The sequence below is a fragment of the Micromonospora sp. NPDC049230 genome (genome assembly GCF_040647875.1).
In the GTDB taxonomy this organism is placed as follows: Bacteria; Actinomycetota; Actinomycetes; order Mycobacteriales; family Micromonosporaceae; genus Micromonospora.
In genome coordinates, this window is sequence record NZ_JBEZCZ010000033.1 from 1 (window position 1) to 56,428 (window position 56,428).

At 71.6% G+C, this 56,428-nt stretch carries 50 protein-coding genes and 2 pseudogenes (1 of these 52 cut by a window edge); 22 read left to right on the forward strand and 30 right to left on the reverse strand.

Annotated elements, in window-relative coordinates; all coding sequences use genetic code 11:
• Positions 1–272: 272 nt before the first annotated feature.
• Positions 273–1,385, forward strand: coding sequence for a hypothetical protein (locus AB0A95_RS24510; RefSeq protein ID WP_357558101.1), 1,113 nt, complete (start codon positions 273–275; stop codon positions 1,383–1,385).
• A complete protein-coding gene (locus tag AB0A95_RS24515) occupies positions 1,382–2,728 on the forward strand; it encodes an AarF/ABC1/UbiB kinase family protein (RefSeq protein WP_357558102.1) in 1,347 nt (448 codons plus the stop codon). Before AB0A95_RS24510 ends, AB0A95_RS24515 begins: the two co-directional genes overlap by 4 nt.
• A gap of 306 nt (positions 2,729–3,034) precedes the next feature.
• On the opposite strand, the gene AB0A95_RS24520 is transcribed toward AB0A95_RS24515, so the two are convergent.
• From AB0A95_RS24520 to AB0A95_RS24530, 3 genes are all read right to left on the reverse strand, one after another.
• Complete coding sequence (locus AB0A95_RS24520) at positions 3,035–3,400, reverse strand: WhiB family transcriptional regulator (RefSeq protein WP_357558103.1); 366 nt, start codon at positions 3,398–3,400, stop codon at positions 3,035–3,037.
• Between the two features lie 130 nt (positions 3,401–3,530).
• Complete coding sequence (locus AB0A95_RS24525; protein ID WP_357558104.1) at positions 3,531–3,779, reverse strand: hypothetical protein; 249 nt, start codon at positions 3,777–3,779, stop codon at positions 3,531–3,533.
• A gap of 123 nt (positions 3,780–3,902) precedes the next feature.
• The gene (locus tag AB0A95_RS24530; protein WP_357558105.1) at positions 3,903–6,065 is read right to left on the reverse strand and encodes an ATP-dependent DNA helicase UvrD2; all 2,163 of its coding nucleotides are present in this window, start codon (positions 6,063–6,065) and stop codon (positions 3,903–3,905) included.
• 92 nt (positions 6,066–6,157) lie between these two features.
• On the opposite strand from AB0A95_RS24530, the gene AB0A95_RS24535 reads away from it, so the two are divergent.
• Positions 6,158–6,421, forward strand: a complete 264-nt coding sequence (locus AB0A95_RS24535) for a mycoredoxin (RefSeq protein WP_357558106.1) — start codon at positions 6,158–6,160, stop codon at positions 6,419–6,421.
• A gap of 100 nt (positions 6,422–6,521) precedes the next feature.
• On the opposite strand, the gene AB0A95_RS24540 is transcribed toward AB0A95_RS24535, so the two are convergent.
• On the reverse strand, positions 6,522–6,860 hold the full coding sequence (locus AB0A95_RS24540) for a DUF296 domain-containing protein (RefSeq protein WP_357558107.1): 339 nt from the start codon (positions 6,858–6,860) through the stop codon (positions 6,522–6,524).
• Positions 6,861–6,868: 8 nt separating this feature from the next.
• Positions 6,869–7,663, reverse strand: coding sequence for a helix-turn-helix transcriptional regulator (locus tag AB0A95_RS24545; RefSeq protein WP_357558108.1), 795 nt, complete (start codon positions 7,661–7,663; stop codon positions 6,869–6,871).
• A 247-nt stretch (positions 7,664–7,910) separates the two neighbouring features.
• On the opposite strand from AB0A95_RS24545, the gene AB0A95_RS24550 reads away from it, so the two are divergent.
• From AB0A95_RS24550 to AB0A95_RS24560, 3 genes are all read left to right on the forward strand, one after another.
• The gene (locus AB0A95_RS24550) at positions 7,911–9,356 is read left to right on the forward strand and encodes a radical SAM protein (protein WP_357558109.1); all 1,446 of its coding nucleotides are present in this window, start codon (positions 7,911–7,913) and stop codon (positions 9,354–9,356) included.
• Positions 9,353–9,517, forward strand: a complete 165-nt coding sequence (locus tag AB0A95_RS24555; protein WP_357558110.1) for a hypothetical protein — start codon at positions 9,353–9,355, stop codon at positions 9,515–9,517. Before AB0A95_RS24550 ends, AB0A95_RS24555 begins: the two co-directional genes overlap by 4 nt.
• 74 nt (positions 9,518–9,591) lie before the next feature.
• On the forward strand, positions 9,592–10,404 hold the full coding sequence (locus tag AB0A95_RS24560) for a phosphotransferase (protein WP_357558111.1): 813 nt from the start codon (positions 9,592–9,594) through the stop codon (positions 10,402–10,404).
• A 142-nt stretch (positions 10,405–10,546) separates the two neighbouring features.
• On the opposite strand, the gene AB0A95_RS24565 is transcribed toward AB0A95_RS24560, so the two are convergent.
• Positions 10,547–11,851, reverse strand: coding sequence for an MFS transporter (locus AB0A95_RS24565; RefSeq protein ID WP_357558112.1), 1,305 nt, complete (start codon positions 11,849–11,851; stop codon positions 10,547–10,549).
• Positions 11,852–12,068: 217 nt separating this feature from the next.
• Here AB0A95_RS24565 and AB0A95_RS24570 point away from each other — a divergent pair, with 217 nt between their 5' ends.
• The 3 genes from AB0A95_RS24570 (at position 12,069) to AB0A95_RS24580 (ending at position 13,850) form a co-directional block, all read left to right on the forward strand.
• A complete protein-coding gene (locus AB0A95_RS24570) occupies positions 12,069–13,049 on the forward strand; it encodes a helix-turn-helix transcriptional regulator (RefSeq protein WP_357558113.1) in 981 nt (326 codons plus the stop codon).
• Positions 13,050–13,123: 74 nt separating this feature from the next.
• Positions 13,124–13,363 (forward strand): DUF397 domain-containing protein, encoded by a 240-nt coding sequence (locus tag AB0A95_RS24575; RefSeq protein WP_357558114.1) that lies wholly within the window; start codon positions 13,124–13,126, stop codon positions 13,361–13,363.
• Positions 13,364–13,574: 211 nt separating this feature from the next.
• Positions 13,575–13,850, forward strand: a complete 276-nt coding sequence (locus AB0A95_RS24580) for a hypothetical protein (RefSeq protein ID WP_357558115.1) — start codon at positions 13,575–13,577, stop codon at positions 13,848–13,850.
• A 129-nt stretch (positions 13,851–13,979) separates the two neighbouring features.
• Here AB0A95_RS24580 and nudC read toward each other — a convergent pair whose 3' ends face one another.
• The 4 genes from nudC to AB0A95_RS24600 are packed head-to-tail and all read right to left on the reverse strand — an operon-like array spanning position 13,980 to position 18,750.
• Complete coding sequence (nudC, locus tag AB0A95_RS24585) at positions 13,980–14,939, reverse strand: NAD(+) diphosphatase (protein ID WP_357558116.1); 960 nt, start codon at positions 14,937–14,939, stop codon at positions 13,980–13,982.
• A 22-nt stretch (positions 14,940–14,961) separates the two neighbouring features.
• On the reverse strand, positions 14,962–16,305 hold the full coding sequence (locus AB0A95_RS24590; protein ID WP_357558117.1) for a pitrilysin family protein: 1,344 nt from the start codon (positions 16,303–16,305) through the stop codon (positions 14,962–14,964).
• Positions 16,302–17,612 carry a pitrilysin family protein gene (locus AB0A95_RS24595; RefSeq protein WP_357558118.1) on the reverse strand — a complete coding sequence of 437 codons (1,311 nt, stop codon included), beginning with the start codon at positions 17,610–17,612 and terminating at the stop codon, positions 16,302–16,304. The genes AB0A95_RS24590 and AB0A95_RS24595 overlap by 4 nt, the downstream gene beginning before the upstream one ends.
• A 10-nt stretch (positions 17,613–17,622) precedes the next feature.
• Entirely contained in the window at positions 17,623–18,750 is a 1,128-nt protein-coding gene (locus AB0A95_RS24600) for an LLM class flavin-dependent oxidoreductase (protein ID WP_357558119.1), read from the reverse strand.
• 141 nt (positions 18,751–18,891) lie between these two features.
• Here AB0A95_RS24600 and AB0A95_RS24605 point away from each other — a divergent pair, with 141 nt between their 5' ends.
• The 4 genes from AB0A95_RS24605 to AB0A95_RS24620 are packed head-to-tail and all read left to right on the forward strand — an operon-like array spanning position 18,892 to position 22,041.
• A complete protein-coding gene (locus AB0A95_RS24605) occupies positions 18,892–19,959 on the forward strand; it encodes an ABC transporter substrate-binding protein (protein WP_357558120.1) in 1,068 nt (355 codons plus the stop codon).
• Positions 19,956–20,735 carry an ABC transporter ATP-binding protein gene (locus AB0A95_RS24610; protein ID WP_357066585.1) on the forward strand — a complete coding sequence of 260 codons (780 nt, stop codon included), beginning with the start codon at positions 19,956–19,958 and terminating at the stop codon, positions 20,733–20,735. The genes AB0A95_RS24605 and AB0A95_RS24610 overlap by 4 nt, the downstream gene beginning before the upstream one ends.
• Positions 20,725–21,609 carry an ABC transporter permease gene (locus AB0A95_RS24615; protein ID WP_357558121.1) on the forward strand — a complete coding sequence of 295 codons (885 nt, stop codon included), beginning with the start codon at positions 20,725–20,727 and terminating at the stop codon, positions 21,607–21,609. The genes AB0A95_RS24610 and AB0A95_RS24615 overlap by 11 nt, the downstream gene beginning before the upstream one ends.
• 3 nt (positions 21,610–21,612) lie before the next feature.
• Entirely contained in the window at positions 21,613–22,041 is a 429-nt protein-coding gene (locus tag AB0A95_RS24620; protein ID WP_357558122.1) for an Rrf2 family transcriptional regulator, read from the forward strand.
• A 107-nt stretch (positions 22,042–22,148) separates the two neighbouring features.
• On the opposite strand, the gene AB0A95_RS24625 is transcribed toward AB0A95_RS24620, so the two are convergent.
• The 8 genes from AB0A95_RS24625 to dapE all read right to left on the reverse strand — a co-directional run bounded on the left by AB0A95_RS24625 (position 22,149) and on the right by dapE (position 34,763).
• Positions 22,149–22,349 carry a hypothetical protein gene (locus AB0A95_RS24625; protein ID WP_357558123.1) on the reverse strand — a complete coding sequence of 67 codons (201 nt, stop codon included), beginning with the start codon at positions 22,347–22,349 and terminating at the stop codon, positions 22,149–22,151.
• A gap of 414 nt (positions 22,350–22,763) precedes the next feature.
• Positions 22,764–24,077, reverse strand: coding sequence for a DEAD/DEAH box helicase (locus tag AB0A95_RS24630; protein WP_357558124.1), 1,314 nt, complete (start codon positions 24,075–24,077; stop codon positions 22,764–22,766).
• A 222-nt stretch (positions 24,078–24,299) separates the two neighbouring features.
• Complete coding sequence (locus AB0A95_RS24635; RefSeq protein WP_007464836.1) at positions 24,300–24,503, reverse strand: cold-shock protein; 204 nt, start codon at positions 24,501–24,503, stop codon at positions 24,300–24,302.
• Positions 24,504–24,729: 226 nt separating this feature from the next.
• Positions 24,730–28,155 carry an ATP-dependent DNA helicase gene (locus tag AB0A95_RS24640; RefSeq protein ID WP_357558125.1) on the reverse strand — a complete coding sequence of 1,142 codons (3,426 nt, stop codon included), beginning with the start codon at positions 28,153–28,155 and terminating at the stop codon, positions 24,730–24,732.
• A 9-nt stretch (positions 28,156–28,164) separates the two neighbouring features.
• Positions 28,165–31,695, reverse strand: coding sequence for an ATP-dependent DNA helicase (locus tag AB0A95_RS24645; RefSeq protein ID WP_357558126.1), 3,531 nt, complete (start codon positions 31,693–31,695; stop codon positions 28,165–28,167).
• A gap of 153 nt (positions 31,696–31,848) precedes the next feature.
• Complete coding sequence (locus AB0A95_RS24650) at positions 31,849–32,394, reverse strand: TIGR00730 family Rossman fold protein (protein WP_357558127.1); 546 nt, start codon at positions 32,392–32,394, stop codon at positions 31,849–31,851.
• Complete coding sequence (locus AB0A95_RS24655; protein WP_357558128.1) at positions 32,394–33,257, reverse strand: TIGR00730 family Rossman fold protein; 864 nt, start codon at positions 33,255–33,257, stop codon at positions 32,394–32,396. Before AB0A95_RS24655 ends, AB0A95_RS24650 begins: the two co-directional genes overlap by 1 nt.
• 432 nt (positions 33,258–33,689) lie before the next feature.
• Positions 33,690–34,763, reverse strand: coding sequence for a succinyl-diaminopimelate desuccinylase (dapE, locus tag AB0A95_RS24660; RefSeq protein WP_357067852.1), 1,074 nt, complete (start codon positions 34,761–34,763; stop codon positions 33,690–33,692).
• A gap of 78 nt (positions 34,764–34,841) precedes the next feature.
• Between dapE and dapD the strand changes: the two genes are divergently transcribed.
• Complete coding sequence (gene dapD / locus AB0A95_RS24665; protein WP_357558129.1) at positions 34,842–35,801, forward strand: 2,3,4,5-tetrahydropyridine-2,6-dicarboxylate N-succinyltransferase; 960 nt, start codon at positions 34,842–34,844, stop codon at positions 35,799–35,801.
• Between the two features lie 51 nt (positions 35,802–35,852).
• On the opposite strand, the gene AB0A95_RS24670 is transcribed toward dapD, so the two are convergent.
• On the reverse strand, positions 35,853–39,134 hold the full coding sequence (locus tag AB0A95_RS24670; protein ID WP_357558168.1) for a S8 family serine peptidase: 3,282 nt from the start codon (positions 39,132–39,134) through the stop codon (positions 35,853–35,855).
• A 216-nt stretch (positions 39,135–39,350) separates the two neighbouring features.
• On the opposite strand from AB0A95_RS24670, the gene AB0A95_RS24675 reads away from it, so the two are divergent.
• Positions 39,351–39,908 carry a sugar O-acetyltransferase gene (locus tag AB0A95_RS24675; RefSeq protein ID WP_357558130.1) on the forward strand — a complete coding sequence of 186 codons (558 nt, stop codon included), beginning with the start codon at positions 39,351–39,353 and terminating at the stop codon, positions 39,906–39,908.
• Between the two features lie 81 nt (positions 39,909–39,989).
• Here the strand turns inward: AB0A95_RS24675 and AB0A95_RS24680 are convergent, their stop codons facing one another.
• The 3 genes from AB0A95_RS24680 to AB0A95_RS24690 are packed head-to-tail and all read right to left on the reverse strand — an operon-like array spanning position 39,990 to position 42,314.
• Positions 39,990–40,637, reverse strand: coding sequence for a nucleoside/nucleotide kinase family protein (locus AB0A95_RS24680; RefSeq protein WP_357558131.1), 648 nt, complete (start codon positions 40,635–40,637; stop codon positions 39,990–39,992).
• Entirely contained in the window at positions 40,637–41,284 is a 648-nt protein-coding gene (locus AB0A95_RS24685) for an SIMPL domain-containing protein (RefSeq protein ID WP_357558132.1), read from the reverse strand. The genes AB0A95_RS24680 and AB0A95_RS24685 overlap by 1 nt, the downstream gene beginning before the upstream one ends.
• A 10-nt stretch (positions 41,285–41,294) precedes the next feature.
• On the reverse strand, positions 41,295–42,314 hold the full coding sequence (locus AB0A95_RS24690) for a prephenate dehydrogenase/arogenate dehydrogenase family protein (RefSeq protein ID WP_357558133.1): 1,020 nt from the start codon (positions 42,312–42,314) through the stop codon (positions 41,295–41,297).
• Between the two features lie 309 nt (positions 42,315–42,623).
• On the opposite strand from AB0A95_RS24690, the gene AB0A95_RS24695 reads away from it, so the two are divergent.
• The gene (locus AB0A95_RS24695) at positions 42,624–44,465 is read left to right on the forward strand and encodes a M48 family metallopeptidase (protein WP_357558134.1); all 1,842 of its coding nucleotides are present in this window, start codon (positions 42,624–42,626) and stop codon (positions 44,463–44,465) included.
• 47 nt (positions 44,466–44,512) lie between these two features.
• Here AB0A95_RS24695 and dapC read toward each other — a convergent pair whose 3' ends face one another.
• Positions 44,513–45,622, reverse strand: a complete 1,110-nt coding sequence (gene dapC / locus AB0A95_RS24700) for a succinyldiaminopimelate transaminase (RefSeq protein ID WP_357558169.1) — start codon at positions 45,620–45,622, stop codon at positions 44,513–44,515.
• Entirely contained in the window at positions 45,619–45,945 is a 327-nt protein-coding gene (fdxA, locus tag AB0A95_RS24705; RefSeq protein WP_110563518.1) for a ferredoxin, read from the reverse strand. The genes dapC and fdxA overlap by 4 nt, the downstream gene beginning before the upstream one ends.
• A gap of 79 nt (positions 45,946–46,024) precedes the next feature.
• Between fdxA and AB0A95_RS24710 the strand changes: the two genes are divergently transcribed.
• The gene (locus AB0A95_RS24710) at positions 46,025–47,050 is read left to right on the forward strand and encodes a GNAT family N-acetyltransferase (RefSeq protein ID WP_357558135.1); all 1,026 of its coding nucleotides are present in this window, start codon (positions 46,025–46,027) and stop codon (positions 47,048–47,050) included.
• A gap of 421 nt (positions 47,051–47,471) precedes the next feature.
• On the opposite strand, the gene AB0A95_RS24715 is transcribed toward AB0A95_RS24710, so the two are convergent.
• From AB0A95_RS24715 to mshB, 3 genes are all read right to left on the reverse strand, one after another.
• Complete coding sequence (locus AB0A95_RS24715; RefSeq protein WP_357558136.1) at positions 47,472–47,936, reverse strand: hypothetical protein; 465 nt, start codon at positions 47,934–47,936, stop codon at positions 47,472–47,474.
• Between the two features lie 66 nt (positions 47,937–48,002).
• Entirely contained in the window at positions 48,003–48,452 is a 450-nt protein-coding gene (locus tag AB0A95_RS24720; protein ID WP_357558137.1) for a hypothetical protein, read from the reverse strand.
• A gap of 14 nt (positions 48,453–48,466) precedes the next feature.
• Complete coding sequence (gene mshB / locus AB0A95_RS24725; RefSeq protein ID WP_357558138.1) at positions 48,467–49,495, reverse strand: N-acetyl-1-D-myo-inositol-2-amino-2-deoxy-alpha-D-glucopyranoside deacetylase; 1,029 nt, start codon at positions 49,493–49,495, stop codon at positions 48,467–48,469.
• Positions 49,496–49,581: 86 nt separating this feature from the next.
• Here mshB and AB0A95_RS24730 point away from each other — a divergent pair, with 86 nt between their 5' ends.
• The 3 genes and pseudogenes from AB0A95_RS24730 to AB0A95_RS24740 all read left to right on the forward strand — a co-directional run bounded on the left by AB0A95_RS24730 (position 49,582) and on the right by AB0A95_RS24740 (position 53,833).
• Complete coding sequence (locus AB0A95_RS24730; protein ID WP_357558139.1) at positions 49,582–51,726, forward strand: prolyl oligopeptidase family serine peptidase; 2,145 nt, start codon at positions 49,582–49,584, stop codon at positions 51,724–51,726.
• Between the two features lie 124 nt (positions 51,727–51,850).
• Positions 51,851–52,765, forward strand: coding sequence for an alpha/beta hydrolase (locus tag AB0A95_RS24735; protein ID WP_357558140.1), 915 nt, complete (start codon positions 51,851–51,853; stop codon positions 52,763–52,765).
• Between the two features lie 82 nt (positions 52,766–52,847).
• Positions 52,848–53,833, forward strand: a pseudogene (locus AB0A95_RS24740) (MerR family transcriptional regulator).
• Positions 53,834–54,043: 210 nt separating this feature from the next.
• Here AB0A95_RS24740 and AB0A95_RS24745 read toward each other — a convergent pair.
• The gene (locus AB0A95_RS24745; protein ID WP_357558172.1) at positions 54,044–54,178 is read right to left on the reverse strand and encodes a hypothetical protein; all 135 of its coding nucleotides are present in this window, start codon (positions 54,176–54,178) and stop codon (positions 54,044–54,046) included.
• Between the two features lie 23 nt (positions 54,179–54,201).
• On the opposite strand from AB0A95_RS24745, the pseudogene AB0A95_RS24750 reads away from it, so the two are divergent.
• Positions 54,202–54,675: pseudogene (locus tag AB0A95_RS24750) on the forward strand (XRE family transcriptional regulator); the annotation flags it as partial.
• Positions 54,676–54,903: 228 nt separating this feature from the next.
• Positions 54,904–55,371 (forward strand): nuclear transport factor 2 family protein, encoded by a 468-nt coding sequence (locus tag AB0A95_RS24755; protein ID WP_357558141.1) that lies wholly within the window; start codon positions 54,904–54,906, stop codon positions 55,369–55,371.
• Positions 55,372–55,723: 352 nt separating this feature from the next.
• On the opposite strand, the gene AB0A95_RS24760 is transcribed toward AB0A95_RS24755, so the two are convergent.
• Positions 55,724–56,338: an HAD family phosphatase gene (locus AB0A95_RS24760; protein ID WP_357558142.1), complete on the reverse strand. Its 615-nt coding sequence runs from the start codon at positions 56,336–56,338 to the stop codon at positions 55,724–55,726.
• 4 nt (positions 56,339–56,342) lie between these two features.
• Positions 56,343–56,428, reverse strand: partial view of a DeoR/GlpR family DNA-binding transcription regulator gene (locus AB0A95_RS24765; protein WP_357558143.1) — the end only. The gene runs 673 nt beyond the window's last position; only the last 86 of its 759 coding nucleotides appear in the window; the start codon falls outside the window, past its right edge — the gene reads right to left on this strand; the stop codon is at positions 56,343–56,345.

The following is a 56,428-nucleotide window of genomic DNA, read 5'->3' on the forward strand; positions in this document are numbered from 1 at the left end:
TTTTTGTTGTTTCCTCAAATCCCGCCCCCCCATCCGTGTCCTCTGCCGCGCTCGCCCGGGGGGGGGGGGGGGGGGGGGGGGGCCGCCCCCCCCCCCCGCCCCCGTGGCGTCTCGCAGGTCGGCGGGTTGCGAGCGACCCTGTCGGGTGACCGACAGCCTCGTCGGCAGGCTGTGGATAACTCGGCGAACCCTGTGGACAACGCTGGACAGGGGCTCGCGCGCCTGTGGACAACCGTCGACCCAACGCGAACGTGTGATCACAATTCGTGACCATGAGTCGCACCGTACTGCCGCGTCCCACGCTGCTGCCCGGCCTCCACCGCCTCTGGCGGGACCGGCACACCCTCCAACTCGGCGTCGGCCCCGGGCTGGCGGTGCTGCTGGAGCTGGCCAATCCCCGCGCCGCCCACCTGCTCGACCTGCTCGACGGCACCCACAGCGAGCGGGCCGTGCTGGCTCAGGCGGCCACCGCCCAGGTCACCGTCGACGACGCGCGCACCCTGCTCGACGCCCTGCGTACGGCCGGCCTGCTGGTGCCCGCGCACAGCCTGCTCCCCCGTGACCTGGCCGGCCCGGTCCGCGCCCGGCTCACCGCGGAGGCCGGCGCGCTTGCCCTGGCCGCCGCTCGCCTGCCCGGCACCCCCGCCCAGGTGCTGCGCCGACGACGGGCCGCCCGAGTCGTGCTCAACGGCGCCGGGGCGCTCGGCGGGCCGCTGACTGTGGCGTTGGCCCAATCCGGCGTCGGGCAGGTGGTGCCGCTTCTCACCGGCCCGGTGCGCGCCGTCGACCTGGTCGGGACCGGCATCCCCGCCGCCGAGCTGGGCCAGCCGCTGGCACCGGCGGTGCGGGCCGCGGTCGACCGCGTCGCGCCGGGTACGGGCACCCAGCCGATCCGGGGCGGACGGGCGGACCTGGTGATCCAACTCGGCACGGACCGGCCACCCGCGCTGCTCGCCGCCGGTCTCGCCCACCGTCGGCAGCCGCACCTGCTGGTCACCCTGCGCGAGGGCGTACCGGTCATCGGGCCGTTGGTCTGCCCACCCGCCGGCCCCTGCCTGCACTGCGTCGAACTGCACCGGGCGGACCGCGACCCGGACTGGCCGCGGCTCGCCGCCCAGATCGCCGCCGCCGACCCGGTGACCGCCGGCGCGACCGGGACGCTGTTCGCGGCCATCGGGTACGCGCTCGCCGAGGCACTGGCACAGCTCGACGGCGGGCAGCCGGAGACGTTGGGAGGGGCGATGGAGATCACTGGTGCGGGCCGTTTCCGTCGTCGGGGCTGGCCGCCACACCCGGCCTGTGCGTGCTCGCGGGGGCGAGTGTCCGCACCAGCCCGGCCGCAGAGCAGCAGCGGGGCCCTCCGGTCGGTAACAATGACCGAGTGACCGACATCCCGCGCCGCGCCGTGTCCCGCACCGCCAAGCTCGCCGCCCTGCCGCTCGGCTTCGCCGGCCGGACCGTTCTCGGCATGGGAAAGCGCGTCACCGGGCTCGCCTCCGACGTGATCTCCGCGGAGATCCAGCAGCGCACCGCCGAGCAACTGTTCAGCGTGTTGGGGCAGCTCAAGGGCGGGGCCATGAAGTTCGGCCAGGCGCTGTCGGTCTTCGAGGCCGCGTTGCCGGAGGAGATCGCCGCGCCCTACCGCCAGGCGCTCACCAAGCTCCAGGAGGCGGCGCCACCGCTGCCGGTGGCCAGCGTGCACAAGGTGCTGGCCGAGCAGCTCGGCCCCGACTGGCGGGACCTGTTCGTCGAGTTCAACGACACCCCGGCCGCCGCCGCCAGCATCGGCCAGGTGCACCGGGCACGGTGGCGGGAGCCGGGGGTCGACGAGTCGGGCGCACCGAACGGCCGGGACGTGGCCGTCAAGATCCAGTATCCGGGTGCCGGCGAGGCGCTGCTCTCCGACCTCAAGCAGCTCTCCCGCCTGGGCGGGATGTTCCGGGCCATCCAGCCCGGCCTGGACGTCAAGCCGCTCCTGGTCGAGCTGCGCGAACGCATCACCGAGGAGTTGGACTACGAGCTGGAGGCCGAGTCGCAGCGTGCCTTCGCCGAGGCGTACGCCGACGACCCGGAGATCTACATCCCGAAGGTGGTCAACGCGGCGCCCCGGGTGCTTGTCACCGAGTGGGTGACGGGCACCCCGCTGGCCGACATCATCCGCGAGGGCACCGAGGAGGAGCGCGACGAGGCGGGCCGGTTGATGGCCACCCTGCACCTCTCCGCGCCGCAGCGGGCGGGGCTGCTGCACGCCGACCCGCACCCGGGAAACTTCCGGCTGCTGCCCGACGGCCGGCTCGGGGTGATCGATTTCGGTGCGGTGGCCCGGATGCCGGAGGGCACACCGGAGCCGATCGGTCGCATCGCCGCGCTGGCCCTGCGGGGCGACGCCGACGAGGTGGTCGCCGGGCTGCGGTCGGAGGGGTTCATCGGCTCGGCGGAGGAGATCGACGCCGAGGGGGTGCTCGACTTCATCCGCCCGATGCTGGAGCCCATCGCGGCGGACGGGTTCCGGTTCACCCGGGCCTGGCTGCGGGGCGAGGCGGGTCGACTCGCCAGCCCCCGCTCCCCCACGTACCAGCTGAGCAGGCAGCTCAACCTGCCGCCGTCGTACCTGCTGATCCACCGGGTGACGCTCGGGTCGATCGGGGTGCTCTGCCAGTTGGAGGCGAAGGCCCCGTACCGCGGCATCCTGGAACGCTGGCTGCCCGGTTTCGCCCCGGTGGCGTGAGCACACCAGGCTGAGGACGTGACGAAGGGCGGGTGCCGGTGGCACCCGCCCTTCTGCGCGTGGTGAATCTAGAGAACGCCCAGGTCGCGAGCCGTCTGGTTGCGGCTGCTCATGGCGACGGTACGGGCGGAACGGGTTGCCTCAGTGCTCGTGGTGGTACGACCGGCCTGAGGCCGGCGCATTCGAGCCCGGGACAACGCTTCGTGGAGTAGTTGCATCTCGAAGGCTCCACTCGGAAGGTTGAACATCGTCTTCTCGCTCACTGCCGGTGTGACACCGGCGTAGTTGGTACGGGTCGGGAACATGTCAGGCTGCCAGCCGGACCGCGCCACGCACCTCGGACAGCCCACTGGCCGCCAGGCGTGCCTCGGCCTCGACCCGAAGCTCGGCGTCACGGGCGACGTCCTCCTTACGCGGACGGCCACGGGGCCGCTTACGCGGGACAACCGCGCCACGCTCGAAGATCTCGCCGCCCCAGACGCCCCACGGCTCCGCCCGCTCCACCGCCCCGGCCAGGCACTCGACGCGCAGCGGGCAGTCCCCGCAGAGCGACTTGGCCAGCTCGAGCTCGGCAGGCGAGTCGGAGAACCACAGGTCGGGGTCGAACTTCCGGCAGGGCAGGTTCGCCTCCGTCTCGACACTCACGTCGAGGGGGGCCAACGCCAGACTCATCTCCCGGTCACCTCTCTCTCACATCGATCTCGTGGATCGCATTCCGACGTACTTCGGCGGGGCAAAAAACTGAGGCCGCGGATCCCGGTAAGCGGGTTCCGCGGCCTCGAGGTGAGCCGGTGTCTGATGGTCAGACAGGTCTACCTCGAGGTGGAACGCCGCGGACATTGGTGCGCTTCTTGACGCCCTGGATGTCCATGCCCGTGAAGCCACTGGTCCCATCGACTCCGGTTGGTGCGACGGCCAGGATCAGCTCGGCCTGAACCTGGTGCACCTGCGGAACCGACGGTCGTGCGGCCGCAAGGGCCACCCGGACAGCCGACAGCGGAGCGCAGACAGACGGCATCGCCGTCAGACGCTCATAGGTGAAGATCTTCACGGGTGCCACCTCCCTCACGTTCCTCAGAATCGACTGGACCAACCCCCGTGAGCAGCCGGAATGGCGCCGCTCGCGTGGTGTGTCCTGAGGCTATTCCTCGCGCCGGGGCGAGGGCAAACGAATTTACGACTCGATTTCGAAAGTTTTCTCTGGGCAGACGTCGTCGACACCCGCGCCATCGACCAACGCCAGCACCGACTCCCCGTAGAGACCCAGCTTGCGGGGGCCGATACCGGCGATGGCGATCAACTCCTCGGGCCGGCCGGGCCGCCGCTCGGCCAACGCGACAAGTGTCGCGTCGGTGAAGACCACGTACGCCGGGACCTTCTGCGCCCCGGCCACCCGCTGCCGCCACTCGCGCAGTCGTTCGTGCAGCTCATCGTCGATGTCGGAGGGGCAGGTGGGGCAGCGGCCGAGCTTGCGGTCCGGGCCGGCGAGCAGGGTGGCGCCGCAGATCCGGCAGGAGACGATCTGGGTGCGCCGCCGTTCGGGGCGGCGGGCCGGGCCGGCGCCGGTCGCCCGCTCGGTGCCGCCGGAGCGGTCCAGTTGAGGCAGGAACCGCGACGGCCGCCGGGCTCGTCCGCCCGGCGAACGCGCGGCGGCGTACGACAGCCACAGCCACTGCCGGGCGCGGGTGATGCCGACGTACAGCAGCCGGCGCTCCTCCTCGACCTGCTCCACGGTCTTGGCGTACGTGGTCGGCAGGGTGCCCTCGGCCAGACCGACCAGGAAGACGGCGTCCCACTCCAACCCCTTGGCCGAGTGCAGTGAGGCGAGGGTCACCCCGTCCACTGTCGGTACGTGCTGCTGGGCGGCCCGGCGGGCCAGCTCCTCGGTGAAGTCGGTGAGGGTGACCGGGCGCTCCACCGAGGCGGCCTCGCCGATCGGCACCACCTCGGGGGTGGCCGCGTACTCCTCGGAGAGCTGGACCAGCGCGGACAGCGCCTCCCAGCGCTCGCGGGCGGCGCCACCGGCCGGGGGCGCGTCCGGGGCCCAGCCGACGGCGGTGAGCGCCTCCACGACGGCGGCCGGTAGCGGCGTCTCCCCGGGGACCGAGCGGGTCGCGGCACGTAGCGCGACCATCGCCTGGCGCACCTCGGTCCGTTCGAAGAAGCGCTCCGCGCCCTGCACGACGTACGGGACGCCGACCTCGGTGAGCGCCTTCTCGTACGCCTCGGACTGGGCGTTGACCCGGAACAGCACGGCGATCTCCTTCGCCGGCGTGCCCGCGTCGATGAGCGACCGGCAGCGCGCCGCCACCGCGTTCGCCTCGGCCGGCTCGTCGGTGAAGATCCGCAGGTCCGGCTCGGGGCCGGGTGGGCGCTGCCCGCTCAGCTCCAGCCGCAGTCGCGCCTCGGTGCCCCGGGCCTGGGCGATCACCGCGTTGGCCAGCCCGACCACCTGCGGGGTGGAGCGGTAGTCGCGGACCAGCCGGACCACCGTGGCGCCCCGGTGCCGGCGCGGGAAGTCGACAAGGTACGCCGAGGTCGCCCCGGTGAACGAGTAGATCGTCTGGCTGGCGTCACCGACCACTGTCAGGTCGTTGCGGCCGGCCAGCCAGGCTTCGAGCAACCGCTGCTGGAGGGGGTTGACGTCCTGGTACTCGTCGACCACGAAGTGCCGGTACTGGCCGCGGATCTGCTCGCCGACGTCCGGGTGCTCCTCGATGCCCCACACCGCGGCGCGCAGCATGTCCTCGAAGTCGATCACGCCGTTCGAGCGTTTGAGCTGCTCGTACGCGGTGAACACGTCGGCCACCTTCGCCGGCTCGTGCGGTGTGTCGCGCAGGGCGCGGGCAGCGGCCACCACGTAGTCCGTCGGCTCGACGAGCGACGACTTGGCCCACTCGATCTCGCCGGCCAGGTCGCGCGCGGCGGCCCGGTCGGTGCGCAGGCCGACCCGGGCCGCAGCGAGGGTGACCAGCCGCACCTTGCTGTCCAGCAGCTCGGGCATGGCGCGGCCGGCCAGCAGCCGGGGCGCGAAGTACCGCACCTGGCGCAGCGCGGCCGCGTGGAACGTCCGCGCCTGGACACCTTGCGCCCCGAGCAGAGTGAGACGGTGTCGCATCTCGGCGGCGGCGCGGGCGGTGAAGGTGACAGCGAGCACGTGCCGGGGGGAGATCTCGCCGGAGAGCGCCCGATGGGCGATCCGGGAGGTGATCGCCCTGGTCTTGCCGGTGCCGGCGCCGGCAAGGATGCAGACCGGTCCGGCGGGTGCGGTCACCGCGGAGCGCTGCTCCGGGTCGAGCCCGGCGAGCACCTGTTCCGACGCTGAGTGAACCACCACAACCAGGAATCATCCCAGCTCCTCCCAGCGTTGCAGCGAACAGCCTCGGCTTGATCCGCAAGCCGCGGCCGGAGGAGTTGGAGGATCCGAGGATGCTGACGATGTATTCCACCCCCTGGTGCGGCTACTGCCACCGGCTGAAGTCGCAGCTCGACCGGGAGGGCATCGGGTACGAGGTGGTCGACATCGAGCAGGACCCGAAGGCCGCGGAGTTCGTGATGAGCGTCAACGGCGGCAACCAGACGGTGCCCACGATTCGCATAGTTCCCCCCAGTGGGGGCGACGAGATCGTGATGACCAACCCCTCGATCGTGCAGGTCAAGAGCGCTCTAGCGGAGGCCGGCGTCGGTAGCTGATCGAACGCTCGACTGCTGTGTACGCGGCCTAGTAGTAGCAGGAGCCCCGGTGGCGAGCCGGGGCTTCTGCGTAGGTGAACAGGGCAGACAGGAGAGTTCGCTACGCGCTAACCGGAGTCAGATAAGCCCGAACGAAGAAGCCCCCGACTACGGCGCGGTGAAGGTGACCGGCTGCCGTGATGTCCTCGCCCGCCAGGGTGACGTGCAGGTGGACCTTGCCGTCCGTGACTTCTCCGGTTCCCGACAACTCCATCGGCTGAGAGTAGCGACGGAGGTAGTCGATGCTCTCGTTGTCCTTGGCCATGACCGAAACCTCGGCCTCGTTGACCGCCCCGATCAGAGTGATGACGGCGTTGCCGAGGTTGAGCTGATCGACTTCCTCTTGGAGCACCTGGAGGACTTCTTGATCCTTATCGACCTGCACGACATGCGTAGACAACAGGACTCCTAAATCTTGAGAGGGTTGACGCCCGCCAGCGCCGCACCGATGGCCCGCAGATTCTCGCGGCTGGCCTCCGACCTGAGCGCTGACAGCAGGGCTGCGGTGACCTCCGGCTCTGAACGCTGGTTGCGGGTCAGCAGAAGGACCGAGCAGTAGCGCGCCCCGCTGTCGTGGGGGTTGGACAGCTCGGCTTGCAGAAGCATTAGCTGGTCCGTGCTGAACGGCTCCGGGGCTGCGGCGAGGTCGGCTGAGACGTTCCAGTCGAGTCCGAGGACGCGGTGGAGGACCGCCGTCAGGTACAGCTCACGAACTTCGGCATCAGCCCGAAGAACCGAGATCGCCTCGTTGTCGATCACCGGAGAGCCAACCTTGGCCAAGATGCCGGCTGAGTTCACCCGCAGTACCGCCTTGCCCGACCTGCACCACTTGGCCAACGAAGCGATCGACGGGGCGTTCCTGGCCACCAGGGAGGCCACCGCCCGGTCCGTGGCGTGAGTGGTCTGGACACCCGTCAGCATCCCCGTACGGCCACCGTTGATGTCGTTGGCGATGGAGGAAGCCGTATCGGGTGCCGCACCTGCTGCCAGAGCCGAGATGGTGCCGAGCAGGAGTTGCCGCCGCTTCAAGTCCTCTCCCAGGACGCTCTCGTACTTCTTGATGACGTCTGGGGTAACCGCCCTGACGCCTGTCTCCACGTTGCCGATGTAGCCCCGGCTGTAGCCGGTGCGCTTCGCCATGCCCGACAACGAGAGGCCCGCCTGTTCACGGGCCTCTCTCAGTGTCCGCCCTAGATCACCCATAGCCCAGCCTCGCGCTTGCTTGGAGCGGGTTGGAGACAGCCAAGTCCTTCCACCCGCGTAATCACTGAGTGACGCTCGGTGTGTCAGAAATCCTAACCGTGGAGGGAGCGGAGGGTGGTGGCGGCAGCGGTGCTTGCGGCTCTCGGGCTGGGGTTCCTGGCCGGACTAGTGGCCTTCAAAGTCAAGGTCCAATGGTGCCCGACCTGCGGCGAGACCATGGACTGCATCCGATGCCGGGAGGTGAACAGTGGAACGTCGCATCCCACCCGCGAAGCGTGAGTTCCTGCCCGGCGTCACCCTGACAGTGAGCGTCATGGGCGGCTACTCGATAGAACGCGAGGGCGACTACATCGGCTGGATTCACGCCAGCGTCGACAACCGCTGGAACGCCTACGTGAGGCGACCCGGCACGGGCGGCCATCCCCTCGGCCGATACGACCAGGAAGAAGCCGTCAAGGCCGTCGTTGCCGCCTGGGAGGCGGGCACGGTCCTCCCGAAACGGATGCCGGTCGTGACGGAGAAGAGAGAGCGTCCACCGGCTGTCTTGGTTCGAGACAAGGAGGATCGGATGTACCAGGTGATCGTCAGCCCTCAGGAAGACCTGTTCATCGCCGTGCGCGCTGGCCGGCAAGAGGCCATGCAGCTTCCCTCCGCCAACTACGCCGAACTTGCCGACATCTCAGACGGCGGTGGTGTCGTGCCGGCCTGGTTCGGGATTGCCGCACGCCAAGCCTGGCAGGTCGAGCTGACCGGCCAGCCCATCAACGAGGTGTTGGTGGTGCGGCCACCATCGGTCTCGCCCGTGACCTACAGCCGGGCCTCATGGGAGATCAACAAGGGTTGCAACTTCTCTTGCGAACACTGCTACCTGGAACAGCGGCCGTTCGCCGGGCTACCCCTGCCCGAGAAGCTGCGCCTGCTCGACATGCTCCGCGACATGGGCGTGATCTGGTTCGAGATCACCGGCGGAGAACCGCTCATCGACCAGGACTTCGTGCCTGCGTACGAGCATGCCCACGCCGCCGGGATGATGATGGAGATCCTGACCAACGGTTCCCGGCTCCACCGTGAGGAACTGCTCGACGCCTTCCACAGGCACCCGCCGCACAAGATCACCGTCTCCGTGTACGGGGCGAGTCCTGAGACTGCCGATGCCCTGACACAGACGCGGGGCGCGTTCAAGAGCGCTTACCGGGGCTTACAGGCTGCGGCTGACGCAGGCCTGCCCCTTGGGGTCGCGTTGATCGTCACGAAGCACAACGTTGAGGAACTCGACGAGATGCGAGCCCTCGTCCGTGACCTCGGCCTGCCGTTCAAGGAGTACGCCTCGATCTCCCCTACCTACACGGGTAAGGGCTCGACTCTGGAATCACAGGTACCCAGCCTGATCGGTAAGAGCGATGTCTTCCAGGGCTGTCCGGCGGGGCACACTTCCTTCCACGTCGACCCGCTCGGGTTCACGACGATGTGCAAGGTCGGCCGGGACAGCCCCATCAACTTGATCACCGAAGGCCCGGAAGGGCTGTTGCGCCTGCCCGCGATCGCAGACGCCCAGATGCTTCGCACGGGCGGGTGCAGCGGATGCAAGCTGTCGTCCACCTGCCGGGTATGCCGACCCATGGCGCGCGTGTACCAGGAGGCGAAGGCACCACTCAGTCACTACTGCCAGCACGGAGACAAGGAGAGGTCATGACCGTCACGGCTGTCGAGATCACCAGCCGCCCCTCACGGGCGGCGAGCACCGGCAAGCAACCAACCAGCAAGCAGGAGCCCGCCGGGGTCGTCATCACCCAGGTCGACGCCCTCATCACCGGCAACGAGCGCGGCTGCGGCGACGACAACCCGTACAACTGACGTAGCCAACCGCTGCCCCGGAGTGCTGACGTGCCATGGCGCGGCGCTCCGGGGCCTCGTGCAGAGGACCATCGTTGTCCATCAACCGAATCTCCTACACCGACCTACCCCAAGCCGTACGGCTCGCAGTCGAGGACACGACAGGCCCCTACGAAGCAGCAACCCCAGTTGCCGAGGGCTTGAACAATGCGCTGGCCGTCAAGCTGGCATGCCCGCAGGGCACGTTCTTCGTGAAGGCTCTGCCAGTCGATCACCGCTGGGTATGGACGCAGGCAAGGGAAGCAGAGGTCGCTCCGTACGTGGGCTCCGTCGCCCCAGCACTGCATGCGCGCGTCGTTGAAGCGGGTTGGGACGTTCTCGTGTTCGAGGCTCTGGAGGGCCACCAGGCCAACTACGCTCCCGGCTCCCCCGACCTTCCACGCGTTGCAGAGTTGATAGCGAGGATTGGGCAAGTCGAGTGTCCCGAAATTCCTCTGCGCCGGGCAGAACAGAGGCTCCAGTCCCACGCGGACGCAAGCACGCTTAGCTACTTCACCGGCGAGGCGTTCCTCCACACCGATCTGAATAACGGCAACGTCATAGTCAACACGGGTGGCGCTCGCATCGTGGACTGGGGATGGGCAACCCGGGGTGCCCCTTGGCTGGACGCCGCCTACTGGGTCATCTGGCTGATCGCCGCCGGACATACGCCCAGATCCGCAGAACGGTGGGCGGCACGCGTGACTGCCTGGCAGGTCGCGCCGAGTCAGGGGATCAATGCCTTCGCCGACGCTTCCGCCCGCATGTGGGCGGAAATCGGCGGAGTCAGCCCGGACAACTGGACACGCCGTTTGATCGAGGCATCTGCCGCATGGCGGGAGTTCCGCTCTATAGCGATAGAACACTGATAACGCCTGTCACGCCGAGGGGCCTCCGGCACGTCGGCGAGGAGCAGGGGTTGATGCCTCCTCTTCGACGCCTGACCGGCCGGAGCACTCTCGACGAGCGGTCGCCCCGGCCGGGGCAACCGCTCGTCGTGTCCGGTATCCGTCACCGGGGCGGTGGCCGGTGCGTGCCGGTCGCCACCGGCCGCTCGGCGTCCTCGGCCGGCTGCCGGGGCGCCGGGACCCTCGGCAGGGTCGGACGGGTCGGCGGCGGTGGCGGGCGGGTGCCGGGCGGCGCGCTCAGGTGCCGGCCCCGCCAGAGGTAGGTGCCGGCCGCCAGGGTGGCCATCCCGACAAGCGCGAACAGCACCCGGTAGTCCAGGAAGCCGACGAGCAGCGCGCCCGCCCCGATGGAGAACGCCTGCGGCCCGCTGACCACCGCCTGGGTGGCGGCGGCGACCCGGCCGACGAGCGTCGGCGGGGTCCGACGCTGGATCAGCGTGTGCAGCCCCACCATCGTCAGGGGCAGGGAGACGCCGGCCAGCAACACCGCCACGAACGCCAGCCGCAGATCAGGGTACGCGAGCACGAGCGCGGCCGGGGAGAAGAAGGCGACTCCGGCGGCCAGTGTGCCGACCTCTCCGAGCCGGCGGACCAGCGTCGGTGAGCAGAGCCCGCCGAGCAGCCCGCCCACGCCCTGCACGGTGACCAGCACACCCACGAAGGCGGCGTCCCGGTGCAGCCCCTGGTCCACGTAGGCGAAGATGAGCGACTCGCTGAAGCCCATCACCAGCGACCCGAGCCCGTAGCCGAGCAGGGCCCGACGCAGGGCCGCCTCGCCGGCCAGATGCCGCAGACCGGCGCCCAACTCGGCCGGCCAGCGCAGTCGCGGGGCCGGGGGCACCTGGTGCGGGGTGGGTAACGCGGTCACCACGGCCGCCGCAGTCAGAAATCCGACCATGCCGACCCCGGCCAGCGCCCACCCGCCGAGTGCCGCGTAGAGCGCCGCGCCGGCCAGCGGACCGACCAGCCGCATGCCCTGACGCACTGTCTGCAACGCGCCGTTCGCCTCCGCCAGCAGCTCGACCGGCACCAACTCCCGGATGAGCCCGCTGAGCGCCGCGCCGAGCGTGATGGACGACAGTCCGTACAGGGCAGCCACCAGGTAGACGATCCAGACGTCACCGGCGTCCGCGACGGTGAACAGCGGGGTGAGCAGCGCCGCGGTGACCACGTTGGCGGCGACGAAGAACGGCCGGCGTGGGTGGCGGTCGACGAACCAGCCGATCACCGGTGCCAACGTCATCGGGGCGACGACGGCGAAGATCGTGCCGCCGGCGAGCCCGTTGGAGCCGGTCAGATCCTTGACCCAGATGGCCAGCGCGAGCAGCAGGATCGACTCGGCGGTCATGCTGGCCAGCAGGCCACCGAAGAGCAGGCGGAAGTCGGGTCGGCGCAGGACGGTGCGCATGGGTCCCTCCGGCGGGGATGGCATGCCCGGGGTGGGCGTGGTCGACGGGACTGCGACCGCAGGTCCGTCGTCATCCGGCGTTCCCGTGGTCCATTTTTCGCAAGACACGCCCCCGCCGGAACCTCCGACGCCGGTCGCGCCGTCCATACTGGCCGTGGGGGGCGAATTTCATACAGTTACCGTCGCGTCTGCGGCGGTCGACGGGAAAGAGGACACTGTGCCTCCTGCCGCACCCAGCCCGATCATGCGTCGACGACGGTTGGGCCTAGAACTGCGCCGCCTGCGCGAGGCTGCGGGCCTCACCGGCGATCAGGTCATCGAGCGGATCGGTTGGGCGTCCGCGTCCAAGCTCTCCCGCCTGGAAAACGGCCGCAGCCGGCCGGACCCGCAGGACGTCGGCGTCCTGCTGGCTCTGTACGGAGCCGACGAGGGGCTGCACGCGGAGCTACTCGGGATAACCGGCGAGGCCGGCGACATGCGGGGCTGGTTGAAGAATTTCCCGGTGATGACTCAGCAGCAGCGTAGCTGGGCCGAGCTGGAGGCCGGCTGCGCGGAGATCTGCGAGTACAACCCGGTGTTGGTGCCGGGCCTGTTGCAGACCCCGGGGTACGCCAAGGTCCGCATCGTCTCGGCCCGCGAGGTCGGCGCGGGCGCCGGTGAACCGGAGCCCGGTGACGAACCCGAGACCGAGGTGCAGGCGCGGATGGCCCGCCAGTTGCTACTGACCCGGGAGCCGCACGCGCCGCGCTACACAGCGGTCCTGGAGGAGGCGGCCCTCGGCAACCGGGCCGGGCCACCCGAGGTGCTGCACGAGCAACTGGTCCAGCTCTGCGAGCTGGCCCTACTGCCCAACGTGACGCTGCATGTGCTGCTCCGGGACACACCGGTCGGCAATTTCTACCTTCCGCCGACCGCGTTCTCCGTCTACCGGTTCGCCGATCCGCTCGATCCGGAGACATTGGCCATCGAAGGGGGGTTCACCGACGTCATGTCGACCGAGGCAATCACACTAAATAGCTATAAAGTGGTGTTCGAGTGGCTATGCACGGCGGCACTTACCGCGTCGGAAACCCTCTCCTGGCTGATCGAGTCGACGGGACGGCTGACCGAGGCGGTGCCCCCATCCACAGTGGCGTTCGGGCCGGCAACGGCGCCGACCCAACGCCGCCGTGACTCGGGGCGGCTGACGGACCGGTGATCCACGGGGGCCCATCCGTCGGGACGTGCGGCACCACTCGTCCCATCGGATCGGTTCACACCAGGAGCAGAGTCATGAACGACATCCGCACGACGCCGTCCGCCTCCGTCCGCTCGTTGGCGGACGCCCCGTGGCGTACCAGCACACGCAGCCAGACCTCCAACTGCGTGGAGGTCGCCCCACTGGGCACCGGCCCGTCCGCTGTCGCGCTGCGCGACAGCAAGGACCGAGGCGGCCCGGTGCTGCTGTTCAATCGGGCCGGCTGGCTCGGCTTCATCGCCGGAGCGAAGGGTGGCCAGTTCGATCTGAACTGACCCGGTGACCGGGACGGGGCCGTCGGCATCCTGCCGGCGGCCCCGTCCCGTTGTGCGAGCAGGCCCGCTGAGCAGGCATCGGATGATCGGACGAGGCTCAAGACCGATAGGCGAGTTTGCGTTGCTGGGACGACCACGCGGCGTAACATGGCCGTCGAGTACGTGGAACTTCCACACTGGCTCATCCGTCGCGGTTCATCCGGAGACCCTCATGCGGTTCCTGATCGTTCGCACCGACATCCGCTCCGTCGCCGACGGGGACATCGCCGCCGCCTGGGTGGACGGTCACCTGCTCCGCGACGAGACGACAGCGCCCGAGCCGCGACGGCAGATCGTGCATGCCGATGACCGGGACGCCGCACTTCTGCTGGCCCGCGCCCTGGCCACGGTCGGCGCGGTCCGCGCCGGCAAGCAACGGGTCAAGGTCCTGCCGCTGAGCGAGCCCCGGCCCGCCTTCCGCAGCAGACCGGGCCGCCCCGGCACCTGACACCACCCCGGACGTCCGTCGTGGTCGGACCGGCTCCCCCGCCGCGTTACTCGCACCCGCCGACCACGACGGCCCGTGTTCCCGGCCTGTGACCACCGCGGCAACGGCGGCCACGGGCCGGGACCGTGCTCACCGGTCGCCGTCCACCCAACCGTCCAGCCAACGGTGGATGAGAAACAACGCGATCGACGACGGTGGTGGCAGGATCAGCCGGGCACCGTCGCCCACGTCGACGGTCTCGCCGGCCAGCGCCGCCCCGATCTCCCGGCGGGAGAACCACCGCGCGTACGCGATCTCCGACGGGTCGACCCGCACCGGATCGGCCGGGTTCGCGGTGGCCAGGAAGCCCAGCATCAGCGAGCCCGGGAACGGCCAGGCCTGGCTGCCCACGTACCCGATGCGGTCGACCCCGACGCCCACCTCCTCGCGGACCTCGCGCAGCACGGCCGCCTCCGCCGACTCGCCCGGCTCGACATAGCCGGCCAGACACGAGTAACGCCGCCCATCCGGGGTGCCCGCCCAACCGGCGTTGTTGCCGAGCAGGCAGCGCCCGTCCGGACCGTCCACGCCGTCGTGCACCAGCACGATCATCGCCGGATCGGTACGCGGCCAGATCCGCCCACCGCTGCGGTCCACCCGGGACCAACCGGCCTCGTCCATGGCGGTCGGCGCCCCGGTGCTCGTCGAGTAACAGTGCCGGGTGTGCCAGTTGACGAGCGCCAACGCGGTCGTGAAGATGCCGGCCTCCCGGTCGGCGAGCAGGTGACCCACCTCGCGCAGGTCGACCGTCCGAGTCCCCGGCAATTGCGGCAGCGGCGCGTCGACCGCGAAGACCGGCACCCCGTCCGGCTCGACGCCGAGGAACATCGCCGTCGACTCGGAGCCGGTGGGCACGTCGGCCGAGGAGAACAGCACAAGCGCCGGAGGTGACGTGTCGGCGCGGGCCAGCGTCCGACCATCGTCGGACGAGTCGAGCAGCAGCACCCGGGCGCGCAGCCACGCCTCGGTCAACCACTGCGGGTCACCCCGGCGATGGGCCGCCCGATCCAGTGTGGACCGGGCCAACGGTGGCGCCGCCTCCCCACTCACGCCAGCGCTCCGCTACGCGCGCTCACGCTGCCGGCTCGGTGTTGATCGTGGTCAGCGCGGCCAGCCCCGGGGTGACCCGCTCGGCGTCACCGAGCACCACGATCGCCGCCCGAGCCGGCGCCAGGTAACGGGCCGCCACCCGTGCGACGTCGTCGATGCTCGCGTTCGCCAGCCTCGCGGCGTATTCGGCGAGGAAGTCCAGACGCAGCCCGTTGCCCGCGTACGCGCTGGTCAACGCCGCCAACCCGGCCTGGGTGGACATGCCGAGCTGGAGGGTGCCCAGGGCGTACTGACGGGCCTGCTCCAACTCCTCGGGCTTCGGCGGCAGCGACGCCAACCGACCCAGCTCGTACGTCGTCTCCAGCAACGCCGGACCGGTGACCTCGGTGGCCACGTCGGCGGCGGCGACGAGCACCGAACCGGCCACGGAGTGCTCGATGCCCGAGTGCGGGCCGTACGTGTAGCCCTTGTCCTCGCGGATGTTCTCCACCCAGCGGGAGGAGAAGTAGCCACCGAAGATCAGGTTGGCCAGTTGCAGCGGGGCGTGGTCCGGATCGGTGCGGGACACCGCCGGAAGCGCGATCCGCAACGACGACTGCACCGAGCCCGGCCGGTCGACGAGCAGCAGCGGCCCCGGCTCCAGCGGCGGGATCGCCGGCAGCTCGGCGGTGCGCCCGGCGCCGGCCCAGCCGCCGAGCGCCCGCTCGGCCGCGTCCAGGGCCCTCTCCGGCTGCACGTCGCCGACCACCACCAACTGCGCCCCGGCCGGGTGCACCCGCTGGGCGTGCAGGCTGCGCAGCGCCGCCGGTCGGACGGCACGGATCTGGTCGGGCTCCGGGGTCTGCGTCGCGTACGGGTGCCGCCCGTAGACCCGCTTCAGCAGTGCCTCCCGGGCCAGGTGCGACGGTTGACTCTGCGCCACCTGGATCCGGTCGACGAGTCGGTCCCGTTCGGTGGCCACCTCGTCACCGGGGTAGCTGGCGCCGGTCAGCACCTCGGCCAACAGCTCCAGCATCCGGTCCAGGCCGGTGACCAGGCCGGCACCGGAGAGCATCAGCCGGTCCGGGTCGACGCCCGCGGAGAGCCCGCCGCCCACCTTCTGCAACTCGGCGGCGATCTGCACGCTCGTCATCGACTCGGTGCCGGACAGCATGGTCTGCGACAGCATCGCGCCGCGGGCCAGGTGGACCCGGCCGAACGGCACCCAGAGCCGCAGCTCGACGAGCGGCACGGCGGGCCGGCGTACGGCGATCACGGTGAGGCCGTTGGGCAGCGTGCGTTCGGCCTGCTTGGGCACCTTGAGCTTGCGGGTGGGCCCGAGCGGCGGCAGCGTACGCGGCCCGGCGGGAGCGGTGGTGGTAGTCATCGGGCGCCTCCGGCAATGACCTCGATCGCGGCGCGGCGCTCCGGGCGCACTGTGGCCGCGGCGGCCCGGACCTGCTCCTCGGTGACCTCGCCGACCAGCCGGGGCAACTCGTTGAGCAGGCCCGGCTCACCGCGTTGCTGCTCGAACACGGCCATGCGCAGCGCCCGACCGAGTACCGCGTCGGTGTCGCGCAGCAGGTGGGTCGCCATCCGCGCCTGGGTGCGGGCCAGCTCACCGTCGGTCAGCCCGTCGGTGGCCAGCCGGTCCAACTCCTCGTCGATGGTGCGCAGCACCTTGTCCACATCTCCCCCGGGCGGCAGGTGCGCCTGCAACAGCAACGCGGTGGGGTCGCGGACGTCGAACGGGTCACCCATGAAACCGAGGTATCCACCGAGGCTGGTCACCGTGGGGTCACGCTGCACCAGCCGCTCGACCAGCCGCGACGCGTCACCGTCGGTGAGCACCTCGGCCAGCACCACGTAGGGCAGGTAGCCGGCGAAGTCGGTGACCGGGTCGGGCACCCGCCAGGCCCCGGCGACCGCCGGCAGCGGCGCCAGGGCATCGGTGTACGAGGTGCGCCGCTCGGCGGTCAGGTCGGGCTCGGTGAAGTCGGGCCGAAGCGGTGCCGGGCGGGCCGGCACGTCGCCGAAGTGCCGGGTGACGAGCGTGGTCGCCTCCGCCACGTCGATGTCGCCGCTGACGGCCAGCACGGCGTTGCCGCTGGCGTAGTAGCGGCGGAAGAAGTCCGCTGCGTCGGCGACCGTCGCCGACTCCAGATCGTCGAAGGAGCCGTAGCCGTCGTGCGCGTTCGGGAAGGTGTCGAACATGACCGGCGGCAGGGTCAGCCAGGGGAAACTGCCGTACGGCCGGTTGAGGACGTTGACCCGGATCTCCTCCTTGACCACGTCGACCTGGTTACGCAGGTTCTCCTCGGTCAGGCGGGGGCCGCGCATCCGATCCGCCTCCAGGAACAGCGCGCGTTCCAGGGCGTTGCTCGGCAGCGTCTCGAAGTAGTCGGTGTAGTCCAGGTGGGTGGAGCCGTTGAACGTGCCACCCGCCCCCTGCACGTGCCGGAAGTGGGCCAGCTTCTCCAGATTTTCCGAGCCCTGGAACATCAGGTGCTCGAAGAGGTGGGCGAAGCCGGTGCGTCCCTCCGGCTCCGAGCGGATGCCGACGTCGTAGAGCACCGCCACCCCGATCACCGGGGCGCTGCGATCAGGGGTGAGCACCACCCGCAGGCCGTTGTCGAGGGTGAACCGCTCGACCGGATACTTCGTCGCAGGAATTCTGGATCTCCGGGCAGCCACGGAGTCGACCCTAGCGTGTCGGCACCCCCGCCACCCGCGACCTCCACGGAGCCGCCGCCACCGGGGCTGCGACGAGGGGCAGCACCTCGGCGCCGACCCGCTCGGCCTCCTCCCGGTGCGGCCAGCCGGAGAGGACGAACTCGTCGACGCCGAGCGCCGCGTACTCGTCGATCCGGGCCGCGACCTCGGCGTAGCTGCCCACCAGCGCGGTGCCGGCGCCCTCGCGGACCAGGCCGACGCCGGCCCAGAGGTTCGGTGCGACGGTGAGCCCGTCGGTGCGGCCGGCGTTGAGCGCGGTCATCCGGGCCTGTCCGACGGAGTCCATCCGCCGGAACCTGGCCTGGGCGGCGGCGATCCGCTCCGGGCTCATCCCGGCCAGCAGCCGGTCCGCCTCCGCCCACGCCTCGGCGCTGGTGGACCGGGCGATGACGTGCAGCCGCAGGCCCGTGCGCAGGGTGCGGCCCTGTTCGGCGGCGAGTGCCCGCACCCGGGCGACCCGGGCCGCGATCGACGTCGGCGGTTCGCCCCACATCAGGTACACGTCGGCCTGGCGGGCGGCCACCGTCTCGGCGGCCGGGGAGGCGCCGCCGAAGTAGACGGGCGGCGCCGGGGCGAGCGGGGTGGCCAGGCCGCCGCCGTCGACCCGGTAGTGCCTCCCGGCGTAGTCGAAGGGCCGTCCGGCCCAGGCGCGGCGGAGCACCTCGATGAACTCGCCGGTACGCGCGTAGCGGTCGTCGTGCCCGAGGAAGTCGCCGTACGCCCGCTGCTCGGTCGGGTCGCCGCCGGTCACGATGTTGAGCGACAGCCGGCCACCGGAGACGGCCTGGAACGCCTCGGCCTGCTGGGCGATCAGGGTGGGCAGCGCGAAACCGGCCCGGACCGCGACGAGCATGCCCAGTCGCTCGGTGTGCTGGGCGACCGCCGCGCAGACGATCCACGGGTCGGGGCAGCCGGCGCCCACCGGCGTGAGGACGGCGGAGAAGCCGTGCGTCTCGGCGGCCCGGCCGACCTCGGTCAGGTAGGCCACTGTGGCGGCCCGGTCGTGCCGGGCGGCGCCCGCGGTGACGGTGGCGGCACCGACCTGGTCGCCGTCTCCGGAGGTGGGCAGGAACCAGTGGAAGGTCATCGATCGGGTCACCCGCCTACCCTAGCTAATCAGTAGGAAATGCCGACATGACTGAGACGCACCTTCCCGGCATGTGGATGAGCCTTGACGCTGGCCCCGCCCTGGCCCAGTCTTCCTACCAACTAAGTAGGAATACTGCGGATTGGATGGACGATGAGACGGCTCCCCTTGCGCCGGTTGGTCACCCTGGCCACCCTTGCCGCCCTCGGGGCGGCGACCGTGGGCAGCGCCGCCGCGTGCGGAGACGACAGCGATGGCTCCGGTGGCGCCTCCGGTGGCCCGGTGACGCTGCGCCTCGGCTACTTCCCCAACATCACCCACGCGCCGGCGGTCGTCGGCGTGCAGAAGGGCATCTTCGCCGAGAAGCTCGGCGCCGACGTCAAGCTCGACCCGAAGACCTTCAACGCCGGCCCGGCCGCCATCGAGGCCATCTTCTCCGGCGCGTTGGACGCCACCTACATCGGTCCGAACCCGACGGTCAACGCCTTCTCCAAGTCCAAGGGCGAAGCCGTCCGTGTCATCTCCGGCGCGGCCTCCGGCGGCGTGGCCCTGGTCGTCAAGCCCGGCATCACCGGCGCGCAGGACCTGAAGGGCAAGAAGATCGCCACCCCGCAGCTGGGCAACACCCAGGACGTGGCGGTCCGCTACTGGCTCAAGCAGCAGGGTCTGACCACCACCAAGGAGGGTGGCGGCGACGTCAAGATCGTGCCCCAGGAGAACGCCCAGACTGTCGAGACGTTCAACAGCGGCGCGATCGACGGCGCCTGGGTGCCCGAGCCGTTCGTCTCCCGCCTGGTCAACGCCGGCGGCAAGGTGCTCGTCGACGAGCGCGACCTGTGGCCGGACAAGAAGTTCGTCATCACCAACCTGCTGGTCAGCACGAAGTTTCTCAAGGCACACCCGGACGTGGTGCAGAAGCTGGTCGACGGCCAGGTGGCCGCCAACGAGTTCGTCAACAGCAAGCCCGAGGAGGCCCAGCAGGCCATCTCCGACGCGATCGGCCAGATCACCGGCAAGCCGCTGGACCTGAAGCTGATCAAGCAGGCGTGGCCGACGTTGGAGTTCACCAACGACCCGATCCCCACGTCCCTGAAGGCGGGCCTCGACCACGCCGTCGAGGTCAAGCTGACCGACCCGGTCGACCTCAAGGGCCTGTACGACCTGACGTACCTCAACAAGGCCCTCAAGGCGGCCGGCAAGCCCGAGGTCGTCCAGCCATGACGTCGACCACGACGACGCCGCAGAGCGCGACCACCGCTGTCGCGCTCTCCGGCGTGACCAAGGTGTACGGACGTGGCGCGAACGCCGTCCTGGCCCTCGACGGTGTGTCGCTGGACGTCGCGCCCGGCGAGTTCGTCTGTCTGGTCGGCGCGTCCGGCTGCGGCAAGAGCACTCTGCTCAACCTGGTCGCCGGGCTGGACCGGCCCAGCGGCGGGCAGATCGGGTTGGCCGGCGACGCCAACCCGGGGCTGATGTTCCAGGAACCGGCGCTGTTTCCCTGGCTGACCGTCGAGGGCAACGTGGAGGTGCCGCTCAAACTACGCGGGATGCCCCGGGCCGAACGCCGCGAGCGGGTGGCCGAGCTGCTGCGCACTGTGCACCTGGGCGACTTCGGCCGCAAGCGCCCGCACGAGCTGTCCGGCGGAATGCGCCAGCGGGTCGCACTGGCCCGCACGCTGGCCCTGGACACCCCGGTGCTGCTGATGGACGAGCCGTTCGGCGCACTGGACGCGATGACCCGGGACATCCTGCACGACGAGCTGGAACGGATCTGGTCCGAACGCCAGCTCTCGGTGCTCTTCGTGACGCACAACGTCCGCGAGGCCGCCCGACTGGCCGACCGGATCATCCTGCTCTCCAGCCGCCCCGGCCGGATCATCTACTCCGCCGAGGTGGACATCCCCCGCCCACGGCGGATCGACTCCCCCGAGGTCGCCGCCATCGCCGCCGAGGTCACCGAGCGGCTCCGTACGGAGGTGGGCCGCCATGGCCAGTGACACCCTCACCGACTCGGCGCGTACCGACGCGCAGATCTCCGGCCTGGACGCGCTGGATATCGCCGGCCGGGACAAGGAGGTCTCCCGGGGTGCCCGCTTCTGGGCCGCCACCTGGCCCAAGTTGGCGGCGCTGGCCATCGCCATCCTGGCCTGGCAGCTCGTGGTCTGGTCGGGCTGGAAGCCGCCGTACTCGCTGCCCGGCCCGCTGGAGGTCGGCCGTGAGCTGGTCACCCAGGCCCAGGGCCCACAGCTCTGGGAGGGCCTGGCCACCACGTTGCGCCGGGCCGCCGTCGGGTACGTCTTCTCGGTCGCCGTCGGCCTGCTGCTGGGCCTCGCGGTCGCCCGGTCCAAGGTGCTCCGGGCGGCCATCGGCTCGATGATCACGGCGTTGCAGACCATGCCGTCGATCGCCTGGTTCCCGCTGGCCATCCTGCTGTTCGAGCTGAGCGAGAAAGCGATCTTCTTCGTGGTGGTGCTCGGTGCCGCACCGTCCATCGCCAACGGGGTGATCTCCGGCGTGGACTATGTGCCGCCGCTGCTGTTGCGCGCCGGTCGCAACCTGGGTGCCCGTGGGCTCAACCTCTACCGGTACGTCATCGCACCGGCCGCCCTGCCGGCGATCGTCGCCGGTCTGAAGCAGGGCTGGGCGTTCTCCTGGCGCAGCCTGATGGCCGGCGAGTTGATCGTGGTCGGCATCTCGCAGACCTCGCTCGGTGCCCAACTGACCTACTCTCGCGAGCTGTCCGACGCACCCTGGCTGCTCTCCACCATGATCGTCATCCTGGTGCTCGGTCTCGGCGTGGACGCCGCCTTCGGCGCGGCGGACAAGGCGATCCGGCGCCGCTGGGGCGTGCTCGACCAGGCGGGCAACTGAACGGTGTACGTCTCCGCGCGCAGCGACTATGCGCTCCGGGCGATGCTCGCCGTCGCCGCCGGTGGCGGCGGCGAGCTGGTCAAGGCGGCCAGCCTCGCCGAGGTGCAGGACATCCCGCTCAGCTTCCTCCAGGGCATCCTGCTCGATCTGCGCCGAGCGGGTCTGCTGCACAGTCATCGTGGCGCTGACGGCGGGTACGAGTTGACCCGCCCAGCCGACGAGATCACCGTCGGGGACGTGTTGCGCGCGGTCGGCGGTTCGCTCACCACTGTGCGCGGCCTGCCGGCCGAGCGCGCCGGCTACCACGGAGTGGCCGCGGGGTTGACCGACGTCTGGCTGGCGGTGCACGGGGCGATCGCCACTGTGGTCGACAGCACCACCCTGGCCAACCTGCTCACCCGCCACTCGACGGACCACGCCCCCACCACCTGAGCGCCGGAGGCGACGTGGTCGGGTCGGCGCCCCGCCGGCCCGACCACATCTCGTGCCGATCCTGACCGGGCCTGCCCCTCCGCCGGCACCGGTCGGCCGGTCACCGCTCAGCCCACGTGTGCGACCACCGGGCCGGTGCTCGGGTCGTTGGGGCTGTGCAGCTCCACCAGACCGGCGGGAGCGGTGCCCGCCAGGGTGGCGTGCCAGGGCGCGAAGGCCGCAACCATGGCGAGCAACAGACCGGCGAGCGCGACCGCGACCACCAGGATCAGCTCGCGCAGTGCGCCCGAGCCGACTTCGCCCGCCATGGCCACCCCTCCCGCGTCGGGCCCCCCGGCCCGACGTCCCCCGCTGGCCAGCTTCGACGACGGACAGCCGGGGCACAATCGGCCAGCCGACCCAGCCGAGGCTGATTACCGACTGAGCGTTGTGGCCGGCCGACCGATCGAGCGGCATGGTCGGCCAACCGAATGAGCGGTGTGGCGCGGGCCAGGAGGAGCGCGAACCCCCGCTCGCCGCCTTTGCTCTGCACCCGCGGATGCGACGGCTACGGTCCGTGACCGGTGCCTATGCGGGTGCAGAGCAAAGGCAGTCCGGAGGTGTCGGTCGCGTCGCCCGCATCCGGCCCGGCCCCGCGTGCGTCTGCCGCCGCACCACGCAGCGCAGACAAACAGACCGACCCGCCACGCCGAAGCGGGGCGGGTCGGTCGAAGCGCAAAAGATCAGACGGTACGCGGGCGGCGCGGACGACGTGACCGACCCGACGCGCGGTGGGCTGGACGGGCGGCGCCGTCGGCGACCGTTGCGCCACCGGTGCGGACCCGGCCAGCGGGCGCCGGCGGAGCGACGATGGTCACCGGCACACCCGACGGCTCACGCGCACCGGTCACCCGGGCCAACGACCCGTCACCAGGGCGCACCTGGACCGACTCGGGTCGGATGCCGGCAACCGCCATCAGCCGCGACACGTCCCGACGCTGCTCGGGCAGGACCAGGGTGACCACGGAACCGGACTCACCGGCCCGAGCGGTCCGGCCGCCCCGGTGCAGGTAATCCTTCGCCTCGGTCGGCGGGTCCACGTTGACCACCATGTCCAGGCCGTCGACGTGGATGCCCCGGGCCGCCACGTCGGTGGCCACCAGAGCGGTCACCTGGCCGTTGCGGAACTGCTCCAGGATGCGGGTGCGCTGCGGCTGGGACTTGCCACCGTGCAGCGCGGCCGCGCGTACACCCTTGGAGAGCAACTGCCGGGCGAGCCGGTCGGCGCGGTGCTTGGTGCCCATGAACAGGATGGTGCGGCCCTCACGGGCGGCGATCCGGGTCAGGGCGTCGGGCTTGTCCACGGCGTCGACGTGCAGCACGTGGTGGGTCATGGCGGTGACAGTGGCGGTGCCCGGGTCGACCGAGTGGGTGACCGGCTTGCTCAGGAAGCGGCGGACCAGCCGGTCCACGCCGCCGTCCAGGGTGGCGGAGAAGAGCATCCGCTGCCCCTGCGGCGCGACCTGCTCCAGCAGCTTGGTGACCTGCGGCAGGAAGCCCATGTCGGCCATCTGGTCGGCCTCGTCCAGCACGGTGATCTCGACCTGGTCCAGCCGGGCGTCGCCCCGGTTGATCAGGTCGTGCAGCCGGCCGGGGGTGGCGACAACCACCTCGGCGCCGGCCCGCAGAGCGTCCGCCTGCCGTTGCAGCGACAACCCGCCGACGACTGTGGCGCAGCGCAGCCCGACAGCGCGGGCGTACGGGGACAGTGCGGTGGTGACCTGCTGCGCCAACTCACGGGTCGGCACCAGCACCAGGGCCAGCGGGCGACCCGGGCGGGCCTTACGGCCGGCGGTGCGCGACAGCAGCGGAAGCCCGAAGGCGAGGGTCTTGCCGGAGCCGGTGCGACCACGGCCCAGCACGTCCCGGCCGGCGAGCGAGTCGGGCAGCGTCGCCGTCTGGATCGGGAACGGCTCGGTGATGCCCTGCGCGGTCAGCGCGGTGAGCAGCGCCGGCGCCAGACCGGTATGAGCGAACGAAGGAATAACTGTGGTCATGCGGAAGCCTTCCTCGACGCGGCACGTGTCGAGGGAGGGCGCCGACGTCGGCGCTGTCACCGGCGGCACAGGGCAGCCGGGACTCACAAGCACGAACCGATTGGAGTACGGGCCGGCCCGCCGCCGGGCCGCCGCCCGCGTGTGCAGGCGGCGGCGAGGCGGGCCGGTCCCGTCACCGTCACACCCGGAGGGCGCGACAGGTAATGCTGACCGATCCGAGGATCAGAGCGGGCGGATGTTCTCCGCCTGCGGGCCCTTCTGGCCCTGGGTCACCTCGAACTCGACCCGCTGGTTCTCGTCCAGGCTCCGGTAGCCGGAGGACTGGATCGCCGAGAAGTGGGCGAAGACGTCAGCGCCGCCGCCGTCCGGGGTGATGAAGCCGAAGCCCTTGTCAGCGTTGAACCACTTCACGGTGCCAATAGCCATGTGTTTCGTCTCCTTGACGGAACGTCGGACACGCACGTGTTGCGTGCCCGAAGAGGAGCGCTCCGCGCGGGGATGCGCGAATCGCCTGTCGCTTCTGGTCGCCCCGCCCGGAGAACTCCGGACACAACAAAGAGCGCCTGGGGCCACAATCCCGCCAGGCGCACACAGAGTCTCTGGTAACCAAAACTGCAACCCGGCCAACGTATCATGGTTTTCCCGTGAGCGGTCAACCTTGGGCAGAATCTTCGGGCAACTGGGCGATCATGGCCGTGAGCCCCGTCACATCCAGCAGGTCGGCGGGCCGAACCGTCACCCCGTGCCGGACGTAGTGGAACGCCGCGCCCACCCGGTCCACCGGCACGCCGGCCAGCTCCGCCCAGGCCAACCGGTACACGGCCAACTGCACCGCGGCCACCTCCGCCGCCGGCCCGACGGGCTGCGCGCCGGTCTTCCAGTCGACCACGTCGAACCGACCACCCGGCCGGGCGAACACCGCGTCCATCCGCCCCCGCACCACGACGCCGCCGATCACCGTGGCGAAGGGCACCTCCACCTCCACCGGTGACCGGTCGGCCCACTCGCTGGCCAGGAACCGCTCCTGAAGCTCGACAAGCGCCTCGTCGGGCGCGGCATCCGCGTCGGCCGCACCGGGCAACTCGTCCAGGTCCAGGAGGCGGTCAGCGCCGAAACGCTGCTCCAGCCAGGCGTGGAAGGCGGTGCCTCGGCGGGCGTACGGGTTGGGCTCGGCCGGCACCGGGCGGCGCAGCGTACGGGCCAGCGCCGCCGGGTCGCGCCGCAACGCCACCAGCTGGGTGACACTCAGCTGCCCGGGCAGGGCCACCTCGACGGCACCGGAGAGCCGGGTCAGCTCGGCCCGCTCGGCCAGCAACAGATCCGCCTCGCGCTGCCAGCGCGCCACCTCCGGATCCACCTCCGGCGCGGCCGGCCCGACCGCCTCGACCTCCGGCGCGGCCGGCCCGGGAAGCACCGGCCCGACCGGCCCGGGGAGTGCCGCGCTCGGGCCGTCGGTCATCAGGCGGCGCACCAGCCCAGCCGCCTCGGCCAACGCCGGTCGACGGCCGCCCAGTGGATCTGCCGGCCACTCCGCGCGGAGCACCACCTCGGCCGTGGGGTTGGTGGCGTCCGGGGTGGGCTCCGGCGCCCACGCGTCGACCAGGTGCCCCGGCCCGCCGTCGAGGCAGGCGTCGTACACCTCACGCAGGAAGACCGACGGACCGCGCGGCCGCTTCGTGCCCTCGCCCCACCAGTAGCCGGAGCAGAGCAGCAGTCGGCGCGGCCGGGTGACCGCCACGTACGTCAGCCGGCGTTCCTCCCGCTCGTCGTGTGCCCGCCAGGCGTCGGTGAAGTCGTTCACCGCCCGCGCCACGGCCCGCTGGTCGCCGGCCTCGTCGAGCGCCAACTCGGGCAACCCGTCGGCGTCGCCCCGCAGCGGGAACGGCAGCACCCCCAGCCCGCCCAACCAGTGATCGGAGTTACGGACCGGCCCCGGCCACGACGCCCGGCACAGTCCGGCCACCGACACCACGTCCCACTCCAGGCCCTTGGCGGCGTGCGCGGTGACCACCTGCACCGCGCCCTCCACCACCTCGACCTCGCCCGGCGCCAGACCGCGCTCCTCGTCCTCGGCGGCGGCCAGGTAGGACAGGAACCCGGACAGCGTCGCGCCCGGCGTCTCCCCGCTGAAGCGGGCCGCCACGTCGCCGAGGGCGTCCAGGTGACCCCGGGCCAGGCCGGCGTCGCCGGCGCCGTCACGGCCGGCCCGCACCGCGACCTCCACGTCCAGGCCGATCGTCCGCTCGATGTCCGCGATCAGGTCCGGCAGCGCCTGGTCCAGGCGGTAACGCAACAGCGCCAACTCCGTGCCGTACGCGCGCAGCCGCGCGAAACCCTCCGCCGAGTACGCCTGTGCCGGGCCGAGATCGGCCAACGCCTCCACCAGGGTCGCCTCGTCCAGCAGGTCGGGGCTGATCTCCGCGGCCTCGTCGGCGGCCACCTGACGGCGGGCGTTGGCGATGGCTCGGGCCCGCCGGTGCAACGCCACCAGGTCACGCGGGCCGATCCGCCAACGGGCGCCGGTGAGCAACCGCAGCAGCGCCGCCCCGTCGGTCGGGTCGGCCAGCACGCGCAGCGTGCAGACCACGTCGCGTACCTCGGGGGTGTCCAACAGGCCGCCGAGCCCCACCACCTCCACCGGGAGGCCGCGCTCGCGCAGCGCCGACTCGATCGCCGGAATCTGACTGCGGACCCGGACCAGCACGGCGGTGGTCGGGCGCTGCGCCACCGGGATGTGCTCGGGGGCCGCGCCGGGCATCCGGGCCGCCCCACGCCAGGCGGCCAGCACACTGCCGGCGATCCAGTCCGCCTCGTCGGCGTACGTGGGCAGCAGCGCGCAGTGCACGGTGCCGCCGGCCGCACCGCCGGGGCTGCGGTGCGGGATCGGGTCCCGGACGGTCAGCGCCGAGCGCAGCTCCGGCACCCGGGCGCCGGCCGCCCGCAACGGAGTCGACAGCGCGTTCGCCACCCGGAGGATCTCCGGACGGTTGCGCCAGCTCGTGGTGAGGCCCAGTGCCGGGGCGGGCTCACCGTCGGCGCGGGCGAACTCGGTGGGGAACCGGTCCAGGGTGCCGGCGCTGGCACCCCGCCAGCCGTAGATCGACTGGCACGGGTCGCCCACCGCGGTCACCGGGTGCCCACCACCGAACAGGGCGTTGAGCAGCACCACCTGGGCGTGGCTGGTGTCCTGGTACTCGTCGAGCAGCACCGCCCGGAAGCGGTCCCGCTCGATCTCGCCGACCCCCGGGTGATCGCGGGCCACCCGGGCCGCCCGCGCGAGCTGGTCGGCGAAGTCCATCGCCTCGAAGTCCTCCTTGCGCCGGGCATACGCCCGCACCAGCGGCAGCAGGCGCAGCCGGGTCTGCTGGAGGGTGAGCGCCTTGCGCACGTCGGCGTACACCCGACCCGGCCGGGACTGCACCTCGGCGAAGAACCGGCCGGTCCAGGCCGCCAGCTGGTCCGGCGCGACCAGGTGCTCGTCCAGCTCACCGGCGAGTGCCAGCACCGCGTCGGTGATGGTGCTCGGCATCCGGTCCACCTCGGACATGTCGCCGTCGTAGTTGCGTACCAGCAGGTCGACCAGCTGCCAGCGGGACGCCTCGGTGAGCAGCCGGGTCGACGGCTCGTAGCCGGACCGCAGCCCGTGCTCGGTGACGATCCGCCCCGCGTAGGAGTGGTACGTGGAAACTGTGGGCTCACCGGCGAGCGGGTCGTCCAGCGGGTCCCGACCCTGCCGGCCGAGTCGGCGGATCAGCTGGTCGAGCCGGGTACGGACCCGGTGGGCCAACTCGCCGGCCGCCTTACGGGTGAAGGTCAGCCCGAGGATCTGCTCCGGGCGCACGTACGAGTTGGCCACCAGCCAGACCACCCGGGCGGCCATCGTCTCGGTCTTGCCCGACCCGGCTCCCGCGACCACCAGCAGCGGCTGCACCGGGGCGGCGATGATCGCGGCCTGCTCCCGGGTGGGCGCCGGCAACCGCAGCAGCTTGGCCAGCTCCACGGGCGTGTACCGGGGGCCGGAGTCCGCCAGCCGGGGCGTCGGCGTGGGACCCGCGCCGAACAGGGTGGGCTGGCTCACTGTGCCTTCTCACTCCTCACCCTCACTGGTGCGCCGGACGGTCGGCGGCTCGACGACCTGACGCCCCTGCCCGGAGACCGGGCAGCTGGTGCGGACCGGGCAGACCCGGCACTTCGAGTTGGCCACCGCGGCGAACGTGGCGGCTGCCATCGTATCGGCGGTCCGCCGGACCAGCGCGGTCGCCCAGCCGGCCGCCGGGCCCTCCCCTGCCGCCGGCTGGTTCTGTTCCCGGGCATCCTTCGCGGAGGTGCCGAGCTGCACCAACGCCGCACCGCCGGACTCCTCGCCGAACTCGGCGAACGCCCCCGCCTCCACCGCCGCCTGGTACGCGCCGAGCTGCGGATGCTCGGCCAGCTCGCTGCCGGTGACCGCCGTGGACTTGCCGGTCTTCAGGTCGATCACCACAAGCCGGCCGGCCTCGTCGACCTCCAGTCGGTCGACCCGGCCGATCAGGTCGACGGGACGGTTCGGATCGTCCAGGCGGACCGCGAACTCGTGCTCGATGGCGAGCAACCGACGCGGGTTGGTGGCCAGCCAGCGCAGCAGCTTGTCCACCATCGCCTCGGCGCGGTCCCGTTCTGGCCCGGCCATCCACCGGGCCGCCAGCTCGATGGCGTCGAACCGGGCGGCCACGTAGTCGAGCAGCGCACCCCGGTCGGCGCTGGCGTCCTCGGCGAGCATCGCGGCGGCGTGCACCAGGTTGCCCACCCCCTGCGCCGTGCTGGTCGGGCCGCTGCCGCCGTGCCGTTCCAGCAACCACCGCAGGCTGCACCGCAGTGCGCTCTCCATGGCCGACGGGGTGACCCGCACCGGGTCCCCGTCGTCGACCAGCGGCCGGTCATCGGAGAGCGCGCGCAACCCCCACCAGTCGTCCGGGTGCGCACCGGGCACTCCGGCGGCGGCGAGCCGGGCCAGTTCGGCCGCGGCCGCGCGCCGCCGGGCCGCCGGAGCGGCCGGGTCGGTGATGGCGGTACGCAACTCGGCCACCAACGCCGGCAGGGTGAGCGCCCGAGGCGGACGGGTCACCGGCAGTGCGCCGGGACGGTCCGGCTCGCCGTCATCGCCGGTCCCGCCCACCGCAGCGCCCCCGGTGCCGCCGGAGGACGGCTCGGCGCGGGGGCCGGGCGGTGGGCCGGGCGCTGTCGGCGGCGTACTCGGCGGGGTCGGCGGCGGTGTGCTCGGGCCCAGCTCGTGCAGGAACCGGCTCGGTTGCTCCTCGTGATCGTCACCGCCGACGGCGGCCGAGGCCACGGCGCTGACCAGCAGCCGATGCCGGGCCCGGCTGATCGCGACGTGGAAGAGCCGGCGCTCCTCGTCCAGCAACGCCGAGGTCTGCCCCACCACGTTCGCCCTGGTGGCACCGTCGACGGACCGGCCAGCCAGCACGTCGACCAGCCGCTCGGAGCCGAGCAGGCTGCCCCGCAGTCGCAGGTCCGGCCAGCTGCCCTCCTGCACGCCGGCCACCGCGACCAGGTCCCATTCCAGGCCCTTCGCGGCGTGCGCGGTGAGCAGACGCACCGCCGCACCCCGGTCGGCGGTCGGCGCGATGGTGTCGGCCGGCAGATCCTGGGCGAGGACGTGGTCGAGGAAGACCTCGGTGCGGGCGCCGGGCAGCCGGTCGGTGAACCGGGCGGCCGCATCGAAGAGCACGAGCACGGCGTCGAGGTCGCGGTCGGCCGCCTCGGCCCGCCGCCGCCGGGCCAGGTCCCCCTCGCCGGCCGCCGGCCGCCCCTGGTTGATCGCACCCGCCCAGCGCTCGGCGAGACCGCTGGCACTCCACACGGCCCAGAGCACGTCCTCGGCGGTCGAGCCCGGCCGGGCGGCGGCCTCCCGGGCAATGGCCAGCAGACCGGCCACCGCCTGCGCCGGCTCGGCCCAGCGGCGCTCGATGTCGGCAAGTTCCTCCGGGTCGCGCAGGGCCTCGACGATCAGCTCACCCGACGGGCGTCGGTCACCGCCAGCCAGCGCGAGGGCACGCAGGCCCTGCCGCAGCCGCCGCTCGGCCAGCGGGTCCGCCCCGCCCAGCGGCGAGTGCAGCAGCGCGACCGCCGACTCCTCGTCCAGCTTCTCCGGCTCCAGTGCACACCGCAGCAGGAGCAGCAGCGGCGCGACCGCCGGTTGCAGGTGCAGGGGCAGGTCCTCGCCGTGCACCACTGTCGGTACGCCGGCAGCGTGCAGCGCCCGTCGCAGAGTGGGCAGTTGCAGGGCGGCGGACCGCACCAGCACCGCCATCCGCGACCAGGGCACGCCGTCGAGCAGGTGGGCCGAGCGCAGCGCGTGGGCCAACCAGGCGGCCTCACTTGTCGTCGAGCGGAACGTGTGCACCTCGACCGTCCCGGGCGGCGCGTCCGGCAGTGGGTGCAGCCGACGGTGCGCGGCCGGCCCGCGCAGCCGACGGCCCAGCCGGGCGATCGCCGCGAGCAGCCCCGGCCCGGCCCGGTACGACGTGGTCAGCAGCACCTGCGCGGCCGGTGCGCCGGACGCGGTCCGGAAGCGGTGCGCGAACGTGGTCACCCCGGCCGGGTCGGCGCCCCGGAAGGCGTACGTGGAGGAGTCCGGGTCGGCGAACGCGACGAGCGACTTGCCTCCGCCCGCGATCACCGAGAGCAACTCCAGCTGGGCGGGGTCGGTGTCGGCCAACTCGTCGATGTACACGTGGGCGAGCCGACGGCGTTCGGCGGCCAGCAACTCCTCGTCGTCGCGCAGCAGCCCGGTGGCCGCCCGGACCAGCTCCGCCGGGTCGTACGCGATGGAGCCCCGGTTGCTGACGTCGCGCAGCGCGAGCACGGCGACGTACTCCCGCAGGAAGCGGGCGGCGGCCGGCCAGTCGGCGCGGCCGAGCTTCTCACCCAGCCGGGCCAACTCGACAGGGCCCACGCCGCGCTCGGCGGCGCGCATGAGCAGGTCACGCAGCTGGCCGGCGAAGGCCCGCGTCCGCAGGGCCGGGCGCAGGTCGGTCGGCCAACCGACCGGGTCGTCCTCGGGCTCCTCGCCCACCACGTCCAACAGCTCGCGGATGATCAGATCCTGCTCGGGGCCGGTCAGCAGCCGGGGCGACGGCTCGCCCCGCTCGGCGGCGGCGCGGCGCAGCAACCCGAACGCGTACGCCGGGAAGGTGCGCACCAGCGGCTCGCGCAGCACCCGGTGCCCGTCCTGTGCGACCCGGGCCTCGATGCGCTGGCGCAGGGCGGTGGCCCCGCGACGGCCGAAGGTCAGCACCAGGATCCGTTCCGGGTCGACCCCCTCGGTCACCCGGGCGGCGACCGCCTCGACCAGGGTGCTGGTCTTGCCGGTGCCCGGCCCGCCGAGCACGAGCATCGGCCCGTCGGTGTGCCCGACCACCTCGGCCTGCACCGCGTCGACCCGCCAACCGGTGCCGCCGGCCGTCAGCCCGGGTGCGCCTTCGCGCCCGGGCCCGTGCGACTCGACGCCACCGCCCCCGGACGTGCCGCCGCCAGCGAGCACGGAAGCCTCGGCAGGTGCGTTCCCGTCCCCCCGCGGCGGCCCCCCGGACCGCCGCACCAACCGGTACGCCTGCATCAGCTCATCCCATCAGACCCATACGACACCCACCCAATCCCCCACCCCCACCCCATCCACCTCCGTCGATCATGAAGTCATTGGCGCGACACGCCGATAACGGCGCCGATAAATCCATGATCACCGCAGTCGGGGCGGGGCGGGTGGGGCGGGTTAGGTCAGGTGGGAATCTAGGGCGTTTAGGGCTTCGGGGACTGTGGTGGTCACCGTCAGGAGGTTGCGGCCGGCGGTCTTGAGGAAGGTCTGGTCGGCCAACCCGTCCAGCCAGTCCAGCAGGGGGCGGTAGAAGCCGTCGGTGTCGATCAGCACCATCGGCTTGGTGTGCAGGGCAAGGGTCGCGGTGGTCCAGACCTCGAACAGCTCGTCCAGGGTGCCCAACCCACCGGGCAGCGTGAGGAACGCGTCCGACTTGTCGATCATCAGGGTCTTCCGGCTGGCCATCGAGTCGGTCACCAGCAGCTCGTCCGAGGCCAGGTCGGCGACCTCCAGATCGACGAGCGACTGTGGGATCACCCCCAGGGTGCGCCCACCGGCGGAGCGGGCGCCGTCCGCCAGCGCGCCCATCATGCCGACGCAGCCGCCGCCGCTGACCAGCGTGTGACCGCGTCGGGCCAGCTCCACACCGGTCTCGGTGGCCAGGTCCAACCAGCGCTGGTCCAGGGTGCGGGAGGAGGCGCAGAAGACGCAGATCGCGGCCATCAGTTGTCCCGGGGCTGGTCGGCGGCCTGCGCGGCGGCGGCCTGCCGGTCCGCACCGGTACGCGCGACGGCCTCGTCGCGGACCGCCTCCTGCTCCACGGAGAGTGCGGCCTCCGCCTCGACGATGTACCGAACCGCGGCGTCGACGTCGTCGGTGAGACAGATCAGGTCCAGGTCGACCGGCCCGATCTTGCCGTCGGCGGCCATCGTGTCGCGCATCCAGTCGAGCAGGCCCTGCCAGTAGGCGACACCCATCAGCACCACCGGGAACCGGGTGACCTTGCCGGTCTGCACCAGGGTGAGCGCCTCGAACAGCTCGTCCATGGTGCCGAACCCACCGGGCAGCACGACGAACGCCTGCGCGTACTTGACGAACATCGTCTTGCGGGCGAAGAAGTAGCGGAAGTCGATGGCCAGATCGACCCACTCGTTGAGGCCCTGCTCGAACGGAAGCTCGATGCCGAGCCCGACGGAGAGCCCACCTGCCTCACTGGCGCCGCGGTTGGCGGCCTCCATCACCCCTGGCCCGCCCCCGGTGATCACCGCGTAGCCGGCCCGGGCGAGCGCGCCGCCCAGTTGCTCGGCCAGCCGGCACTCGGTGCTGTCCGGGCCGCTGCGTGCGGAGCCGAACACGCTGACCGCTGGCGGCAGGTCGGCGAGGGTGTCGAAACCCTCGACGAACTCGGAGAGGATGCGCAGCGCGCGCCAGGCGTCCTTGGTCTTCCAGTCGCCCCGCCCACTCGAATCCAGCAACCGTTGGTCGGCGGTGCTGCTCGGGATCGACCCCCGGCGCAGCGTGACCGCGCCCCGGTGTCGCTCCTGCCCTGGACCGCGACCGGCCTCCCGCCCGTTGCTCTGGCTCATGGGGCAACCGTAGTGGAGCGGCACCGCGCAGGTGTGCGGGGCGGGGACGCCGAGAAATAGTTCAGGATCATGGGCAACTATTTCGCTTCCCCGTACGTCTTACTATTCACATACCGGGTATGCCCGGCGCGCGCCTTCGGGGGAGGAGACAGCGTGATCAGTAACAGCGAGATGATCCGGATCCGTCGCCAGATGCAGCGACGGATCCGAGACGTGGTGGCTGAACGCCGCCGCAGCAGAGCACAGGACCCCGCCCTCGTCTCCCCCGCAGCCTCCGCCCCCTCAGGAGCTGATCAAGAGGTTCACGTCGCCGACAACGGGCCCGGCTGACGCAAACCTCTTGATCACCGGCGCAACTCCGGACCGGGCCGAGCGCAACCCCGGCCCGGCCGCAATCCCGACCGGGCCGAGCGCGACGCCCGCTGGCCAGAGTCAGGCTGGGGCCAGCCAGCGGTGCAGGGTTGCCGCGCCGTCGCGGATCTTGCTGATCTCGACGTGCTCGTCCTTGTGGTGGGCGAGGTTGGGGTCGCCCGGGCCGAAGTTCAGCGCGGGGATGCCCATGGCCGCGAACCGGGCCACGTCCGTCCAGCCCAGCTTGCCGATCGGCGCCGCGCCCACCGCCGCCAGGAACTCCTGCGCCGGAGCCGCCTGTAGCCCCGGGGCCGCACCGGCCATCGCGTCGGTCACCGCCAGGTCGAAGCCGGCGAACACCTCCCGCAGGTGCGCCTCCGCGGCCGCCGGGTCGCGATCCGGCGCGTACCGGTAGTTGACCTCGATCTCGCACCGGTCGGGGATCACGTTGCCGGCGACCCCGCCGATGATCCGTACCGCGTTCATGCCCTCGCGGTAGTCGCAGCCCTCGATGGTGACCCGGCGTGCCTCGTACGTCTGGAGACGCCGCAGCACCTCGGTGGCGGCGTGGATGGCGTTCACGCCGTGCCAGGAGCGCGCCGCGTGCGCCCGCTCACCAGTGGTCGTCACGATGGCCCGCATGGTGCCCTGACAGCCCGCCTCGACGATGCCGTACGTCGGCTCCAGCAGCACCGCGAAGTCCGCCTCCAGCCACTCCGGGTACGCCTGGCCCACCAGGTTGAGCCCGTTGTACCGCGACTCGATCTCCTCGGCCTCGTAGAAGAAGTACGTCACGTCGTAGCGCGGTTCGGGCAGCGTGACCGCCAGGTGCAGCGCGTACGCGGTGCCGGACTTCATGTCGGAGGTGCCGCAGCCGTACATCAGGTCGCCGCGCATGGTCGACGGGAAGTTGTTGTTCAGGGGCACAGTGTCGAGGTGCCCGGCCAACACGACGCGCTGCGACCGACCGAGGTCGGTACGCGCCATCACGGTGTTGCCGTGTCGGTGGGTGGTCAGGTGCGGTACGCCCCGCAGCACCTCCTCGACACAGTCGGCGATCACCTTCTCGTTCAGGGATACGGACTCTATGTCGACCAGAGCGCGGGTCAGCTGCACCGGATCGGCGAGGACCTCGGGGGTCAGCGGGTTCTCCATGGTTCGCACGGTACCTTCAGGTCTGTCCGCGCGAGGAGTGAGCTGAGGCCGGCCCGGCCGCGACCGAGAGGTGCAACAGTGACGTCCGCAGATTCCGCCTGGGGCATTGGCCTGGCCACCGTCACGGCAGATGAGCAGGTGCTCGACACCTGGTACCCGACCGGCAAGCTGGGCCTGGGCGAGTTGCCGCTTGTCGCCGGGGAGGACAAGTCGGACGTGCTCGACCTGCCGCCGGCGGCGCTCGGCGAACGGGCACTGCCCGGTCTGCGTACCGTCCAGGTGGTCACCGTGATCGGCTCGCTCGACGACCCGATCAAGGACGCCCCCGACGCGTACCTCCGGTTGCACCTGCTCTCGCACCGCCTGGTGCGACCCAACCAGCTCAACCTCGACGGCATCTTCGGCAAGCTGGCCAACGTGGCCTGGACGTCCGCCGGGCCGTGCCCACCGGAGCGGGTGGACGAGCTGCGGGTGATCGAGCGCGCGGCCGGCCGCCACCTGGCGGTGTACGGGGTTGACAAGTTCCCCCGGATGACCGACTACGTGGTGCCCTCCGGGGTGCGGATCGCCGACGCGGACCGGGTCCGCCTGGGCGCCCACCTGGCCGCCGGCACGACGGTGATGCACGAGGGTTTCGTGAACTTCAACGCCGGCACCGTCGGCACCTCGATGGTCGAGGGGCGGATCGTGCAGGGTGTGCTGGTCGGCGACGGCTCCGACATCGGCGGCGGCGCTTCCATCATGGGCACCCTCTCCGGCGGCGGCACCGACCGGGTCAGCATCGGCGAGCGCAGCCTGGTCGGGGCGAACGCCGGTGTCGGGATCTCGCTCGGTGACGACTGTGTGGTCGAGGCCGGCTGCTACATCACCGCCGCGTCGAAGATCACCCTTCCGGACGGCCGGGTGGTCAAGGGCCGGGAGTTGTCCGGCGTCGACGGCCTGCTGTTCTGGCGCAACTCGGTGACCGGCGCGTTGGAGGCCCGGCCACGTACCGGCCGGGGCATCGAGCTGAACGCCGCCCTGCACGCCAACGACTGACGAACCCGCCGGGTCCGCGGCGCTCGGCCGCGGACCCGGACGGGGTACGCCTCAGCGCAACCGGTACGCCTGGATGATCTTCTGGGTCACCGTGTTACCCGCGGTGTCCTGGGCGGTGGCCCGCAGCGACACGTGGCCGGTGCCGGCCGGGTGCCGCAGCGTGGCCGACCAGCCGTTGGCGGAGGTCCGGACCAGCTTCGCCCTGCCCCAGGTCTTCCCGCCGTCGTAGGAGACGTCGACAGCGATCTTCTCCACCCGGGCCGCCGGCGCGCCGGGCTGCCGCTGCACCCGCACCGGGACGACGAAGTCCCGACCGGCCGGAGCGCTGTTGTCGACCCGCAACGGTGGTGCGAAACGCACCGCCGACAGGGGCAGCCGGGCCGGCGTGTCCCCGGCGACGTGCCGTGACCGGAAGGTCCAGCTGGATTCGACAGCGGTGCTCAGGTCGGTGAAGCTTCGCTTCGACGACGTGACGAGCCGGTAGTCCGCCGCGCCCGGCGGCACTGTGAACTCCCCGTAGCCGCCGTACTCGCTCTCGTCGACCAGCTTGCCGTCGCGCCAGAGCGTGGTTGTCTCACTGTCGCTCAACGAGCCGCCCGGGTGCCCGGCCGCGTCGCTGAACAGTGGCACGTCGACCGCGATGGTGTCACCCACCCGGGTGACGCTCTGGTGCGGCCACCTCGGGTTCGGGAAGGACGGCCCGTACGGTGCCTGATTCCAGGTCTCCGTCACCGTCCGTCCGGCCCGGTACGCGGTGGGGGTGGAGAAGAGCGCGGCATTCGCGTTCAACCAGCCGTCCTCGTCCCGCGTCCCGAAGTAGAGCTCGGACTCCCACTTCACGTTCTTGGTGTTGTAGTACTCGACCCGCTGGCCGGGCACTGTGGTGCGCAGACCCAGGGCGGCGCCGCCGACGTTGTACTCCAGCACGGGGTACACCACCCGATCGGCCTCGATGCCCGGGTCACCGCCGCGGAACCGGTGCACGACGGTGGCCAGGTCCCGTCGGGCGTAGTCGCGGACGAACCCGGTGGGCATGCGGCCCGGGATCGCTTCGGCCAGCGCGTACAGGTACGGGCTGTCGGCCGTGTCCGGCTTGATCCACTGGCTGCTGACGGTGGCGACGAACCGGTCGGCGGAGACCGACCTGCCGATGTTACCGCTGGCCAGGTCGGTGAATGTGTCAGCCCAGAGCCCGACGGTGTACGCGCTGCCGTCTTCGGCCGTGAAGTTGCCGCTGACGTCGATCAGCTCCGGGACGGCCGTCCGGTCCGGAATGGTGGTCCGTAGCGGCTTGGCCTGCCGGGCGTCCACGACGATCCGGGTGTCCCGTTCGACGGTCAGTACGGGTTGCGTCAGCAGGGACATCCCGCGCGGCTCGTCCTCCGGGCCGGGCTCGTAGACGAGGCCGCTGAGCCCGTAGTGCCCCTTGGGCAGCCGCACTGTGGCCACCCCGTCGGAGCTGACCAGGTCCCATGCGCCGAAGGTGTCCATCCCGAGCAGCATGGTCCAGTGGTCCGGGGTGCGGGCGCCGGCGCGGTTCAGGTGCTCCACGGTGAGCGTGTAGCTCTCCACCTCCCGGTGCACGGCCAGCGGGGTGACCGCGACCGCCGCACCGGAGCGGGCCACGATCCGCCCGGTCCAGTAGCCGTCGGCGTCGCCGATCCGGGTGTCCGCGGTGACGGTCGTGGCGGCGGTGCCACCCGCCGGCACTGTGAGTTGGTTGGCACCCAGGGCGAACAGGCCGGCAGGCAGCGCGCGACCGCCGGGGCCGGCGCCCTCGACGCTCAGGTCCACGGTGACCGGGGCCGGACCGTCGTTGCGCCAGGTCACCGTGCGGGTGATCGGGGCGTCGTCACCGTGCGGCCAGAGCGCACGCCCGAACGAGACGCTCACCGGGTCGCTGGTGATCTCCTGGGTGATCGCGTGCGCGACGTCGACCCGCCCGGCGCCCTGCTGGTAGGCGGTCTGGTCCGGATGCGGTTTGGCGGCAGCCATCAGGGTGGCCTTGAGCCGGTCGGCCCGCCATCCCGGGTGCTGCTGGGCCAGCAGCGCGGCCGACCCGGCCACGTGCGGAGTGGCCATCGAGGTGCCGGAGATCGTGACGTAGCGGTCCCCCACCGGGTCGCCGATGACACCGTTGGCGGATCGCGCGGCGACGATGTCGACGCCGGGCGCGGTGATGTCCGGCTTCAGCGCGTCGTCGCCGACCCGGGGGCCCCGGCTGGAGAAGTCGGCCAGTTCGTCGTCGCGGTCCACAGCGCCCACTGCGAGCCCGGCGTCGGCGGAGGCCGGTGAGCCGACCGAGCCGTCCGCGCCGTCGTTGCCGGCGGCGAGGACGAACAGCGTGCCGGTCTGCGCCGTCAGGGTCTGCACCGCCTCCTCCAGCGGGTCGACCTCCGGGGTGTCCCAGCCGCCGAGGCTCATGTTGATCACGGCGGCCTTCTTCTCCACGGCGGCCCACTGCATGCCGGCGAGGATCGCCGAGTCGGGGCAGCCGGAGTCCTCACAGACCTTGCCGTCCAGCAGTGTGGCGTCCGGCGCCACACCCCGGTACTTGCCGCCGGAGGCCGCGCCGGTGCCCGCGATGGTCGAGGCCACGTGGGTGCCGTGGCCGACCGTGTCCCGAGCGTCGGCGGCCTCGGTGAAGTTGCGCGCCTCGGCCACCTTGCCGGCGAGGTCCGGGTGGGTCGCGTCGACGCCGGTGTCCAGCACCGCGACTGACACTCCCGCGCCGGTGAACCCGGCCGCCCAGGCGGCGGGCGCGCCGATCTGCGGCACGCTGTGGTCGAGGGTCACCTTGCGGCGGCCGTCCAGCCAGATCCGCTCGACGCCCCCCGCCGCGTCGAGGCGGGCCCCGGAGGGGCCGGTGGCGACAGTCGCCCAGACCGCACCGAGGGAGGACTTGTCGGTGGCCAGGGCGGCGCCGTGAATCGCCGGCAGGTCGCGCGTCACCCGCGTGCCGGGCAGGGCGGCCGGGGCACGCCGAGCGGTGCCGGTGGAGCCGTACGACACCAGCAGCGGCAGGTTGTCGCGGCGGGCGTCGTCGTAACCGGCGGCGATCAGGCCGGTCACGTCGAACAGTCGCCGGTCGACCCGGCCGGCGCGGATCAGCGGCAGGGCGTCCTCCGGCAGCACTGTGAGCTGACCGCGCTCGCGGCTGGTGAGGAAGCGCAGCTGCCCACGGTCGGGGCCGGGACGGACGGCGGCGGATCCGGACGCGGAGACGGTGACCCGGTCACCGGTGAGCAGGGTGACCGTCTTCGCGGTGCCGGTCGCGGTACGCGGGGCGGCGTCGGGGGCGGTGGTGGGGGCGGTGGTGGGTGGGCTGGCCATCGCGGTCGCCGGTGTGCCCAGCACGAGAGCCGCGACGGCGGTGACGGCGACAGAAATTCTGCTGCGTCGATGCAACTGTTCCTCCTTCGTGGACGTCTATATCCATGAGACGCGCATAGACCGCCGCCAGTATTGCATACCCGGTATGCAAAAAAGGGGTCGAAAATATGACGGACCTGCCAACCCGCGGCAGTGTCGACGGGCATCATCGACCGGATGACCTCCATGAAGGACCGCATGCTCGCCGGTGAGCCGTACCTCGCCGACGACCCCGAGATCATCGCCGACCTGGACCGGGCCGCCCGGCTGATGGAACGCTTCAACACCAGCCCGGCGGCGGATCCGCAGGCGCGGCTGGCGGCACTGCGTGACCTGCTCGGCGACCTGGGCGACGACACCTGGATCCGCCCACCGTTCTACTGCGACTACGGCTGGCAGATCCGGATCGGGCCCCGCAGCTTCGTCAACTACCACGCGGTCTTCCTCGACGTCGCACCGATCACCATCGGCGCCGACGTCCAGATCGGACCGAACGTGCAGCTACTCACGCCGACCCACCCCGTGGAGCCCGGGCCACGCCGCGACAAGTGGGAGGCCGCCAAGCCGATCACCCTCGACGACAACGTCTGGCTCGGCGGCGGCGCCATAGTGCTGGCCGGGGTGTCGATCGGCGCCAACACCGTCGTCGGCGCCGGTGCGGTGGTGACCCGGGACCTGCCCGCCAACGTGGTCGCCGTCGGCAACCCCGCCCGGCCGGTCCGCGAACTGGACTGACCGCCAACGCCGGTCGACCGGCCCGGCGATCGGCAGGTCAGCCGGCCGACCCGCGCCGCGATCCCCGCCGCGTGGTGGCGCTCAGGCGGCCGGCGGGTCGGGCAGGCGGACCACCAGGTCGGCCCGGTCGGCGGTGGGGGTGATCAGGGCCGCGTTGGCCTCGTCACTGCCCAGCGCCCACTCGCGTGCCTGCTCCGGCGACCGCCCGAACGCCTCGTGTCTAGCCGTCAACCGACGCTGGCGCAGGTCGGCGTCCAGATCGAGGAACCACGCCTCGTGCAGCAGCGTGCGCACCTCCTGCCACGGGAAGTCCGGCAGGAGCAGATAGTTGCCCTCGGTCACCACCAGTCGAACCGACGGCGGCACCTCGATCGCCCCGGCCACCGGCTCCTCCAACTCCCGGCGAAACTCCGGCGCGTACACCGAGGTGGGCTCCAACCGACGCAACCGGCGCAGCAACGAGACGAACCCGTTGGCGTCGAAGGTGTCCACCGCGCCCTTGCGCTCCGCGCGACCCAACCGGACCAGCTGCGTCTGCGCCAGGTGGAAGCCGTCCATCGGCACCAGCCTGGCGGTCGACCCGACGGCCGCCACGACCTGCTCGGCCAGCGTGGACTTCCCAGCTCCCGGCGCGCCGGCGATGCCCAGCAGTTGTCGCGGGCCCGCCTCGGCCAACGCCAGCGCGCGATGCACCAACGCGTCGACGGACAACACCAGAGCCGGTGGCATCAGTCGAGGACCGGCGTGCTGATCGTGAACCGCGCCTGCACGGCCGCCTGGACGGTCTGCGGCTGCGGGTCCAACTCAAGCTCCGGCGGGCCACCACCCGCGCCGCTCCCGGCGAACGCCGCGCGAGCGAACATCGGCCGGTCGGCCGGCCCGGCGTCGGCCAGCTCAAGCAACGACGTGACCTGGGTGCCGAGCGCCTCGGCGTACTCCCGGGCCCGCACCAGCGCGTCGCGGATCGCGGCGTGTCGGGCCTCGCGGTGCGCGGGGCTGTCCGGGCGAAGCTCCCACCAGGGCCCAGCCACCTCGACCTGATCCTGGTCGGCCAGCCGGAGCATCAGCTCGCCGAGGGCGGTGAAGTCGGTGACGGTGACAGTGGTGGTCACGCTGCCGTGCCAGGCGACGACCCGCTCACCCGAGCGGCGGGTCTCCGGTCGCACCCGCAGGTCGCCGGTCTCCCGCCGCGCCACCGCCGGCCCGGAGCCGTCCAGCAGCACCCGGATGGCGGCGGCACGCTCGGCCAGCCTGGTCAGGGTGGTCTCCCGATCCCGGTCCCGCGCGGTCGCGGTGACCGCGAACCGGGCCAACTCGGGCGGCACCTCCCGGTACGCCTCGCCGCGCACCTGCACCACCGGACTGTCCGCCGCCATGCCCCTCAGCCTAGTCAGCCGCGGGCCGCCGCGCCGCGTAGGAGACGGTCTCAACGCCGACGTGCAGACCGGTCAGATGACCGCCGGCCACCCCCAGCCCGCGCAGCCAGGACACCTCGGCGGTGTGGTCACCGCCGAGGGGGAACTGCCTGTCGTACGCGTCGAACCGGCGGTCACGCAGCGCCGCGCGGGAGGCACGTGCCTCGTCGTAGCGCGCGGTGAGCGCCGGTGCGTCGCCGGCGCGCAGCGCGGCGGTCAGGTCGTCCAGGAACGCGGTGACCTCGGTCAGCTCGCGCAGCACCCGGTCCCGGTTGCCGAGCAGCATGTTCGCGGTCCGATCGGCGGGGGTGCCAGCGACCCGGGTGCCATCGGAGAAGCTGCCCGCGGCGAGCGCGAGGATCGCGTCGCGCAGCGGCGCCCGCTGCACGGCACCGGCCAACGCGCCGGCCAGCAGGTGCGGCACGTGTGAGGCGAGGGCGGCGGCCGAGTCGTGCTCCGCCGCGGACATCGGCACCACCCGGGCCTCGAAGACGTCCACCAGCAGCCCGGCCAGCCAGCGGAACGCGATCGTGGCCGCCCCGGACGCGGGGCAGAGCACCCAGGCGGCGCCGGTGAGCAGGTCCGGCCCCGCGGCCGTCAGGCCCGCCCGGTCGGTGCCGGCCATCGGGTGGCCGGGCACGAACCGGCGCGTCAGCCCCTGGGTGGCGGCGAACGCCGCCACCTCCTCCTTGGTGCTGCCGACGTCGGTCAGCACACACCGCTCACCGGTCATCGCCGCCACCTCGACAAGCGTCGCCGGCAGGGTGGGCAACGGCCCGCAGAGGAAGACCACGTCCCGGTCGGCCACCGCGTCGACCAGCCGGTCCGGAGCGGGTACGCCGATCCGCCGGGCCTCCCGCCGGGTGGCCTCGTCCGGATCCCACCCGGTCACGTCGATGCCCACGGCCTGCAACCGGAGCAGCACCGAGCCTCCGATCAGGCCGGTGCCGACCACCGCCGCCCGCACCCTCCCGCCGGGCCTGTCCACCATCCGCACACCTCGACGTTCCTGCTGGGGGGGGCCGGACGCGGCCCCGACCGGGTCCGGCCGAGGATATCGTCCGAGGCCGGCCCGACCGCCGGTCAGTCCTCAGCGCCCAGCCAGGACAGGGTGGTCACCTGGTCGCCGATCACCTCGACCGGCCGGCGGCGCGCTGCCCTCTCCCCCGGGTCACGAACCGCAAGATCGTAAATCTGACCGAGGCCGGCCCGGAAGGGGGTTGTCCGGTTCAGATCAGCGTCGTACGGTCCGCTCCGCCGCCCGCCACGTCGACGCGGGCTTCAGCGGGAAGGAAATCCAATGTCCGCGACATACCGGGCGCTCGCCTCGGTGGTCATGTTGATCGGCTTCTACGTCGTCGCGCTCCTCCAGCTCGCCGCCGTCGTCGCGCTCGGCGTCTGGCTGTTCGACCACACCAACGGGATCGTCACCGGCAAGCTGCTGCTACCCCTGGTCATCGCGCTGGGCGCGGTCGCCGTGGGGCTGTGGCGCGCGATCCGTACGAAGAACGAGCCGGCACCCGGCCTGATCCTCACCGAGCGCGAGGCGCCGGGTCTCTGGGCCACGGTGCGCGAGCTGGCCACCGCGGTCGGCACCCGCGCCCCGGACGAGATCCGGCTGGTGCCCGAGGTGAACGCGGCGGTCGCCGAGCAGAGCCGACTGCTCGGCCTGGTCGGCGGACGGCGCACCCTGTACGTCGGGCTGCCGCTGCTCCAGGCGATGCGGACCGACCAGCTGCGCTCGGTCCTCGCGCACGAGCTGGGCCACTACTCCGGCAAGCACACCCGCCTCGGCGGGGTGGCGTACCGGGGTCGGCTGGCGATCGCGGAGACGCTGGAGCAGATCAGCCCGCGTAACCCGATCGGCTGGGTCTTCAAGGGCTACGCGAAGCTCTACCTGATCGTGGACAACGCCGCGTCACGGCGGCAGGAGCTGGAGGCCGACCGCTCCTCGGTGCTGCTGGCCGGGCACGACGCCGCGACCTCCGCGCTGCGTACCCTGCCGGCGCTCGACGCCGCCTGGGGCTTCTTCATGCGACGCTACGTCGAGCCGGGCTGGTCCGCCGAGCTGGCGCCGGACGACCTCTTCGGCGGCTTCGGTCAACTGCTGCACGGCCGGCGGGACGAGATCGCCGAGATGCGGGAGAACGCCCCCGACCAGGATCCCTCGCCGTGGGACACCCACCCGCCGATCGGCGTCCGGGTCACCGCGATGGCAGCCCTGCCGGCCGGGGTCGTCGCACCGGACGAGCGGCCCGCCGCGCTGCTGCTCGCCGACATCGCCGCCGCCGGACGGCAGTTGCAGGGGCTCGTCGTCGACCACGGCCGTCGCCAGGTGCTGCCCTGGGCGCAGTTCATCGCCGCGGCGGTCGCGGCCGGCGTGCAACAGCGGGCGGACGGCGTCTACCGGGCCGCGGGGCGGTTCACCGGCGTGTCGCAGCCGGGCCTCACGACAGTGCTGGACCTGGTGCGCTCCGGCCGGTTGGGGGAGTTCGCCGAGCAGTTCTTCGGCGACGCGACCCCCGACGAGGCCGCGGCCCAGTTCGCCGGGCCGATGGAGACGCTGCTCGACAACGCGGCAGTCCGCTCCGGTCAGGCGCGGTGGCAGCTCTCCTGGTCCGGCCCGGCACAGCTCGTCGGGCCGCAGGGGCAGCCGTGGGACCTCGCCGAGATCGCCAAGTTGGCAGTCGCGCCGCAGACCCTGGACGTGGCGTTGGCCCGCCTGGCCGAGCTGGGCATCGACCCCGCCGGCGCGACGGTGGTGGAGGACCGGGTCTCCGGGCGGGACGCCGGCCTGATCGGCGCACTGGCCAACATCAAGATCGACGGTACGGAGCACGACGTGCTCATCCTCGACCGAGGACTGGTCCTGATCGGCAACCCCGGCAAGGCCAGCCAGGGCGAGAAGCGGCTACGCGCGCTTGTCGGCTCGGTGCCGTTGGCGGAGTTGGTGGCCGGGCACACGTTCCTGCCCTACGAGGAGATCATCTCCGTGGACGTCAAGCGGGAGGTGCCGCTGAAGGCCGAGGTGACACTGCACGACGGCCGGGTGGTCGCCATGCAGGAGCTGATGGGCAGCGAACTGCTGGAGAAGCAGAGCCGGAACACCCTGCTGCGGGTCTTCCGGCAGATCGCCGACTGACACCGTCCGGGCGGTCGGGCCGACGGCTCGACCGCCCGGGAGCGCGATCAGACCTCGGCGAGGCGTGCCGCGACGCCGGCGATGTGCTCGTCGGACTCGGTGAGCGCCGCCCGCACGTGCTGTTGGCCGCCGGGACCGTAGAAGACGCCGGCGGCGACGAGGATGCCGCGCCGAGCCAGCCAGTCGACTGTCTGCCAGCAGTCCTCACCTCGGGTGAGCCAGAGGTAGAGCCCGGCCTCGGAGTGCTCGACGGTGAACCCCGCACCGGTGAACGCGGCGGCCAGCACCTCCCGCCGGGCGCGGTAACGCTCCCGCTGCTCCTCGGCGTGTCGCTCGTCCTCAAGTGCCGCCACCATGGCCGCCTGCACCGGCGTGGGAACGATCATCCCCGCGTGTTTGCGCACCTTCAGCAGCTCGGCGACGAGCGCCGGATCACCGGCGACGAAGCCGGCCCGGTAGCCGGCGAGGTTGGACCGCTTGGACAGCGAGTGCAGGGCGAGAAGCCCGGCATAGCTGCCACCGCTGACCTGCGGCGACAGCACCGAAACCGGCTCCGCCGACCAGCCGAGCGGCAGGTAGCACTCGTCGCTGGCGACCACCGCGCCGCGTTCCCGAGCCCAGTCGACCACCTTGCGCAGATGCGCCGCGGGCAGCACCCGGCCGGTCGGGTTGCCGGGCGAGTTGACCCAGACCAGGCGGACCCGCGGGGTCGGCCCCAGCGAGGTGAGCGAGTCGGTGCGCACGACAGTCGCGCCAGCCAACCGGGCGCCGTCCTCGTAGGTGGGGTACGCGATCGACGGCACCACCACCACGTCACCCGGCCCGATGCCGAGCAGGGTCGGCAGCCAGGCGACCAGCTCCTTCGAGCCGATGGTCGGCAGCACACCGAGACCGTCGACCCCGGCACCACAGGCCCGGGACACCCACGCCGCGATCGCGGCCCGCAACGCCGAGGTGCCGGCGGTCAGCGGATAACCGGGAGCATCGGACGCGTCAGCCAACGCCCGCCGGATCACCTCGGGCACCGGGTCGACAGGCGTACCCATGGAGAGGTTGATCAGGCCCCCCGGATGCGCCGCGGCCAGCGTGGCCGCGGCGTCAAGGGTGTCCCAGGTGAACTCGGGCAGTCGCGACGAGACCGGCGCGGGCCGGTTCAGTGGCCCTCGCCGCGCGGCGGCTGCGCGGCGACGAAGGTGGCGTCCTTCTCCACCTTGCCGACCTTCGAGGCGCCACCGGGCGAGCCCAGCTCCTCGAAGAACTCGTAGTTGGCGCCGGTGTAGTCCTTCCACTGCTCCGGGACGTCGTCCTCGTAGAAGATCGCCTCCACGGGGCAGACAGGCTCGCAGGCACCACAGTCGACGCACTCGTCGGGGTGGATGTAGAGCATCCGATTGCCCTCGTAAATGCAGTCGACCGGGCACTCCTCGATGCATGCCTTGTCGAGCACATCCACGCACGGCTCGGCGATGATGTAGGTCACCGGTCTTCTCCTCCGCAAGACACGCCGCGATCACCCGCGACGGTAAGAGCCTAGTATCTCGCCGGGGAGGGGGTCGATCGTGCTCCGACAGCAGGATGTGGGACACCGAATCGTAGTCCGCCGGATTGTGGGGATTCGCGAAGGCCGCCCGCTCTTCTCCGATGCCCTCGGCGAGTTGGTCGAGCTGACCGAGACTCATCTCACGCTCTCCACCGCGCAGGGCCAACTCCGGGTCCCGGTGGCACAGGTCCACCGCGCCAAGCGGGTGCCACCCACCCGACGGCCGACCGCCGCGGCGGTCGTGGCGCTGGAACGGGCCGCCGACGAGGCCTGGCCGGCACCGAGCCGGGGCCAACTCGGTGACTGGCTGCTCCGCGCCGCCGACGGCTGGACCGGGCGGGCCAACTCGGCACTGCCGATCGGCGACCCCGACCGACCGCTGCCCGCCGCCGTGGACGCTGTCGAACGCTGGTACGCCGAACGGGGCCAGCCACCGATCATCAACACACCACTGCCACTCGCCGCCCCGGTCGGCGCCGAATTGGACGCCCGCGGCTGGGCCGCCCGCCCGCCGGTCCTGGTCCAGACCGCGCCGCTCCCCCTGCAACCGTCGGCGGCCAGCGCACCGCCCGACAACGCACCGGTTGCCCGCCGTACCCCCGCAACCGCCGGTCAGGCCGGCACCGCCGTTGCGGATGCCGATGCGGTCGTCGAGCTGGCCGCCGCGCCGAGCGCGGAGTGGCTGGCCGTCGCGGCCGGCCGCAAGGGCGGCCTGCCGGAGGCCGCCCGGCACGTGCTCACCGCCGTGGGCCAGGTGCGCTTCGCCCACGTGTACGTCGACGGCACGCTGCTGGCGGTCGGCCGGGGCACGGTGACCGGCCAGGGGCGTTGGCTGGGCCTCAGCCTGATCGAGGTGTTGCCGGTGGCCCGCCGTCAGGGGCTGGCCAGCCGGGTGATCCACGAGCTGGCCGCCTGGGGCATGTCCGCAGGTGCGACGCATGCGTTCCTCCAGGTCGAGCAACACAACACGGCGGCGGTCGCGCTCTACCAGCGACTCGGCTTCGCCACGCACCACACCTACCTGACCCGGGTCGCCCCACACTGACCTGGACCGGCGCACAAGGCGAACCCGCACCCATGCGCCGTTTTGCGATGTGCGCGAGCCAGCCACACGCGCGGCGAGCCAGCCACACGCGCGGCGGGCACAGGCGGGCCGGGTCAGGCACACGCGGCGAGCCGGGCACCGTGATCGACTCGACTTTCAGGAAGTTGCGGCATCGGCCGGCCCGGGATGGCCCGACTTAACGAAACCCGAGTTGATCAACAGGAAGTCGGGGCATCCGCTCGCCCGGGACAGCCCGACTTCATGAAAACCGAGTTGATCAAGCGGCGAGCCCGACAGCGCGCACCCACCCACCCGCACAACCGACCCAGACCAACGAGTGCAGCCAGCGCGCACGTTCCAACGGCCCGGCCATGCCAGCCTTGCTCGCGAGCGGCGCGCTCGGTCGCGGCGTTCGTACGGGTCAGCGGCGGACGACGCGGCGGGGTTTGGCGGCTTTGACCTCGGCGTACCGCTTGAGCTGCCAGGACCGGTAGTCGCGCCCCAGCGCGGTGAGCACCAGGTAGCCGATCAGCACGCCGGCGCAGGAGGCGAGCAGGTAGAGCCAGATCTGGGCGAAGAACGTCGGCGCGCCCCCGGCGAACGGGTTGTGACCGATCAGGAGGGGCCCGACCAGCACTGTCAACACCATTGCCGCGAGCACCACGAGGGCCATGTCGGCCGCCCAGTCCGCGAGTGGCCGGCGACGACCCCAGCGGAAGGCGACCACGGCCAGGGTCAACCCGATCACCGCGAACATCGCCAGCGACACCCGGTCGGCGACGGTGTCGTCATCCTCGAAGCCGAACCGGATGATCAGCCGGGCGACCACGTTGACCGCGAACAGCGCTGCCACGAGCACGCCGATGTCACGCCACCGTCTGTCCATCGCCAGCCCCTCCTGCCGTACGCCCCGTCGCGGGGCTCATCTCCCTGGCTGGAATATCTACCACCCTTACCTGGGTGGCGTCATCAGCCCGAGCGTGCTGGGCGGAGCGAGGATCTGCCGGAAGCCCATCACCGCGAAGGTCATCGCACCGGCCACGATCATGGCCAGGCCGACCCAGTTGTCGCCGGCCAGCAACAGGTCACCCTCGTTGGTCCGGATGGCGGCCACCACCATCAGGGCAAACCACGGCACCGCTGGCAGCGCGACCGCCCACCTGCGGCCGACCGCCGCGTACGCGAACCAGCTCAGCGCGATGTTGGCACCGACGGCGAGGAGTGCCGAGACGCCGATCAGCTGCCCGCCGACGCGGACCGTGGCGAGCAGGAGTTCGAGCACCCCGCTGAGCACTCCGGCGACCACCACGACGATCGCGCCGGCCACCCGCAGGCCCAGGTCCAGCAGTCGCGGCGGTGGCCCTGCCGGGGGCGGAGCATCCTGGTCGTCCAGAACCGTCATCGACGCGGGCAGAGTCACCGACGACCCGCCGCCGCGACCGAAGACCGGCCCGGGGCGTCCTCGACCGAAGACCGATCCGAACCAGACCCAACCGCAGACCGGCCCGAGCCAACCACAGACCCGCCCGAACCGGCCCCGACCGCAGACCGGGTCGGTGCGGTCTCCCCGGGGAGCCCGGCGAAGAGGTCGTCCTCCCAGCCGTACGGCCCGGAGCCCGGGCCCTTCTCGCCTACCGCCAGGGTGAAGAACTCGACGCCCATGAACTCGCCGCCGAAGTTGCCGGCGATCGAGTAGAGCCAGGAGGTGGCCGGGATCTGGGTGGCGTGCGCCCGCATCGCGGCCTCCTTGGCCGTGTGCTCGTCGGTGCCGTCGATCCGGGCGGCGATCTGGGCGTCCGGAGTGCCGAAGGGCAGGTCGGCGATGTCCGCGATGCCGCCGAACGGGTTGTCGGAGGACTCCGCGAAGTGCGCCATGCCAGCTTCCAGGACGCTGAGCGGCATGGCGGTCCAGTAGACCTTCAGCGGGGCGCAGCCCTCGGCGGCGGCCAGCTCGACAGCGCGCATCGCCACCCGGTGGGCCTGGATGTGGTCGGGGTGGCCGTAGAAGCCGTCCGGGTCGTACGTGATCAGCACCTGCGGGCGTACCTCCCGCATGATCTCCACCAGGTGCCCGGCGGCCTCGTCGAGGTCGGCCTGCCAGAAGGCGCGGGGGTGTTCGTTGGTTTCGAGCCCCATCATTCCCGAGTCGCGGTAGCGGCCGGCCCCGCCCAGGAAGCGGTGGTCACTGACGCCGAGCGCGGCGCAGGCGGCGGCCAGCTCGGCGATCCGGTACCCGCCGAGCTGGTCGGCTTCGGCGGCGGCGAGCTGGGCCAGCGCCGGCACGTGGATCTCGCCCTCCTCGCCGAGGGTGCAGGTCACCAGCGTGACGTGGGCGCCGTTGGCGGCGTAGTGAGCCATCGTCGAGCCGGTGCCGATCGACTCGTCGTCGGGGTGCGCGTGGACCAGCAACAGGCGGCGGTCGGGCAGCGTCGTCACGACTGTCACTCTAACCGGCAGTCAGGTCCCGCCGACGCTGACGCGTCCGCCCAGGTCGGCCACATCACCTCGCGTACCGCTCTACGATTTGGTCTGTGGACTTTCCGGAGCTGGCCGCCCGTACCCGCCGGTTCAGCCACGGCGCGCCGCGCGCTGTCTCCGTGGCTGAGGACGGCTCCCGGGTGATCTTCCTGCGCTCGGCCGGGCCGGAGGATCCGGCGGACGCGCTCTGGCTGCTGGACGTGGCCTCCGCCGAGGAACGCCTGGTCGCCGACCCGGCGACCCTGCTGGGCGAGGGTGGAGACGTCCGGTCGCTCTCGCCTGGCGAACGCGCGCTGCGCGAGCGGCTGCGGCTCAGTGCCGCCGGCATCGGCTCGTACGCGTTGGACGCCGCCGGTCGGATCGCGGTGTTCGCGCTGGCCGGTCGGTTGTTCCGGGCGGATCTGGTGCACGGCGACGTGGTGGAGGTGGCCGCCGTCGGCCCGGTGCTGGACCCACGTCCGGACCCGACCGGGCAACGGTTGGCGTACGTGACCGACGCGGGCGAGGGGGTGCGCCGGGGCGAGCTGCGGGTGATCGAGGCGGACGGCACCGACACCCTGCTGGCCGGCGAGGACGCCGGGGTGAGCTGGGGGTTGGCCGAGCACATCGCGGCGGAGGAGTTCGGGCGGTTCCGCGGCTACTGGTGGGCGCCGGACGGGCGCTCGGTGCTCGCCGCCCGGGTCGACGAGTCCCGCCTGGACCGCTGGCACCTGCACGACCCGGCCGAGCCGGGCAGGCCGCCGACCGCCGTCGCGTACCCCCGGGCTGGTGGCCCGAACGCGGAGGTCAGCCTGCACCTGCTGGACCTCGATGACGGCTGGGTCGACGTGCACTGGGACCGGGAGACCTACCCGTACCTGACGGCGGTCAACTGGGTCGAGGGCAGCCCCTTGATCACCGTGTTGCGCCGCTCGCAGCAGCACGGGCTGGTACTGGCGGTCGACCCCCGCACCGGTGAGACGCAGGTGCACGCCGAGCTGGCCGATCCGCGCTGGGTCGAGCCGATCGCCGGCACCCCGGCGCACCTGCCGGACGGCCGGGTGCTTGTCGGCGGGGAGTTGGCACACGACGGGTACGACGCACGGTGCCTGTTCGCCGACGGCACCCTGCTCACTCCCCCGTCGTTGTACGTGCGGCGGGTGGTGGGTCGGCTGTCGGCCGCTTCCGGCCCGGCCGATCTGCTGGTCGAGGCCAGCGACGGCGAGCCGAGCGAGCGGCATCTGTTCCGGATCCGCACCACCATCGGCGGTGGGGTGGACGCGCGCCGGATCACCACCGACTCGGGTTGGCACACCGCAGCCGTGGGCGGTGACGTGCTGGCCGTCGGGGTCGCGTCACTTGACCACGCCGGGGTGCGGTGGACGATCCGGCGTGGCGAGCAGGAGTTGGCCGAGTTGCGGTCGTTGGCCGCCACCCCTCCGTACTCGCCGCTGCCGCTGTTGGAACGGGTGACCGACAGGCGGTTGCCGGCGGCGGTGCTCTACCCGGACAACCACGTGACGGGTCGACGGCTGCCGGTGCTGTTGGACATCTACGGCGGGCCGGGGCACCAGGAGGTCGTGGCGGCGCGGGCCGCGTGGCTGGAGCGGCAGTGGTGGGCCGATGCCGGGTTCGCGGTGGTCACCATCGACAACCGGGGTACGCCGGGAGTGGCCCCGTCGTTCGAGAAGGCGATCCACCGGCGGGTGGCCGACGTGGTCCTCACCGATCAGATCGACGCCCTGACCGCGCTCGCCGGCAAGCACCCCGACCTGGACATGGGGCGGGTGGGGGTGCGTGGTTGGTCGTTCGGGGGGTGGTTGGCCGGATTGGCGGTGCTACGTCACCCGGAACTGTTCCGGTGCGGGATCGCGGGTGCGCCGGTGACCGACTGGGCGCTGTACGACACCGCGTACACCGAGCGTTATCTGGGGTTGCCCGAGGACGGCACTGACGTCTACGCGCACCACTCGCTCATCGAGTTGGCCGCCGAGCCGGTCACCGGCCCGGACCAGACCCGCCCGATGCTGCTGGTGCACGGCCTGGCCGACGACAACGTGGTGGCCGCGCACACGCTGCGACTCTCCGCGGCGCTGCTGAGCACCGGCCGCCCGCACGCCGTGCTGCCGCTGACCGGGGCCACCCATCTGGCCGCGAACGGCACCGCCGAGCGACTGCTTCCGCTGGAACTCGATTTCCTCCGTACCCATTTGCTCTAGCAGCATTCGATAAACGATTCGGCACACCGGGCCCCGGGTCGCGTGCCATGCTGACCGAAGCGGGACCCGGCAGAGCGATTCCCCAGGGTGGCACCGCTTTCCCTTATGCCGAAAGGACTCCATCATGGTGGGCATTGCGCAGAAACCCTCGGTCGCCGCCGTTCAGGAAGGCGAGTTTCCGGTCACGCACTTTCGTACGACAACCGTGAACGGAATCGACATCTTCTATCGCGAGGCCGGACCGGCCGACGGTCCCGTCCTGCTGCTGCTGCACGGATTTCCCACGGCGTCCTCGCAGTTCCGCCACCTGATCCCGCTGCTCGCGGACCGGTACCGGGTGATCGCACCGGACTTCCCGGGTTTCGGCCACAGCGCCAGCCCGGACCGGTCGTCGTTCGACTACACGTTCGCCAACTTCGCCGACCTGATGGAAGGGCTGCTCGGCCAACTCGGCGTGGATAGGTACGCGCTCTACTGCTTCGACTACGGGGCGCCGACCGGCTATCGGCTGGCCCTCAAGGGGCCCGAACGGGTCGCCGCGCTCATCGTGCAGAACGGCAACGCGTACGAGGAGGGCCTGAGCGCGTTCTGGGATCCGATCAAGGCCTACTGGGCCGAGAAGACCGACGAGCGCCGTCAGGCCATCGCGTTCATTCTCAACTCCGACACGGTCAAGCAGCAGTACACGGCGGGGGTGAAGGACCTCACCCGGCTCGACCCCGACCGGTGGGCCCACGACGACGCGCAGCTCGCCCGCCCCGGCAACGCGGACATCCAGCTTGATCTGTTCTACGACTACGGCAGCAACGTCACGTTGTACCCGGAGTTCCACGCCTTCTTCCGCGACCACCAGCCGCCGACGTTGATCATCTGGGGCCAGAACGACCCGATCTTCCCGGCCGCTGGTGCCCACCCCTACCGCAAGGACCTGCCGTCGGCCGAGTTCCACCTGCTCGACACCGGCCACTTCCTGCTGGAAGACAAGCTCGACGTCGCCGCGCCGATGATCCACGACTTCCTGGACCGCTCCATCGGCTGATCAGCACTGGCTGCTCCTCGGCGCGGCCCCACTGGACCAGCGACTTGCGTCTCAAGTCGCTTGAGATCGCATAGTGGGCGTCGTGGACAGAGACGAGCTGTACCCCATCGGAGATGTCGCCCGGCGGACCGGCCTGAGCGTCAGCGCCGTCCGGCACTACGCGGACGCCGGTGTCGTCACGCCGGCCGCCAGCACCCCGGCCGGCCACCGCCTGTACGACGTGGCGGCCATCGCCCGGCTGGAACTGGTCCGGACGCTGCGCGAACTCGACGCCGGCCTGGACGAGATCCGGCGGGTGCTGGCCGGCGAGGCGACGCTGCGCGACCTGGCCGCCACCCACCTGGCCCTGCTGGCCCGACAGGAGGCACGCCTGCGCAGCGTCGCGCGGTGCTGTCGGCCATCCTGCGCCAGGACTCCACTGCCGAGCAGGTCACGCTGATGCACAAGCTGGTCGGCATGCCGGACGAGGAACGCGACAGGCTGATCGACGAGTTCTGGGCCGAGGTCACCACCGGCTGGGACCCGCCGGAGCGGATGGTCGACTGGTGGCGGGCGGCCCGCCCGCGGCTGCCCGACCATCCCACCGCGGCCCAACTGGAGGCGTGGATCGAGCTGGCCGAGCTGGTCCGGGACACCGAGGTCCGGCAGGCCGTACGCCGTGAGCTGCACGAGGCGTGCACCACCGGGGCCGGGCCGCTGATGACCTCGTCGCCGATGCTGGACGCCCTGGAAGCGGGCGCGGCGATCGGCCAACCGGTGCTGGACGCGGCGCGCGAGCAGGTGCCGCCGGACTCACCCAGGGGGCGGGAGATCGCCGAGGCGTGGATGGGGTGGCTGACCGGCATCTTCGCGACACCGGACAGCCCCGGGATACCGGACACGCCCGAGTTCCGGATCCAGGCCGCGGACCAGATGCGCAAGGGCGCGGAGTGGGACCGCATGCCGCCGGAGGGACCATTCGACAGGTACCTGGAGCTGGTCACCGCCGTGAACGACGTATCGCCGGAGCGGTTCCCGTACGAGTGGCTGGCCGCGGCACTGCGCGCGTCCGCCGTACCGGCCCCCTGACCGGCGAAACGCGCCCACTCCCCAAGATCGCGCTCGTTCCAGGGCCGAGTGGTATCCCAGCGTCAAACAGCCAATCGATCCGGGATCGAGCATGACCTTGGGCGAAGCGGGGCGAGTGCGTCGGCCCGACTCGGCTACCACCAGGGCATGGACGTCCCCGCGCTTGTCGAGTCGGCTCCCGCCGTTCCCCTTTGGGCTGAACCGCCATGCTCACAGCACCCCGAGACCGATGGCGAGTTGGGTGATCGTGGCTGGGGCATCCGGGTCCCGGGCGACCTGGGCGACCACATCCCGTGCGGCTGGCCGGTGGCGGATCTCGGCGGGCGCGATGCTGTCAGCCCGCACCAGGACCCGGTGACCAGCACAGTGGCCACGACCTGACGTCGCCCATGTCCAGCCTGGCCACGCCAACGCCCAAGCCCCTCGCGGTCCACGGGTCGTACGAGGGCGTCTGGCTCAGCCGCTACCAGTTCCACTCCAGCGGCCGGGGAGAATCATTCGCCGGGCAGCACTTCGTGGTCGTGCTCCAGCACGGCGACCGACTGACCGTGCGCAGCCTGCCCGGCTCGGCGGCGTCGTCGCTGTCGATGGATCTCAGCGTGGACGGTGCCGTGGTCACCGGCACCTGGGTGGAGCAGACCGATCCTGGCGGCTACTACCGGGGAGCCCGCTACCACGGGGCGATCCAGCTACTTGTCGAGCCCACCGGCCGACGGATGGCCGGGAAATGGGTCGGGTTCGGCAAGGACATGGACGTCAACACCGGCCCATGGGAGCTGACCTTCCAGGATGCCTCCACGTCCAAGGCGACGCTCGACAGGCACAACAGGTCGCCCGAGTAGGACACGTCGCCCAGGGTCGCCGGTGCCACCCGCCGGCGGGGCCTGCTGGCACGTCGCTGCACACACTCATTGGCGATGACAACGCACTCGATACGGCCGACGAGAGCGCTTCGGGGCAGTCAGATCGGGGCTGAGGTCGGTAGGGTGCCGTCGTTGGGACGCCGACCATTCCCGGATGGAGTCCTCGGCATGCACCAAGTGACATTCACCGACTCGAAGGAAGCCTGCATGAGCAGCCCACGCGAAACCTTCCTCCGGCTGGTGAACGGTGTCTGTGACGGTCCGTACGAAGACTTGGCTGACCTGTACGCGGAAGAAACCCATGTCACGCATCCGTTCCACCCGCTCGACCCGCCTGCGCTGCTCAGCCGCGGTGAGCTGCACGAGCATTTCACCACGCCACCTCCGGTCGCCCGGACGCTGAACCGTAAGCCGGTCGACGTGACGATTCATGAGACCACCGACCCGGAGGTGATTGTCGCCGAGTTCGCCTATCAGGGGCAGGTGGACGAGACAGGCGAGACGTTCAGGGTGCCGTGTGTCTTTGTGATGCGCATCCGCGACGGGCTCATCATCGAATCCCGTGACTACATCGACCACATCTCCAGTGCGCGGGCCTGGGGTCAACTCGACAGTCTGCTGACCGCGCTTCGTCCGCGGGAAAGCACCACGGTTGACGGGGCAGCCCAACCCTGATTCGCGTCCGACGTCCTGTGCACGGCTCTGCCGCAATGCGCTGAAGATTCCCGCCGAGGCCAGCCGCAGTCGCACGAAGCGCACATGGATCCCGCTGTCCGTGACTGTGGGTCGACTATCTGATCGAATAGTTCGCGGGCCGCCACGGGTGGCACTCGCCGGAGCGGCGAGTGCCACGCCGAAGATGTACCCACTCGGCATGGCCGTTTGCTGGGCCAGCGCGCTGGACGCCCCAACCGCGGCAATTGAGGATGCACGATCCGGGCGCTGGCCTCCGTCAAGGGCGGGCAGCAACCCTGCCCAAGAGACGAAGCATCCTTTCCCGGCGCACCGTGCCCAGTCCGGATATCCGCTATCGCGGCATCGTGTCCAACTCGGCGATGGCCTGCCGGGCCTGCGTGGGGCCGACGAACAGGTGGGCGTGCATGCCGATCGCCTCGGCCGCTTGGATGTTCTCGGCGCTGTCGTCGACGAACAGGATGCGTCCTGGTGCGAGGGCGAGGGCCCGGCAGCACCACCGGTAGGCGTCCGGCTCGGGTTTCGCGTGGCCGGTACGGCAGGAGAAGGCGACCGCGTCGAAGTACTTCAACCAGCGGTGGTGCTCCTCGTAATGCACGGCCAGTTCTTCCGGGATGTTCGACAGCAACGCGATCCGCCGCCCCGATGCCGCTGTCTGTTCGACCAGGGCGACCATGTCGTTGTCGACGGCGCTCCAGCTCGCGATGTCCGCGGCGATGAGGCAGGCGATCTGGTGGTCGTCGAAGGTGGTGTCGAGGGCGGCCGCTACCTGCCGCCAGTACTCTGATCCGGTCAGCTCACCACGGTCGTAGGGAATACGCAGCGCCCAGTAAGTCTCCCAGAACGTGGGGGCTGAGACGCCTGCCGTCGCCGCTAGCAACTCCTGGCCGGATGGGGCCTGCTGGCGGGCGATGACCCCGAACAGGTCGAAGAGCACGGTGTCCGCCATCAGGTCACACCCTCCGTACGACGACGCCGGCGGCGTCCAGCGCGTCAGCTTCGTCGGCGGGGGCGTCGTCTCCGGTCACGACGACGTGCA

Excerpts from the sequence above, each read along its gene's own strand:
- AB0A95_RS24510 (WP_357558101.1), top strand. The coding sequence starts at position 273 with ATGAGTCGCACCGTACTGCCGCGTCCCACGCTGCTGCCCGGCCTCCAC.
- AB0A95_RS24520 (WP_357558103.1), bottom strand. The coding sequence starts at position 3,400 with ATGAGTCTGGCGTTGGCCCCCCTCGACGTGAGTGTCGAGACGGAGGCG.
- AB0A95_RS24535 (WP_357558106.1), top strand. The coding sequence starts at position 6,158 with ATGCTGACGATGTATTCCACCCCCTGGTGCGGCTACTGCCACCGGCTG.
- AB0A95_RS24545 (WP_357558108.1), bottom strand. The coding sequence starts at position 7,663 with ATGGGTGATCTAGGGCGGACACTGAGAGAGGCCCGTGAACAGGCGGGC.
- AB0A95_RS24555 (WP_357558110.1), top strand. The coding sequence starts at position 9,353 with ATGACCGTCACGGCTGTCGAGATCACCAGCCGCCCCTCACGGGCGGCG.
- AB0A95_RS24565 (WP_357558112.1), bottom strand. The coding sequence starts at position 11,851 with ATGCGCACCGTCCTGCGCCGACCCGACTTCCGCCTGCTCTTCGGTGGC.
- AB0A95_RS24575 (WP_357558114.1), top strand. The coding sequence starts at position 13,124 with ATGAACGACATCCGCACGACGCCGTCCGCCTCCGTCCGCTCGTTGGCG.
- AB0A95_RS24580 (WP_357558115.1), top strand. The coding sequence starts at position 13,575 with ATGCGGTTCCTGATCGTTCGCACCGACATCCGCTCCGTCGCCGACGGG.
- AB0A95_RS24590 (WP_357558117.1), bottom strand. The coding sequence starts at position 16,305 with ATGACTACCACCACCGCTCCCGCCGGGCCGCGTACGCTGCCGCCGCTC.
- AB0A95_RS24605 (WP_357558120.1), top strand. The coding sequence starts at position 18,892 with ATGAGACGGCTCCCCTTGCGCCGGTTGGTCACCCTGGCCACCCTTGCC.
- AB0A95_RS24610 (WP_357066585.1), top strand. The coding sequence starts at position 19,956 with ATGACGTCGACCACGACGACGCCGCAGAGCGCGACCACCGCTGTCGCG.
- AB0A95_RS24615 (WP_357558121.1), top strand. The coding sequence starts at position 20,725 with ATGGCCAGTGACACCCTCACCGACTCGGCGCGTACCGACGCGCAGATC.
- AB0A95_RS24625 (WP_357558123.1), bottom strand. The coding sequence starts at position 22,349 with ATGGCGGGCGAAGTCGGCTCGGGCGCACTGCGCGAGCTGATCCTGGTG.
- AB0A95_RS24630 (WP_357558124.1), bottom strand. The coding sequence starts at position 24,077 with ATGACCACAGTTATTCCTTCGTTCGCTCATACCGGTCTGGCGCCGGCG.
- AB0A95_RS24635 (WP_007464836.1), bottom strand. The coding sequence starts at position 24,503 with ATGGCTATTGGCACCGTGAAGTGGTTCAACGCTGACAAGGGCTTCGGC.
- AB0A95_RS24645 (WP_357558126.1), bottom strand. The coding sequence starts at position 31,695 with ATGCAGGCGTACCGGTTGGTGCGGCGGTCCGGGGGGCCGCCGCGGGGG.
- AB0A95_RS24650 (WP_357558127.1), bottom strand. The coding sequence starts at position 32,394 with ATGGCCGCGATCTGCGTCTTCTGCGCCTCCTCCCGCACCCTGGACCAG.
- AB0A95_RS24655 (WP_357558128.1), bottom strand. The coding sequence starts at position 33,257 with ATGAGCCAGAGCAACGGGCGGGAGGCCGGTCGCGGTCCAGGGCAGGAG.
- dapE (WP_357067852.1), bottom strand. The coding sequence starts at position 34,763 with ATGGAGAACCCGCTGACCCCCGAGGTCCTCGCCGATCCGGTGCAGCTG.
- AB0A95_RS24670 (WP_357558168.1), bottom strand. The coding sequence starts at position 39,134 with ATGGCCAGCCCACCCACCACCGCCCCCACCACCGCCCCCGACGCCGCC.
- AB0A95_RS24675 (WP_357558130.1), top strand. The coding sequence starts at position 39,351 with ATGACCTCCATGAAGGACCGCATGCTCGCCGGTGAGCCGTACCTCGCC.
- AB0A95_RS24680 (WP_357558131.1), bottom strand. The coding sequence starts at position 40,637 with ATGCCACCGGCTCTGGTGTTGTCCGTCGACGCGTTGGTGCATCGCGCG.
- AB0A95_RS24685 (WP_357558132.1), bottom strand. The coding sequence starts at position 41,284 with ATGGCGGCGGACAGTCCGGTGGTGCAGGTGCGCGGCGAGGCGTACCGG.
- AB0A95_RS24690 (WP_357558133.1), bottom strand. The coding sequence starts at position 42,314 with ATGGTGGACAGGCCCGGCGGGAGGGTGCGGGCGGCGGTGGTCGGCACC.
- AB0A95_RS24695 (WP_357558134.1), top strand. The coding sequence starts at position 42,624 with ATGTCCGCGACATACCGGGCGCTCGCCTCGGTGGTCATGTTGATCGGC.
- AB0A95_RS24715 (WP_357558136.1), bottom strand. The coding sequence starts at position 47,936 with ATGGACAGACGGTGGCGTGACATCGGCGTGCTCGTGGCAGCGCTGTTC.
- AB0A95_RS24720 (WP_357558137.1), bottom strand. The coding sequence starts at position 48,452 with ATGACGGTTCTGGACGACCAGGATGCTCCGCCCCCGGCAGGGCCACCG.
- AB0A95_RS24735 (WP_357558140.1), top strand. The coding sequence starts at position 51,851 with ATGGTGGGCATTGCGCAGAAACCCTCGGTCGCCGCCGTTCAGGAAGGC.
- AB0A95_RS24755 (WP_357558141.1), top strand. The coding sequence starts at position 54,904 with ATGAGCAGCCCACGCGAAACCTTCCTCCGGCTGGTGAACGGTGTCTGT.
- AB0A95_RS24760 (WP_357558142.1), bottom strand. The coding sequence starts at position 56,338 with ATGGCGGACACCGTGCTCTTCGACCTGTTCGGGGTCATCGCCCGCCAG.